The 53,450-nt window shown below is 71.8% G+C and carries 50 protein-coding genes, 1 tRNA gene and 2 pseudogenes (1 of these 53 cut by a window edge); 26 read left to right on the top strand and 27 right to left on the bottom strand.

Going from position 1 to position 53,450, the window contains the following annotated elements; all coding sequences use genetic code 11:
• From ACFVXJ_RS27715 to ACFVXJ_RS27700, 4 genes are all read right to left on the bottom strand, one after another.
• Positions 1-1,385, bottom strand: a 1,385-nt coding sequence (locus ACFVXJ_RS27715) for an O-antigen ligase family protein (RefSeq protein ID WP_389665733.1), incomplete at its 3' end; no start/stop codon positions are given.
• A 2-nt stretch (positions 1,386-1,387) separates the two neighbouring features.
• Entirely contained in the window at positions 1,388-2,893 is a 1,506-nt protein-coding gene (locus tag ACFVXJ_RS27710) for a sugar transferase (RefSeq protein WP_389665731.1), read from the bottom strand.
• Positions 2,890-4,164, bottom strand: a complete 1,275-nt coding sequence (locus ACFVXJ_RS27705; RefSeq protein WP_389665730.1) for a glycosyltransferase — start codon at positions 4,162-4,164, stop codon at positions 2,890-2,892. Before ACFVXJ_RS27705 ends, ACFVXJ_RS27710 begins: the two co-directional genes overlap by 4 nt.
• Positions 4,165-4,183: 19 nt before the next feature.
• Positions 4,184-5,302 carry a DUF3344 domain-containing protein gene (locus ACFVXJ_RS27700; RefSeq protein ID WP_389665729.1) on the bottom strand — a complete coding sequence of 373 codons (1,119 nt, stop codon included), beginning with the start codon at positions 5,300-5,302 and terminating at the stop codon, positions 4,184-4,186.
• A 373-nt stretch (positions 5,303-5,675) separates the two neighbouring features.
• Between ACFVXJ_RS27700 and ACFVXJ_RS27695 the strand changes: the two genes are divergently transcribed.
• The 4 genes from ACFVXJ_RS27695 to ACFVXJ_RS27680 all read left to right on the top strand — a co-directional run bounded on the left by ACFVXJ_RS27695 (position 5,676) and on the right by ACFVXJ_RS27680 (position 8,283).
• On the top strand, positions 5,676-6,086 hold the full coding sequence (locus ACFVXJ_RS27695; RefSeq protein ID WP_389665728.1) for a rodlin: 411 nt from the start codon (positions 5,676-5,678) through the stop codon (positions 6,084-6,086).
• A gap of 263 nt (positions 6,087-6,349) precedes the next feature.
• Positions 6,350-6,583 carry a chaplin gene (locus tag ACFVXJ_RS27690; RefSeq protein ID WP_389665727.1) on the top strand — a complete coding sequence of 78 codons (234 nt, stop codon included), beginning with the start codon at positions 6,350-6,352 and terminating at the stop codon, positions 6,581-6,583.
• Positions 6,584-6,704: 121 nt separating this feature from the next.
• Positions 6,705-7,775 (top strand): chaplin, encoded by a 1,071-nt coding sequence (locus tag ACFVXJ_RS27685; RefSeq protein ID WP_389665725.1) that lies wholly within the window; start codon positions 6,705-6,707, stop codon positions 7,773-7,775.
• 160 nt (positions 7,776-7,935) lie between these two features.
• Complete coding sequence (locus tag ACFVXJ_RS27680) at positions 7,936-8,283, top strand: hypothetical protein (RefSeq protein ID WP_389665723.1); 348 nt, start codon at positions 7,936-7,938, stop codon at positions 8,281-8,283.
• 81 nt (positions 8,284-8,364) lie between these two features.
• Here the strand turns inward: ACFVXJ_RS27680 and ACFVXJ_RS27675 are convergent, their stop codons facing one another.
• Complete coding sequence (locus tag ACFVXJ_RS27675; protein ID WP_389665722.1) at positions 8,365-8,607, bottom strand: chaplin; 243 nt, start codon at positions 8,605-8,607, stop codon at positions 8,365-8,367.
• Positions 8,608-8,786: 179 nt separating this feature from the next.
• Positions 8,787-9,251 (bottom strand): hypothetical protein, encoded by a 465-nt coding sequence (locus tag ACFVXJ_RS27670; protein WP_389665720.1) that lies wholly within the window; start codon positions 9,249-9,251, stop codon positions 8,787-8,789.
• 283 nt (positions 9,252-9,534) lie between these two features.
• On the opposite strand from ACFVXJ_RS27670, the gene ACFVXJ_RS27665 reads away from it, so the two are divergent.
• A complete protein-coding gene (locus ACFVXJ_RS27665; RefSeq protein WP_389665749.1) occupies positions 9,535-9,945 on the top strand; it encodes a rodlin in 411 nt (136 codons plus the stop codon).
• Positions 9,946-10,099: 154 nt separating this feature from the next.
• On the opposite strand, the gene ACFVXJ_RS27660 is transcribed toward ACFVXJ_RS27665, so the two are convergent.
• Positions 10,100-10,771, bottom strand: coding sequence for a vitamin K epoxide reductase family protein (locus ACFVXJ_RS27660; RefSeq protein ID WP_389665718.1), 672 nt, complete (start codon positions 10,769-10,771; stop codon positions 10,100-10,102).
• Between the two features lie 183 nt (positions 10,772-10,954).
• On the opposite strand from ACFVXJ_RS27660, the gene ACFVXJ_RS27655 reads away from it, so the two are divergent.
• Positions 10,955-11,716, top strand: a complete 762-nt coding sequence (locus ACFVXJ_RS27655; protein ID WP_389665716.1) for a DUF6227 family protein — start codon at positions 10,955-10,957, stop codon at positions 11,714-11,716.
• 67 nt (positions 11,717-11,783) lie between these two features.
• On the opposite strand, the gene ACFVXJ_RS27650 is transcribed toward ACFVXJ_RS27655, so the two are convergent.
• Complete coding sequence (locus tag ACFVXJ_RS27650; protein WP_389665715.1) at positions 11,784-13,346, bottom strand: MFS transporter; 1,563 nt, start codon at positions 13,344-13,346, stop codon at positions 11,784-11,786.
• A 61-nt stretch (positions 13,347-13,407) separates the two neighbouring features.
• Between ACFVXJ_RS27650 and ACFVXJ_RS27645 the strand changes: the two genes are divergently transcribed.
• Positions 13,408-14,358, top strand: coding sequence for a helix-turn-helix transcriptional regulator (locus ACFVXJ_RS27645; RefSeq protein ID WP_389665713.1), 951 nt, complete (start codon positions 13,408-13,410; stop codon positions 14,356-14,358).
• Positions 14,359-14,522: 164 nt separating this feature from the next.
• Here the strand turns inward: ACFVXJ_RS27645 and ACFVXJ_RS27640 are convergent, their stop codons facing one another.
• Positions 14,523-15,500 carry an RNA polymerase sigma factor RpoD/SigA gene (locus tag ACFVXJ_RS27640; RefSeq protein ID WP_389665711.1) on the bottom strand — a complete coding sequence of 326 codons (978 nt, stop codon included), beginning with the start codon at positions 15,498-15,500 and terminating at the stop codon, positions 14,523-14,525.
• Positions 15,501-15,725: 225 nt separating this feature from the next.
• On the opposite strand from ACFVXJ_RS27640, the pseudogene ACFVXJ_RS27635 reads away from it, so the two are divergent.
• A pseudogene (locus ACFVXJ_RS27635) lies at positions 15,726-16,292 on the top strand (GNAT family N-acetyltransferase).
• Here the strand turns inward: ACFVXJ_RS27635 and ACFVXJ_RS27630 are convergent.
• From ACFVXJ_RS27630 to ACFVXJ_RS27620, 3 genes are all read right to left on the bottom strand, one after another.
• A complete protein-coding gene (locus ACFVXJ_RS27630; RefSeq protein ID WP_389665747.1) occupies positions 16,289-17,050 on the bottom strand; it encodes a dioxygenase in 762 nt (253 codons plus the stop codon). The pseudogene ACFVXJ_RS27635 and the gene ACFVXJ_RS27630 sit on opposite strands and share 4 nt — an antisense overlap.
• Before the next feature lie 190 nt (positions 17,051-17,240).
• Complete coding sequence (locus ACFVXJ_RS27625; protein WP_389665709.1) at positions 17,241-18,773, bottom strand: MFS transporter; 1,533 nt, start codon at positions 18,771-18,773, stop codon at positions 17,241-17,243.
• 104 nt (positions 18,774-18,877) lie between these two features.
• Complete coding sequence (locus ACFVXJ_RS27620; RefSeq protein ID WP_389665707.1) at positions 18,878-19,639, bottom strand: TetR/AcrR family transcriptional regulator; 762 nt, start codon at positions 19,637-19,639, stop codon at positions 18,878-18,880.
• Between the two features lie 257 nt (positions 19,640-19,896).
• On the opposite strand from ACFVXJ_RS27620, the gene ACFVXJ_RS27615 reads away from it, so the two are divergent.
• Positions 19,897-21,174, top strand: a complete 1,278-nt coding sequence (locus ACFVXJ_RS27615) for a M6 family metalloprotease domain-containing protein (protein WP_389665706.1) — start codon at positions 19,897-19,899, stop codon at positions 21,172-21,174.
• 24 nt (positions 21,175-21,198) lie between these two features.
• Here ACFVXJ_RS27615 and ACFVXJ_RS27610 read toward each other — a convergent pair whose 3' ends face one another.
• Positions 21,199-21,666, bottom strand: coding sequence for a contact-dependent growth inhibition system immunity protein (locus tag ACFVXJ_RS27610; protein ID WP_389665704.1), 468 nt, complete (start codon positions 21,664-21,666; stop codon positions 21,199-21,201).
• Positions 21,667-22,883: 1,217 nt separating this feature from the next.
• On the opposite strand from ACFVXJ_RS27610, the gene ACFVXJ_RS27605 reads away from it, so the two are divergent.
• From ACFVXJ_RS27605 to ACFVXJ_RS27575, 7 genes and pseudogenes are all read left to right on the top strand, one after another.
• Positions 22,884-23,351: an SRPBCC family protein gene (locus tag ACFVXJ_RS27605; protein WP_389665703.1), complete on the top strand. Its 468-nt coding sequence runs from the start codon at positions 22,884-22,886 to the stop codon at positions 23,349-23,351.
• 92 nt (positions 23,352-23,443) lie between these two features.
• Positions 23,444-24,412 (top strand): hypothetical protein, encoded by a 969-nt coding sequence (locus ACFVXJ_RS27600; protein WP_389665702.1) that lies wholly within the window; start codon positions 23,444-23,446, stop codon positions 24,410-24,412.
• Positions 24,409-25,455 (top strand): NAD(P)/FAD-dependent oxidoreductase, encoded by a 1,047-nt coding sequence (locus ACFVXJ_RS27595; protein ID WP_389665701.1) that lies wholly within the window; start codon positions 24,409-24,411, stop codon positions 25,453-25,455. The genes ACFVXJ_RS27600 and ACFVXJ_RS27595 overlap by 4 nt, the downstream gene beginning before the upstream one ends.
• Positions 25,456-25,636: 181 nt before the next feature.
• Complete coding sequence (locus ACFVXJ_RS27590; protein WP_389665699.1) at positions 25,637-27,436, top strand: carbamoyltransferase; 1,800 nt, start codon at positions 25,637-25,639, stop codon at positions 27,434-27,436.
• Between the two features lie 23 nt (positions 27,437-27,459).
• A pseudogene (locus tag ACFVXJ_RS27585) lies at positions 27,460-28,077 on the top strand (histidine phosphatase family protein); the annotation flags it as partial.
• A gap of 921 nt (positions 28,078-28,998) precedes the next feature.
• The gene (locus ACFVXJ_RS27580; RefSeq protein WP_389665697.1) at positions 28,999-29,502 is read left to right on the top strand and encodes a nucleoside deaminase; all 504 of its coding nucleotides are present in this window, start codon (positions 28,999-29,001) and stop codon (positions 29,500-29,502) included.
• 208 nt (positions 29,503-29,710) lie between these two features.
• A tRNA-Arg gene (locus ACFVXJ_RS27575) sits at positions 29,711-29,783 on the top strand.
• A 116-nt stretch (positions 29,784-29,899) separates the two neighbouring features.
• On the opposite strand, the gene ACFVXJ_RS27570 is transcribed toward ACFVXJ_RS27575, so the two are convergent.
• The 3 genes from ACFVXJ_RS27570 to ACFVXJ_RS27560 all read right to left on the bottom strand — a co-directional run bounded on the left by ACFVXJ_RS27570 (position 29,900) and on the right by ACFVXJ_RS27560 (position 34,351).
• Complete coding sequence (locus tag ACFVXJ_RS27570; RefSeq protein WP_389665695.1) at positions 29,900-30,103, bottom strand: hypothetical protein; 204 nt, start codon at positions 30,101-30,103, stop codon at positions 29,900-29,902.
• A gap of 89 nt (positions 30,104-30,192) precedes the next feature.
• Positions 30,193-31,989 (bottom strand): MFS transporter, encoded by a 1,797-nt coding sequence (locus ACFVXJ_RS27565; RefSeq protein ID WP_389665693.1) that lies wholly within the window; start codon positions 31,987-31,989, stop codon positions 30,193-30,195.
• Positions 31,990-32,137: 148 nt separating this feature from the next.
• Entirely contained in the window at positions 32,138-34,351 is a 2,214-nt protein-coding gene (locus tag ACFVXJ_RS27560) for a D-alanyl-D-alanine carboxypeptidase (RefSeq protein ID WP_389665691.1), read from the bottom strand.
• A 186-nt stretch (positions 34,352-34,537) separates the two neighbouring features.
• On the opposite strand from ACFVXJ_RS27560, the gene ACFVXJ_RS27555 reads away from it, so the two are divergent.
• From ACFVXJ_RS27555 to ACFVXJ_RS27545, 3 genes are all read left to right on the top strand, one after another.
• Positions 34,538-35,311 carry a GPP34 family phosphoprotein gene (locus ACFVXJ_RS27555; RefSeq protein ID WP_389665689.1) on the top strand — a complete coding sequence of 258 codons (774 nt, stop codon included), beginning with the start codon at positions 34,538-34,540 and terminating at the stop codon, positions 35,309-35,311.
• Positions 35,312-35,646: 335 nt separating this feature from the next.
• Positions 35,647-36,522 carry a helix-turn-helix domain-containing protein gene (locus tag ACFVXJ_RS27550; protein WP_389665688.1) on the top strand — a complete coding sequence of 292 codons (876 nt, stop codon included), beginning with the start codon at positions 35,647-35,649 and terminating at the stop codon, positions 36,520-36,522.
• 214 nt (positions 36,523-36,736) lie between these two features.
• Positions 36,737-36,949 (top strand): DUF397 domain-containing protein, encoded by a 213-nt coding sequence (locus ACFVXJ_RS27545; RefSeq protein ID WP_136216547.1) that lies wholly within the window; start codon positions 36,737-36,739, stop codon positions 36,947-36,949.
• Positions 36,950-37,090: 141 nt separating this feature from the next.
• Here ACFVXJ_RS27545 and ACFVXJ_RS27540 read toward each other — a convergent pair whose 3' ends face one another.
• On the bottom strand, positions 37,091-37,975 hold the full coding sequence (locus ACFVXJ_RS27540) for a hypothetical protein (protein ID WP_389665686.1): 885 nt from the start codon (positions 37,973-37,975) through the stop codon (positions 37,091-37,093).
• 144 nt (positions 37,976-38,119) lie between these two features.
• On the opposite strand from ACFVXJ_RS27540, the gene ACFVXJ_RS27535 reads away from it, so the two are divergent.
• Positions 38,120-39,322 (top strand): PLP-dependent aminotransferase family protein, encoded by a 1,203-nt coding sequence (locus ACFVXJ_RS27535; RefSeq protein ID WP_389665684.1) that lies wholly within the window; start codon positions 38,120-38,122, stop codon positions 39,320-39,322.
• A 35-nt stretch (positions 39,323-39,357) separates the two neighbouring features.
• On the opposite strand, the gene ACFVXJ_RS27530 is transcribed toward ACFVXJ_RS27535, so the two are convergent.
• Positions 39,358-41,112 (bottom strand): AMP-dependent synthetase/ligase, encoded by a 1,755-nt coding sequence (locus tag ACFVXJ_RS27530; protein WP_389665682.1) that lies wholly within the window; start codon positions 41,110-41,112, stop codon positions 39,358-39,360.
• A gap of 117 nt (positions 41,113-41,229) precedes the next feature.
• On the opposite strand from ACFVXJ_RS27530, the gene ACFVXJ_RS27525 reads away from it, so the two are divergent.
• Together ACFVXJ_RS27525 and ACFVXJ_RS27520 are read left to right on the top strand one after the other, a co-directional pair.
• Entirely contained in the window at positions 41,230-42,282 is a 1,053-nt protein-coding gene (locus ACFVXJ_RS27525; protein ID WP_389665680.1) for an AraC family transcriptional regulator, read from the top strand.
• Positions 42,283-42,456: 174 nt separating this feature from the next.
• Positions 42,457-43,629 (top strand): lipase family protein, encoded by a 1,173-nt coding sequence (locus ACFVXJ_RS27520; protein WP_389665679.1) that lies wholly within the window; start codon positions 42,457-42,459, stop codon positions 43,627-43,629.
• A gap of 264 nt (positions 43,630-43,893) precedes the next feature.
• On the opposite strand, the gene ACFVXJ_RS27515 is transcribed toward ACFVXJ_RS27520, so the two are convergent.
• Both ACFVXJ_RS27515 and ACFVXJ_RS27510 read right to left on the bottom strand, forming a co-directional pair.
• Positions 43,894-45,738: an AMP-dependent synthetase/ligase gene (locus tag ACFVXJ_RS27515; RefSeq protein WP_389665677.1), complete on the bottom strand. Its 1,845-nt coding sequence runs from the start codon at positions 45,736-45,738 to the stop codon at positions 43,894-43,896.
• A gap of 174 nt (positions 45,739-45,912) precedes the next feature.
• Positions 45,913-46,341 carry a hypothetical protein gene (locus tag ACFVXJ_RS27510; protein WP_389665751.1) on the bottom strand — a complete coding sequence of 143 codons (429 nt, stop codon included), beginning with the start codon at positions 46,339-46,341 and terminating at the stop codon, positions 45,913-45,915.
• 47 nt (positions 46,342-46,388) lie between these two features.
• On the opposite strand from ACFVXJ_RS27510, the gene ACFVXJ_RS27505 reads away from it, so the two are divergent.
• On the top strand, positions 46,389-47,210 hold the full coding sequence (locus ACFVXJ_RS27505; protein ID WP_389665745.1) for an NAD(P)-dependent oxidoreductase: 822 nt from the start codon (positions 46,389-46,391) through the stop codon (positions 47,208-47,210).
• 21 nt (positions 47,211-47,231) lie between these two features.
• Here ACFVXJ_RS27505 and ACFVXJ_RS27500 read toward each other — a convergent pair whose 3' ends face one another.
• Together ACFVXJ_RS27500 and ACFVXJ_RS27495 are read right to left on the bottom strand one after the other, a co-directional pair.
• On the bottom strand, positions 47,232-47,633 hold the full coding sequence (locus ACFVXJ_RS27500) for a carboxymuconolactone decarboxylase family protein (protein WP_389665676.1): 402 nt from the start codon (positions 47,631-47,633) through the stop codon (positions 47,232-47,234).
• Positions 47,630-48,295, bottom strand: coding sequence for a class II aldolase/adducin family protein (locus ACFVXJ_RS27495; protein ID WP_389665674.1), 666 nt, complete (start codon positions 48,293-48,295; stop codon positions 47,630-47,632). The genes ACFVXJ_RS27500 and ACFVXJ_RS27495 overlap by 4 nt, the downstream gene beginning before the upstream one ends.
• 141 nt (positions 48,296-48,436) lie before the next feature.
• On the opposite strand from ACFVXJ_RS27495, the gene ACFVXJ_RS27490 reads away from it, so the two are divergent.
• Complete coding sequence (locus ACFVXJ_RS27490) at positions 48,437-48,817, top strand: MerR family transcriptional regulator (protein WP_389665743.1); 381 nt, start codon at positions 48,437-48,439, stop codon at positions 48,815-48,817.
• Here ACFVXJ_RS27490 and ACFVXJ_RS27485 read toward each other — a convergent pair.
• Positions 48,759-49,214, bottom strand: a complete 456-nt coding sequence (locus tag ACFVXJ_RS27485; protein ID WP_389665672.1) for an ATP-binding protein — start codon at positions 49,212-49,214, stop codon at positions 48,759-48,761. The genes ACFVXJ_RS27490 and ACFVXJ_RS27485 overlap by 59 nt on opposite strands.
• Positions 49,215-49,368: 154 nt before the next feature.
• On the opposite strand from ACFVXJ_RS27485, the gene ACFVXJ_RS27480 reads away from it, so the two are divergent.
• Together ACFVXJ_RS27480 and ACFVXJ_RS27475 are read left to right on the top strand one after the other, a co-directional pair.
• Positions 49,369-50,226: a helix-turn-helix domain-containing protein gene (locus ACFVXJ_RS27480; protein WP_389665670.1), complete on the top strand. Its 858-nt coding sequence runs from the start codon at positions 49,369-49,371 to the stop codon at positions 50,224-50,226.
• On the top strand, positions 50,223-50,465 hold the full coding sequence (locus ACFVXJ_RS27475; protein ID WP_389665668.1) for a DUF397 domain-containing protein: 243 nt from the start codon (positions 50,223-50,225) through the stop codon (positions 50,463-50,465). The genes ACFVXJ_RS27480 and ACFVXJ_RS27475 overlap by 4 nt, the downstream gene beginning before the upstream one ends.
• Positions 50,466-50,528: 63 nt before the next feature.
• On the opposite strand, the gene ACFVXJ_RS27470 is transcribed toward ACFVXJ_RS27475, so the two are convergent.
• From ACFVXJ_RS27470 to mqnE, 4 genes are all read right to left on the bottom strand, one after another.
• Positions 50,529-51,854 carry a dicarboxylate/amino acid:cation symporter gene (locus tag ACFVXJ_RS27470; RefSeq protein WP_389665666.1) on the bottom strand — a complete coding sequence of 442 codons (1,326 nt, stop codon included), beginning with the start codon at positions 51,852-51,854 and terminating at the stop codon, positions 50,529-50,531.
• Positions 51,855-52,332: 478 nt separating this feature from the next.
• Positions 52,333-52,641 carry a DUF4229 domain-containing protein gene (locus tag ACFVXJ_RS27465; protein WP_389665664.1) on the bottom strand — a complete coding sequence of 103 codons (309 nt, stop codon included), beginning with the start codon at positions 52,639-52,641 and terminating at the stop codon, positions 52,333-52,335.
• A 108-nt stretch (positions 52,642-52,749) separates the two neighbouring features.
• The gene (locus ACFVXJ_RS27460; RefSeq protein ID WP_389665662.1) at positions 52,750-53,274 is read right to left on the bottom strand and encodes a GNAT family N-acetyltransferase; all 525 of its coding nucleotides are present in this window, start codon (positions 53,272-53,274) and stop codon (positions 52,750-52,752) included.
• Positions 53,275-53,424: 150 nt separating this feature from the next.
• Positions 53,425-53,450, bottom strand: the end of a protein-coding gene (gene mqnE, locus ACFVXJ_RS27455; protein WP_389665660.1) for an aminofutalosine synthase MqnE. Its footprint extends 1,138 nt past the window's final position; 26 of the gene's 1,164 nt are visible here — the last part of the coding sequence; its start codon lies off the right edge, out of view — the gene reads right to left on this strand; the stop codon is at positions 53,425-53,427.

Genomic DNA, 53,450 nt, shown 5'->3' with positions numbered 1-53,450 from the left:
GGCCCCTCGGGGCCGGGCCGGGCCGGGAGCACGGCGGCGACACCTCCGGTCGCGGGCGGCAGGGCCCACCACGCGGCGAGCCCGATGATCACTCCGGTCAGCACGGTCGACGGCCCCCCGATGTCGGCGTAGAGGAAGTCGGTCAGCTGCCACACCAGCAGCCCGACCGCGATCAGCCCGCAGTCGCGCAGGTCGCGTTCGCCGCCGGCCGCGTACCGGCGCAGGCCCGCGACCAGCAGCACGGCCCAGCCACCCGCCAGCGCGGTCAGCCCGATCAGTCCCTGCTCGCTCAACACCAGCAGGTACATGTTGTGCGGGGAGAGCAGCGGCTGCTTGACGAACGCCTGGCCGGCGCCCGCGGTGTCACTGCCCGAGGACAGCGCCAGCGAGGAGTGGCCGTCCCGGTTGGCGGGGAAGCCCTTCAGGCCCACCCCGGCGGCCGGTCGTTCGCGCCACATCGACTCGGCGGCGGCCCACATCGTGTAGCGGTCGGTGACCGACTGGTCGGGGGCGTCGGAGACCTGGGTGATCGAGGTCAGCCGCTCGGTGACCATCTGGGAGCCGACCCCGAACCCGCCCACCAGCACCACGCCGACCGCCGCGAGCGCCACGACGACCTTGAGCGCCCGCCGGATTCCGGCCAGCACCATCACCAGGACCGCCGCGCCGACCGTCGCGATCCAGGCGCCCCGGCTGAACGACAGCACCAGTGGCAGCGTCAGGGCCGCCGCGCAGCCGGCCGCGATCCGCCGGACCCGGCCCGGCAGCCTCGGCGCGAGGGCGGCGGCTGTCGCCACGACCAGCCCGTACGCGACGACCGTGGCCATGCCCATGACGTCGCCCGGTCCGAAGGTGCCCACCGCCCGGATGTCGGCGCCCTGGTAGGAGGCGCCGGTGTGGGTGACGAACTGGACGACGCCCAAGGCCCCTTGGACCACCGCCAGGACCACGAAGCACCCCGCGGCCAGCCGGAACTCCCCCGCGTCCCGCACCAGCAGCACGATCGCCGCCGGTACCAGCACGAAGACCTGGAGGTAGCGCACGAACCCGGGCAGGGCCGCGTACGGGTCCCCCGCCGTCACCGTCGCCACCGCGAGTCCCACCGCGGGCACCCCGAGGACGAAGGCGCCCAACGGGCTCAACGGCCGCACCCGGCTCTGAAGGGCCCGCAGCGCGCAGACGGCCACCAGCAGCAGCGAGGCGGCGTCGGCGGGCCCGACCTTGCCGGAGGTGCTCGCGTCGCCCGCGGGCAGCGGGGCGAGCAGCAGCAGGACGGTCGCGGCGAGCGGCAGCAGCGGCCAGTGCCGGCGCAGCAGCCGGCGGGCGTACGGGCGGCCGGTGGACGGGCGGCCCCGGGGGCGGGAGTTCGATACGGCGAGGGTCATGCTCAGCTGCCTCCCAGCCGGAAACGGAAGAAGGAGGCCGCGGTCCGGGCCAGGATCCACAGGTCCTGCCACAGCGACCAGGTGTCGATGTAGTGGTTGTCGAAGCGGGCCCGGTCCTCGATGGAGGTGTCCCCCCGCAGGCCGTTGATCTGTGCGAGCCCGGTGATCCCGACCGGCATCCGGTGCCGGGCCTCGTAGCCGGGGTGCAAGGTGGCGAACTTCGCGACGAAGAAGGGCCGCTCGGGACGCGGCCCGACCAGGCTCATGTCGCCCCGGACGACGTTCCACAGTTGTGGCAGCTCGTCCAGCGAGGACTTGCGCAGGAAGGAGCCGATCGGGCTCATCCGGCGGTCCCCGGCCACGGTCCACCGGGTGGCGGACTCGTGCGGGTCGGCGCTCAGGGTGCGGAACTTCAGCAGGGTGAAGGGTCGCCCGTACAGGCCGACGCGTTCCTGCCGGAAGATCACCCCGGGCCCGTCGGAGAGCCGTACGGCCAGCGCGCAGGCGCCCATCACGGGCGCGGCGGCCAGGAGCGCGACCGCGGCGAGGGAGGAGTCGATGACGCGCTTCGCGTACCGCTCCAGCGGCCGGGCGGGGCGCGGGAGCAGCGGCTGTACGGCGTATCCCCAGAGCTGGTCGGCGGGTTCCGGCACCCGCATGCCGGTGACCTTCGCGGTCCCGGCGGGATCGGCGAGCCAGAGCCGGCAGCCGTGGTCGTGGAAGAGCCGGACCAGCGAGGCGGTGCGCTCGTCGGCCTCGGGCGGCCGGGTGAACACCGCGTGTCGGACGGAGTTCTGGATGACGGCGCGCCGGACGTCCTCGTGCGTGGACAGGAGCGGCAGCGGGCCGCTCTCGGCGTCGGGCGCGGAACCGGTGTCGGCGATCCCGACCGGCCGCAGCCCGTATTCGCGCCGCCCGTGCAGGGCGGCGGCGACGGCGCTCGCGCCCTCGCCGCGCCCGACGACCAGCGCGGAGCAGGGTCTGCGGACGGCCGCCCGGCGGCGGAGCTGGTTGACCAGCCCCCGGCCGGCGCAGGCCAGTACGGTCTGCACGCACAGGGCGCTCAGCAGCGCCTCCCAGCCGAGCGCCTGCCCCGGCCGGACGGCGGCCAGCACAGCGGCGGCGCCGCACCACAGCACAGCGGCCCGCCCGGCCAGTACGGGCAGTTCGCGCAGCGCGGACGGCGCGAGCCGGGGCCGGTAGAGCCCGGCCTGCGCGTGCAGCGCGGTCACCAGTACGGCGAGGGGCACCGCGAGTCCACCGGTGGTTCCCGGACCGGGTACGGACGTCGCGGTGAGTGCGGCGGCCAGCGCGTCGGCGGTCAGCAGCGGGAGGTTGCCGTCGCCACGCCGGGCCCGCTGCGGCCGGACGGCGGGCCGGGCCTGCTCGGCCTTGGGTCGGCGCGGGGGGTGGATGGCGGTCACGGCACGGCGGACGGCGGTGGTGCCGCCGGCGGGCCCCGTGCCGCTCTGCCCGGTGTGCCGGGCGGGTGCGCTGTCCATCGTCATCGGCTGATGCGCTCCATGTTCGAGGGCTTGGGGGTCCCCCCGGCCGAGCCGGGGGGCGAGTCCCCCCGGTGGGGCGAGGGGGCGGGCCTGCCCAGCAGTTCGTGGTAGAGACCGGTGACCGCGTCCGTGGTCCGCCGCACGTCGAACTCGGTCCGGGCGTGTTGCCCGGCCTGCTCCCCCAGTTCGGTGAGCAGCCTCGGTTCGGCGAGCAGCCGTCCCAGGGCCTTGGCCAGCGCCGTCGGGTCCTCCGGAGGCACCAGGCACAGCCGTCCCTGGCCGGGCGGCAGGCTTTCCCGGGCACCGCTGACGTCGGAGACCAGGACCGGGCGGCCACAGGCCATGGCTTCGAGCGGGGCGAGCGCCATTCCTTCCCACCGCGACGGCAGTACAACGATGTCGGCGGCCCGAAGCCACGGTCGGATGTCGGCGGCGGCTCCCGCGAGGTGCACGCCGGACGGCGCGGCGCGGCGCAGTGCCTCGCCGTCGGGGCCGTCGCCGACCAGCACCAGCCGGGCGTCCGGGACCGTTCCCAGCACCTCCGGCCAGGCGCGGAGCAGGATGTCCTGTCCCTTCTGCGGGCAGAGCCGTCCGACGCAGACGGCCAGCGGCCCGTCGCCCCGGAAGGCGGCGGGCAGCGGCAGTTCGGCGCGCGCGTCGGCCCGGTCCTCGGCGCGGACGGCGCGGCCGGGGCGGAAGTGGGACAGGTCCACGCCGTTGCGGATCACCGACCAGTGGGCGGTGACGCCCTCCGACTCCCCGGTCCGGCGTTCCGATTCGCTGACGCAGAGCACCCGGTCGGCCCAGCGTGCCCCGAACCGCTCCCAGCGCAGCGCGAGCGCGGCGGTGGCGCCGCCGACGGCGTCGAAGGACCAGGCGTGGGGCTGGAAGACGGTGGGCAGGGAGCCGCGTACGGCGAGCCGACCGGCGAGGCCGGCCTTGGCGCTGTGGGCGTGCAGCAGGTCGGGGCGGACGCGGCGGACGAGGCGTAGGGCGCCGAGGACTTCGGCGGGCAGGGCCGGTCCGGGGGAGCGTCCCGCGTGCCAGGTGTGGACCTCGGCCCCCGCGTCGCGGGCCGCCGCGCCGAGCCGTCCGCCGTCGGGACAGCCGACGACGACGCGCAGCCCGGCGGCGGACTGGGCCCGGACGAGGTCGGTGACGACCCGGGCGACCCCGCCGTCGACGGGCTGGACCAGGTGGAGGACGGTGAACGGCCCGGTGACCGTCTCGGAGGGTGGGTGCGGGGACTGTGCTGTCGGACGATGTGTCGACACGTGGAGTGGTCTCCTGCGTTCAGCGGCGCGCGTCTGTCTGAACGAAGAGCACACCGAGGAATTGACCCTGGCTTTCGCCCGTGAACGTGAAGTTCAGACTGCGGGCGCCACCGGACAGGGCGGGGCTCAGATCGAACACGTCCGCGTCGTATCCGAGATTATTCATATATTCAGGCTGTCGTACGAACGACTGCCCGAATTCCGTGATCGTGGAATTCATGATGTCGTTGAAAGGGTTTTCCGCGTCGCTGATGCTCACCCGGCGTCCACTGTCGGCGGTCACCGTGAGCGAGTCCCCGAGGTTCCCCCGGTCGCCGTCGTACGCGACCACCCCGATCCGGCCCGAGGACCCCGCCGGCGCGTTCAGCCCGGCCAGCTCCACCGTCTGCGCGGCCGCCTGGCCCGCCCCCGCCGCGATCCCCTCGAAGCCGTCCCACAGCGAGACCCGCCGCAGCGGCTCCTGCGGCTGCTCGTACGCGGCGACGAGGGTCCAACCGCCCCAGGCACCCGCCTCCGAGCGGCCCATCGCGATGTTCAGTTGGGCGACCGTCCACATCCCGGTACCGCCCTTGCGCACCAGCGGGGTCACGTCGGCCGACGCCTGGTAGGCGTCGCTCGCCGCGTCGGTGCGGTGCCCGACCACGGTGTCGGCCAGCACCTCCTTGTACGCGCCGCCCGGTTCGGCGACCAGCACCCGGCCGCTGTCCTCCGGTGGCTTCTGCTCGCCCACCCGCAGGTTGCCGCCCCAGTACAGCCGGGCGTACGAGACCTTCGCCCCCTGCGGGATCTTGAGCTCGGCGCGGGTCGAGTTGTAGGTGTCGGGGTCCTTGTCGACCTCCGTGTAGAACATGTCGTAGTCGCCGTTGACCCCGCTCGCGCCGCGCCTCACCTCGGGGCACGGCTCGGCCTGCGGAGCCTCCTCCTTGCGGCAGGTGATCGAGGAGTTGGAGGCCCGGACGAGACCGCCGTGCCGCACGGCCTGGTAGCGCTGGGTGAACGGGACGCGGGGCAGCTCCCTGAACGTCGCGGTGGTCGCCGGGGCGGACGCGGCCACGGCGCCGGCCGCGGGAACGTACGTCGAAAGGACGAGGGAGGACAGAAGACCGAGCGCGCCGAGGATTCTTCGGGGGGAACCCATGACCCTGCCTCCTATTTTCGATCAACGGAACAAAACAGGAGTGAACTTTGTCAGAACTCAGGGCTGAAATCACGCGGGACTCGCTCGTACGGCCTTTTGGGCGATAACACGCACCCTCGGAGCGGTCGGGTCGTTATGCGGGTGCACCATTGTTCGAACCCAAAGGGGAAAAGCGGGCGAGCACAGGCACCGCCCCGGCGCCCACGGCGTCGCCGCCCCCGACCCCTGGTTCGACACCCCCGCGTCAACGCCCGACGTCAACCGTGATGTCCGAAACTTCGGCATCCGGGTGAAGACACGCAACCCGAGCCGGGACCACGCCGTTGATCCGAGTGCTCCAAGTAACGGGCAATCCTGCAAAAAAGGGACGACAATGATCAAGAAGTTTGTGGCCGGCGCAGCGGTTGCCGCCTCCGTCGTGGGCCTTGGTGCCGCCATGGCGCCGCAGGCGATGGCCATCGGCAACGACAACGGCATCAACACCGTCAACGGCAACGGCGCCTCGCAGATCTACGGCAACCAGGCCACCTACGGCAACATGAGCCCCCAGATGGCGCTGATCCAGGGCTCCTTCAACAAGCCCTGCATCGCCCTGCCGGCCAAGGCCAACGTGCAGTCGGTCCTCGCCCTGCTCAACATCGGCATCCAGGACGTCAACGTCCTGTCCAACCCGCAGAACCAGCAGTGCACCGAGAACTCGACCCAGGCCAAGGGCGACGAGGCCCTCTCGCACATCCTGGACAACATCCCGATCCTCTCCGGCAACGTCTCCGCCGGCAGCTGATCGCGCCCCGCACCGGGGAAGGGGCCGCCGCACCTTCGGGTCGCGGCGGCCCCGCCGCGTATGCGGCCCGATATCGCACGGGCCCGGTCCGGGGCTCGCGCCCCATTCGTACCGATAACTCGGAAAACGGGTGACGGGCACCCGGCGGTGGCGCATCGGGGTGAAATAAACGCCCCCTCCCGAAAATCCCCGGTTTCTTTTTCCGGAGCCACTCGTTATTGATTTCGCAGTGGATACGCCTCTGCAGGAAGGATCGAAAACAAATGACGTACAAGAAGGCAGTGGTGCTGGCCGCCGGCGTTCTGATGGCCGCCGGTGCCGCCGCTCCCGCCATGGCCGACGCGGGTGCCGAGGGCGCGGCCGTGGGCTCCCCGGGTGTCCTCTCGGGCAACCTGGTCCAGGTCCCCGTGCACGTCCCGGTCAACGTCTGCGGCAACACCGTCAACGTGATCGCGCTGCTGAACCCCACGTTCGGCAACGTCTGCGTCAACGACTGACGGAGTGCGCGCGCCCGCAAGGGCACACCTCCTCGCCAGTGGCCTCGGAGTGCACGGCGGTGCACTCCGAGGCCGCTTCGATACAGCACCGGCGCGAACGCCGGTAGACAGGGAAGGACCCATGCGACAGGTACTGAGCCGACAGGTACTGGGCAAGGGGGTGCTCACGGCGGCGGCCGCTTCCAGCCTGCTGTCGATCGCTACCGGCGCGGCCTACGCGTACCCCGGGGCGATGGCCGAGGCCGCGCACTCGCCGGGTGTGGCGTCCGGCAACAGCGTCTCGGTACCGATCACCTTCAGCCCCAACGTGTGCGGCAACAGTGTGGACGGGGGCGCGGCTCTCAACCCGGCGTTCGGCAACACCTGCGCCACGACCACCGGTTCCGACACCGACTTCGACTACGAGCGGTACCTGAGCCCCGAGCACGCCCAGGCGTTCGAGCACTACCTCGACGAGCGGCAGGGGCGCCACGCGCTGCCCCGCCCGACGCACGAGGAAGAGCGGGAGCAGGGCGCGCCCCGTGGCCGGGCACCCCGCCACGCGGCCCCGCAGCAGGAAGCCCCGCAGCACGCGGCACCCCGGCAGGAAGCCCCTCGGCACGCGGTGCCCGAGCGACCGGCCCCCGAGCACGCGGCGCCCCGGCACGACCTTCCGCCGCAGGCCGGCCCCCGGCACGAGGTCTCGCACAAGGTCTCGCACAAGGTCTCGCACCAGGACGGGTACGGCCGGAGCGGCGACCAGGAGGAGTGCGACGAGCACCCCCGGTCCGCCCACCCCGCGCCGCCCGCGCCCGCCCCCGCCGAGGAAGCCCCGCACACCCTCCCGGCCCCGGTGGAGGAGGCCCCGCACACCCTTCCCGCGCCGGTGGAGGAGGGTTCCGGGCCGCCGCACGGCAGCCAGGTCGTGGAGCGACCGGCCCCGGCGCCGGTACCGGAGGCGCCACGTCCCGCCGACCAGCCGCCGGCCGCCCCCGCCGGTGACGTCCCGGTCCACGTGCTCCCCGCGCCGGCTCCGGTACCCGCCCCCGCCCCCGCTCCGGCTCCCGCCCCCGCTCCCGTCGTGGCCCACCCCCAGCTCCACGCCCCGGAGCTGGCGGCCACCGGAGCCGGGCAGCCCGGGGTCGCGGCGGCGCTCGCCGCGGCGTTGGTCCTGGGCGGCGCCATTCTCTACCGGCGATCCCGCGCCGCCTGACCGGCAATACCGGTAATCGGAAGAAATATCGGCCGGAGAATCCCTTGTTCGGATTCTCCGGCCGTCGCCTTGTTCGCTCGCGCGTTTCCGTATCCACCGGGAATCGTTAACCAGGCCGAAAGCGGCGCGACGGTCGCCGCTGGAAAAGGATTTCGAAAAAATGAAGTTCACGAAGGTCGCCGCTGTCGTCGCCGGCTCCGTCGCCGCACTCGCCGCCACCGCCCCCGCGTTCGCGGCCGAGACGCCTGCCGCGCTGCCCCCCATGAGCCTGACGGGCGGGGTGACCGAGACCTTGAACGCGGTCAACCCCGTCTCCGAGGCGCTCCCCCAGACGGCGGGCAACGCCCTCGCCGAGCAGGGCGACTCCGTGGGCAAGGTGGTCGGCACCGTGCAGAGCGTCAACAAGGTCCGCAACGACGTGCCCGGCGAGGTGATGAAGCTCGCGGACGGCGCCACCCAGGCGACCCCGATGCTCGGCGGCGTCCACCTGAACGGCGGGGCCAACTGAGCAGACGGGACCGATCCGGTCCCGACATGACTGTGGGCGCCACCGGCGAGGCCGGGGCGCCCACAGTCGGATGTGCCGACGTCAGTCGTTGACGCAGACGTTGCCGAACGCCGGGTTCAGCGCGCCGATGACGTTGACGGAGTTACCGCACACGTTGATCGGAATGTGGACCGGGACCTGGACCAGGTTGCCCGAGAGGACACCGGGGGATCCCACGGCCGCGCCCTCGGCCGAGGCGTCGGCGGAGGCGGCGCCCGCGGCACCGGCCACAGCGAGACCAGCGGAGGCCAGGGCCACGGCGGCCTTCTTGGCAGCAGAGTTCATGGGGAGTGCACCTTCTCTTCGACGTCCTGCCCCGATCCCGGGGCTCACATCGAGCGAAACGGTTCTGGTTCCCCGACGACACGGGTACGGACGAGATCAGACCTGTTCAGCCCAATAGTCGTAACCTCGCGGCCCGTCCCCGCAGCGCTCCGCCGCCCGGCCTACGGCCCTTCGTGTCCTCAGGGAAGGTCGGGCACGTCGGGGATCTCGGGGACCAGGTCGGTCGGCGGCTTGAGCGGAGTCGCCGCCGGCGGTGCCGCCGGGTCGGCGGGGATCGAAACGGACGGGGTCTTCTTGGGCGTCATGACGGGCAGCGTCGGCAGCCCGGGGATCTCCGGCAGCGTCGGGAGCTTCGGCAGCTCGATCGGCGGCAGTGTCACCCCGGCCGGCAGCAGCCCCGTCAACGACTTGAGCAGGTCCTGCAGCGTCTTCAGGAGACCCGCGAGGAGGTCGTCGACCGGACCGGCCGCCGCGGCCCGGGCCTCGACTCCCTGGATCTGCTGCTGTACGGCCGCCACTCGACGCGTCAGCGCGGCGGAACTGTCACCGCCCGCGGCGCCCGCAGGGGCTGCCGCGCCGGCGAGTATGACGGCGGCGAGGACCGACGGGACAAGGACGCGGGTGCGGAACGGCTTCGTGCGCATGGGTCTTCCTCACAGTGGTCGCACAGACGTGGACCCCAACGATCCACTTCCTTACCCACCGTGCGAACGCCTTGCACGGAGCGCAACCGGAGGACCACGGACGGCCCCGTCCGTCCACGTCGCGTACGGACTTCGCGCACACGTCCGGAGCGCCCTCACCCGGGCCGGGTAAACACGCTCGCCCGAACGGGCCGTTTGAGTGAAGCAGCGGAACCAACCACTCCGGCAGGCAGTTGATCAGGGCGCTCCACTAGCGGGCACTCGTGCGACAAAAGGACCAATGATGCTCAAGAAGATCATGACTGCTGCCGCGGTCACCGCCGCCGCCGTCGGCGCGGGCGCTGCTGTCGCGGCCCCGGCCATGGCCATCGGCAACGACAACGGGATCAACACCGTCAACGGCAACGGGGCCACCCAGATCTACGGCAACCAGAAGACCGAGGGCCCCATGAGCCCGCAGCTCGGCCTGGTCCAGGGCACGCTGAACAAGCCCTGCATCGGCCTGCCGGTCAAGGTCAACGCCCAGTCGATCCTGGCCCTGATCAACGTCGGTGTCCAGGACATCAACGTCCTGTCCAACCCGCAGAACCAGCAGTGCACCGAGAACTCCACCCAGGCCAAGGGTGACGAGCCGCTCTCGCACATCCTGGACAACATCCCGGTCCTGTCCGGCAACCTGTCCAACGGCAGCTGATCGTCGTTCCCCCGGCGGCCTGACCGGCCGTACGGTCGGGCCCCGGCGCCTGTGGAGCGACGCGGTGACGCGGTCGAAGCGATGCGGTGTGTGATGTGACGAGGGCCCCGGCAGCCTCCAGCTGCCGGGGCCCTCGCGCGTGGCCGGGCGGCCCTCAACTCGTCCAGAACTCCCACCACCGGGTGAGGATGAGCATCCCGATGATCCCCAGGTGCAGGGCGGGCGGAGCCCAACCGAACTCGGCGAAGAACTGCCGCAACGGGCCCGGGGCCGCGCTCGTACGGAGATTGTGCGCGGTGACCGCCCAGAACATCAGCAGCGTCGCCGTCCAGGTCAGACAGCACCACAGGCAGAGCGCGTTGATCTCGTAGAGGGACTGGACCATCAACCAGGTGCAGAAGCCGGTGCCGAAGAGCGTTCCGGCGTTCAGTCCGAGCCAGAACCAACCCCGGTAGCGGGCCCCGGCGAGCAGGCCGACGCCGACGCAGACGACGACACCGTAGGCCACCAGCCCCAGCATCGGATTGGGGAAGCCGAAGGCGTGCGCCTGCTCGCTCTTCATCACGCTGCCGCAGGAGACCACGGGGTTGAGGCTGCACGCGGGCTTGAAGGACGGGTCTTCCAGCAGGAGGAACTTGTCGAGGGTGATCACCCAGGAGGCCAGCACGCCGGCGGCCCCGGTGAGGATCAGCAACCAGGCCAACGCCAGGGGGGTGCGCGCCGGTTCGTCCCCGGTGCGTCCGGAGCGCTCCTGTTGGCGCGGGAGGGCCGCCGGGGCGGTGGTGGTGCTGTCGGGTGCCGTGCCGTTCGTTGCCATGCGGCCCATAGTCCCGCGCTCCGTCGCAGACCGGGGCCAACCGTACGTATCCGTACGCAAGTTGACCTGAAGGGGTGGCGGGAACCCCTGATACTTCCCGGACGTTTTAACGAATCCCGGACGTGATGTCAGTGCCAGGGGCTACGTTGTGCTTCCGCGAAGTGACAAGCTGCGACGGCCTGGAGACCCACCTTGAGCGATCCGTACGAGACAACCGAGGCCCACCTCGATCGACTCCTGGGCCGCGCCCTGAACTCCTTCGACCTGCCGGACGGGCTGGTCGGGCGCCTGCGCACGGCGCTCGCCCACAGCTCTTCGCTGCACACCACCCACCACAGCCCGTCCGCGGGGCTGTGGCGGGAGACCCACCGACACACCTACCTACTGGCCGACGGCCGGGCGCGATCGCTCTGGGAACTGGTCTACCGGCGCAAGGACGACACGGTCGTGCGCCACGAGCTGTTCGCCGGCCGGTCCGAGCTCTGCCTGGCGGTGGCGCGCCTGTTCGGTGAGGTCCCCTCCCAAGTGGCGCGGGAACTGGAACCGGCGGGGGCGGAGCCGCAGGACGGGGCCGCCGCGTTGAGCGCCCTGTTCACGGACCCGGCCCCGGCCCCGCACCGGGAGTACGCGGTGGAGCAGTCCGCCGACCACGCCCGTCGGGTGCTGCGGCGCGCGGAGAACGCGGACCGGCCCGGCGAGGGCGTGGCGCTGCGCCTGCGCTCGGCGTACGCGCACCAGATCACGCAGGCGTTCGGCGGTCGGCAGTGGCCGGGGGACGGGCGGGGTGCCGGATTCACCCTGTACGAGCACGCGTTCGTGCTGGTGGACGGCGGCGAGGTGAGCCTGTGGGAGGTCGAGCACACGGCCACGCCGGACGGCCGCCACATGTGCGAGGTGTACGAGAGCGAGGCCGCGGCGCGCGAGGCGATGGAGCTGCGCGCCCGGGTCCGCTGACGTACCGGCGCGGGCGCGCGAACGGGCGCGCCCGCCCGGAGGCGGACGCGCCCGTCGCACCCGTGGCTCAGGCGGCCTTCGCCGCCTCGGCGACCTCGGTGGCCTCGGCGCCTTCGCGCTCGGCCATCGGGACCTGCTTGCGCGGCAGCATGAACATCACCGCGAAGATCACGACCAGCACCGCCACCACCCACCACAGGGCGCTGCGGAACGCCTCGACGTACGGGGCCCCGTAGACCATGTCGTCGTCGATCACCCCGAAGAAGACGACGGACGTCAGACCCAGACCCAAGGCGTTGCCCATCTGGCCGGTGGTGTTGATCAGGCCGGAGGCCGAGCCGGCGTGCTCGCGCGGGACCTGGGAGAGCACGGTGTCCGTGAGCGGGGCCACGATCAGGCCCATGCCGATGCCCATCACCACGAGGGGGGCGGCCATCTGCCAGGAGGCGATCCCCATGCCGTAGTGGGCGGACTCCCAGATGTAGAGGAGGAGACCCGCGGCCATGGTCAGCGCGCCCGCCTGGAGGACCTTGCGGCCGAAGCGCGGTACGAGCTTCTGGACGGACATGCCCGCGGCCGCCGAGACGGCGATCGAGAAGGGGATGCCGGTGGTGCCGGCGCGGAGCGGGGTCCAGCCGAGGCCCATCTGCATGTAGAGCGTCCAGACCAGGAAGAAGATGCCGGTCGCGATCCCGAAGGTCAGCTGGACGGCGATGCCGCCCGCGAAGCTCTTGATGGAGAAGAGGGAGAGCTCCACCAGCGGCGATCCGTCCTTGCGGATCTTGTACTTCTCGTACGCGATGAAGCCGGCGAACAGCAGCGGCGCGGCGGCCATGCAGACGAAGCCCCACAGCGGCCAGTCGTTCTCCCGGCCGTGGGTCAGCGGGAAGATCAGCATGACGAGGGCGACGGTGGCGAGCACGACGCCGATCAGGTCGAGCCGCAGGGCCTTGGGGGCCTTGGACTCGGTGATGAACTTGGCGCCCAGGATCACGCCCGCGATGCCGACGGGCAGGTTGATCAGGAAGATCGGGCGCCATTCGAGGCCGAGGAGGTTCCACTCGGTGAGCAGGGCGCCGAGCATCGGGCCCGAGACGGCACCGAGGCCGACGATCGCGCCGAACATGCCGAAGACCTTGCCCCGCTCCTGGGGCGGGAAGGTGACGTGGATGATCGCCAGTACCTGGGGCACCATCATGGCCGCCATACCGCCCTGGAGGATGCGGGAGGCGACGAGCACGGAGGGGTTGGCGGCGATGCCGCAGAGCGCCGAGGCGGCGGTGAACCCGGCTATACCGATCAGGAAGAGGCGCTTGCGCCCGTAGATGTCACCGAGACGACCGCCCGTGATCAGACCGGCGGCGAAGGCGAGGGCGTACCCGGCGGTGATCCACTGGATGGCGCTGGTGGAGGCGCCGAAGTCCGCGCGCATGCTGGGTATCGCGATGTTGACGATCGTGACGTCCACCAGGTCCATGAAGGCCGCGGTCATCACGATGGCGAGCGCCAGCCAGCGGCGGCGGTCGGCGGGTGAGCTGCTGCTCGTGTCGTCGTTGAGGGTGTCGTTCCGCTCTTCTTGTACGGGCCCGTTCTCTCTTTCGGGCGATGTCTGGGCTGTCTCGGTGCTCATGGGATGAACCTAGACCCCATGTAGGTCAGATGGTGTCCTATTTCCCTGGCAGCCTGTTGTCATGAACGACACTCCCGCGCGGCTGCTGACTCTGCTCTCCCTGCTCCAGACTCCGCGCGAGTGGCCGGGCAGCGAGCTGGCCGAGCGGCTTCGGGTGAGCGCCCGGACCATTCGGCGGGACATCGAGCGGTTGCGCGAGCTGGGGTACCCGGTGGAGGCCACGCTGGGGGCCGAGGGCGGGTACCGGCTGGTGGCGGGCGCGGCGATGCCGCCGCTGCTGCTGGACGACGAGGAGGCGGTGGCGATCGCGGTGGGCCTGCGGGCGGGGGCCGGCCACGCCATCGAGGGGGTGGACGAGGCGTCCGTACGGGCCCTCGCGAAGCTGGAGCAGGTGCTGCCGGCGCGGCTGCGGCGGCGGGTGGGCGCGTTGCAGTCGGCCACGGTGGCGGTGACCCGCGGCGACGGGGCGAGCGTCGACCCGCGGACCCTGACGACGATGGCGGCGGCGGTGGCGGGCCCGGAGCGGCTGCGGTTCGCCTACCGGGCGCGGGACGGGGCGGAGTCCCGGCGACTGGTGGAGCCGTACCGGCTGGTGAGCGCGGGCAGCCGGTGGTACCTCGTCGCGTACGACCTGGAGCGGGACGACTGGCGCACCTTCCGGGTGGACCGGGTCGGCGATCCGTTCGCGACGGGAGCGCGCTTCGCGCCGCGGGAGCTGCCCGTGGACGCGGCGGAGTTCGTGCGGCGGGGGCTGCGGGGGGCCCAGACGTACGTGGTGGAGGTGACCTTCGCGGCACCGGCGGAGGCGCTGCCGGACTGGCTGCTTGGGAACGAGGTGCCGGTGGCGGGGGGTTGCCGGGTGCGGTTCGAGAGCGGGGACGCGCCTGAGTGGCTGGCGACCCGGCTCGCCCTGACGGGAGCGGAGTTCACGGTCCACGCCCCGCCGGCCCTCGCGGAGGCCGCCCGGGTCCTGGGTGCGCGGCTCACGAGGTCGAGTCCCGTCGGCGCGTGAGGCGCGCGGACCGCGACCGGGGGCGGGGGCCGGGCCGGGGGGCCGAGCCGCGGAGGCGGGCCCGGCAACCGGGAGGCGGCGGCCCCGGGCAGCGGGGAGCCCCCGGCGCCTGGGGGGATAGGCACCGGGGGCTCGTTCGGGGGGCTTCGCCCCGCCGTGGCCGATCAGGCCACGGCGTCGAAGCCGGTGTCGCGCGCCATCCGCTTCAGTTCCAGCAGCGCGTGCTTCTCGATCTGCCGGATCCGCTCGCGGGTCAGGCCGTGCTGCTTGCCGACCTCGGTCAGCGTGCGCTCGCGCCCGTCCTCGATCCCGTACCGCATCTTGATGATCGACGCGGTGCGCTGGTCGAGCTTGCCGAGCAGGTCCTCCAGCTCCTCGCTGCGCAGCAGGGAGAGCACGGACTGCTCGGGGGAGATCGCGGAGGTGTCCTCCAGCAGGTCGCCGAACTGGGTGTCGCCCTCGTCGTCCACGGACATGTTGAGGCTGACCGGGTCACGCGCCCAGTCCAGTACGTCCCCGACGCGCTTCTCCGTCGAGTCCAGCTCGGCGGCGATCTCGGCGTGCTCCGGATCGCGCCCGTTCTCACGGTTGAACTCGCGCTGGATCCGGCGGATCCGGCCGAGTTCCTCGACCAGGTGGACGGGGAGGCGGATGGTGCGGGACTGGTCGGCGATGGAGCGGGTGATGGCTTGGCGGATCCACCACGTGGCGTACGTGGAGAACTTGAAGCCCTTGGTGTAGTCGAACTTCTCGACCGCACGGACCAGGCCGGCGTTGCCCTCCTGGATCAGGTCGAGCAGCGGGAGGCCGCTGCGCGGGTAGCGGCGGGCGACGGCGACGACCAGGCGGAGGTTGGAGCGGATGAAGACTTCCTTGGCGCGCTCTCCCTCGGCCGCCAGGGCTTCCAGCTCCTCACGCGCGGGGGTCTCCCCGGCGGGCTCTATCGCGCCGTCGAGGATCTGCCGGGCGTAGACGCCCGCCTCGATGATCTGCGACAGCTCCACTTCCTTGGCCGCGTCGAGCAGGGGGGTGCGCGCGATCTCGTCCAGGTACATGCCGACCAGGTCGCGGTCGGCGATCTCGCCGCCCGCGGCGCGGGCACTGCCCGTGGACTGACTGCGGGCGACGGCGCGGGTTGCCATGCGTGCTCCCTTGCGATGCGATGGATTTCGGTCGCGGTGCGGCTGCCGGACGCCTCGGCTGCGAGAGGTGCGGCACGGTCGACGCGTCCTTCGGACACTCTCCCGAGTGCCCGCTTCCGAAGGAAACAACGACTGGAATCGGGACAGAATTCCCACGCGGTCCCCTCTTTTTCCAGATCTTGCAGTATCCTGCGCCGCCATCCCCTTGGCGATCGAGGAGACGCGATGCCGCGAGAGCCCGAAGAGGTGCAGGTCAGGCCCGGGGTCGAGGCCGACTTGGCGGCCCTGACGGAGATCTACAACCACTACGTCCGTGAGACGCCCGTCACCTTCGACACGGTCGCCTTCACCCCGGAGCAGCGCCGCCCGTGGCTGCACTCCCACCCTGAAGACGGCCCCCACCGGCTCCTGGTTGCCTGGACCGGTGAGTGAATGGCGGGATACGCGACAAGCAGCGTGTTCCGCCCGAAACCGGCGTATGCCGGTTCGGTGGAGGTCAGCGTCTACCTCGCCCCGCACGCGGTCGGCCGCGGCATCGGCACACGGCTGTACGACGCGCTCTTCGCGGCGCTCGCCGACGAGCCCGTCCACCGGGCCTTCGCGGGCATAGCGCTGCCGAACGACGCCTCGGTCCGCCTCCACGAGCGCTTCGGCTTCCGACACATCGGCGACTTCACGGAGGCCGGCCACAAGTTCGGCCGCTTCTGGGACGTCGGCTGGTACGAGAAGGCGCTGGTCGGCAGCGGGGCGGGGGGCGGTGGGGCGGGCGGCGGTGGGGCGGGCGGCGCCTAGCCGAACTGGAGGGAGCGCTTGGACAGGCCCATCCAGAAGCCGTCCACGGGCGTGGTGGGGGCGGTGAGGTCGCCGGACGCCTCGGCCGCGCCCAGGGTGACGAAGAGCGGCGCGAAGTGCTCGGTACGGGGGTGGGCCAGGCGGCCCGCCGGCGACTTGGCCTCGAAGTCCAGCAGGGCGTCCACATCGGCGGCGGCCAGCGCCTCGCGGCCCCAGGCATCGAACTCCGTCGACCAGCCGGGTACGCCCCCGTGCCGCAGCGCGGCGAGGTTGTGCGTGAAGAAGCCGCTGCCCACGATCAGCACGCCCTCGTCGCGCAAGGGGGCGAGGGTGCGGCCGATCTCCATGAGCCGGACCGGGTCGAGCGTGGGCATGGATATCTGGAGCACCGGGACATCGGCCTCGGGGAACATCTCCACGAGGGGGACGTACGCGCCGTGGTCCAGTCCCCGGTCCGGGATGTCCTGGACGGGGGTGCCGGGCGCCCGGAGCAGTGATCGTACGGAGGCGGCCAGCCCGGGGGCGCCCGGGGCGTCGTAGCGCACCCGGTAGTAGTGCTCGGGGAAGCCCCAGAAGTCGTACACGAGCGGGGCCCGCTCGGTGGTCCCGAGGGCCAGCGGGGCCTCCTCCCAGTGCGCGGAGACCATGAGGATCGCGCGCGGGCGGGGCAGGCCGGCCGACCAGGCGGCCAGTTCGCCCGGCCAGATCGGGTCGTCGGCCAGCGGCGGGGCGCCGTGGCTGAGGTACAGCGCGGGCATGCGGCCCGTCGTGGGGGTGGTGTTCGTCGACACAGCGCGCTCCTCGTGAACGGTCGCGGGGCTCCCGTAGGTCCTCGCAGGCGGATCGCCGTAGGTCCTCTTACGGCGTCCCCTGAAAAGACTAACCCCGCCTCGTTCAAATTTGAACGAAGCGGGGTCATCCGTCATTCCCGTACGGCGCGCGGGCCCGTCAGTGGGCGAGCACCGGGATCTTCACCTCGTCCGCCACGCCGTCGCCCGAGGCCACCGGGCCACCGGAACCGGGCCGGCCCGTGTTGATCAGGGTGAACGCGAGGAAGGAGCTGGTCACCAGGATGCCGACGGCCCACCAGATGGCGGAGGAGTAGCCCTCGACCATGGCCTGCGCCTGGACCAGCTTCGCCGCCGCACCGCCCGCGGCGACCTGCGCGGCGTGGTCCGTCAGGTACGCGGTCGTCGCCGAGGCGGCGATGGTGTTCAGCAGCGCCGTACCGATGGCGCCGCCCACCTGCTGCGAGGTGTTCACCATGGCGGAGGCGACACCGGCGTCGGCGGGGTTCACCCCGTGCGTGGCCAGGGACATCGCCGGCATGAACGCCGAGCCCATGCCGAGGCCGAGCAGCACCTGCGCCGGGAGGATCAGCGCCGGGTAGGAGGAGCCGACCTCCAGCTGGGTCAGCAGCAGCATGCCGGTGGCCGCGAGCAGGAAGCCGGGGCCCATCAGGAACCGCGGCGGGACGCGGGTCATCAGGCGGGCGCCGATCTGGGTGGAGCCCGTGATCATGCCCGCGATCATCGGCAGGAAGGCGAAACCGGTCTTGACGGGCGAGAAGCCCTTGACCACCTGGAGGTAGTAGGTGAGGAAGAGGAACAGGCCGAACATCGCGATGACGGCCAGACCGAGGGAGAGGTAGACACCGCCGCGGTTGCGGTCCAGTACGACGCGCATCGGCAGCAGCGGGGACTTCACCACGCGCTCGGTGCGGACGAAGGCGCCGAGCAGCACCGCGGAGGAGACGAACATGGTCACGGTGAGCGCGTCCGACCAGCCGGCGGACTCGGCGCGGGTGAATCCGTAGACCAGGGCGACCAGGCCGAGGGTCGACAGGATCACGCCGGGGACGTCCAGCCGGGCGCGGTTGCGGCCGCCGGCGGGTTCGCGGATGACGAGCCAGGCACCCGCGGCCGCGATGATCGCGAACGGGATGTTGACGAAGAACGTCCAACGCCAGTTGAGGTACTCGGTGAGGAAGCCGCCGAGGATCAGGCCGACGGCGCCGCCGCCGCCCGCGATCGCGCCGTAGATGCCGAACGCCTTCGCCCGCTCCTTGGCGTCGGTGAACATGACGGCCAGCAGGGACAGGGCGGCGGGCGCCAGCAGCGCGCCGAAGGCGCCCTGGAGGGCGCGGGCGCCGAGCATCATGGCCTCGCCGCCGGCGGCGCCGCCGAGCGCGGAGGCCAGGGCGAAGCCGGTGAGGCCGGTGATGAAGGTCTTCTTGCGGCCCCACTTGTCGGCGATGCGACCACCGAAGAGGAGGAGCCCGCCGAAGGCCAGCGCGTAGGCGGTGATGACCCATTGGCGGTTGCCGTCCGAGATGCCGAGGTCTGTCTGCGCGGACGGGAGGGCGATGTTCACGATGGTCGCGTCGAGGACGACCATGAGCTGCGCCAGGGCTATGAAGACGAGGGCCTTCCAGCGGCTGGGATCCGCAGCCGACGGTGGTGTCGCGGCTGTTTTCGACATGGGGGTACCCACTTCACTGTACGGAACGACGGAATGTCGGAATGGCGGAGGATCGGAACGGCGGAACGGTTACCGAAGGTCGGGAGGGAGTCGTCGCCGGGGCGTCACATGGCGGCCCGCCTCAGGTCCTCCAGGGTGGTCGCGGCGCCCGGCAGCTCGGATCGGGCCGGGGCCCGCAGCCCGTCGAGGAACACCTGGAGATGACGGTGGACGAAGCGGTCCGCGTCCGGGCAGCCGGTGCCCGGCAGGGGGCGGCCGAGTTGGGAGAGGGCCACCATCAGATCGCCCGCGCCGATGTCGGTGCGGACGAGCCCGCGGTCCTGACCGGCGGCCAGCAGGTTCTCGATGGCTTCCGCCAACGCGCCGCGGGCCGCGATGAGTTCGGGGTGGTCGTGGTCGAAGTCGGCGGAGAGCATGGGGCACAGGGCGCCGAACCGCTCGTCCGCCGCCGCGTGCGTGAACCGGCACAGTGCGGCGAAGGCGTCGGGCTCCTGGGCGAGGGACTCCTCGGCGTGGAGGACGACCCGGTCCATGACGTACAGGACGACGTGGTGGACCAGTGCGGCCCGGTCGGGGAAGTGCCGGTAGAGCGTGGCGTTGCCGACGCCGGCCCGGCGGGCGACCTCGTCGAAGGGGGCGGCCGAGCCGAACTCGACGAAGAGCTCGCGGGCGGCGGCCAGGATGCGCTCCCGGTTGCGGACGGCGTCGGCGCGCGGACGCGGCAGCCGCCCGGAGCCGCCGGTGGTGCCGGTGGTGCCGGTGGCGCCGCAGGCGGGCCGCGTGGGGCTCGGCGCCGCCGGGTCCGTGAGGTCCACCGGCGCCCGGAGGGCGGTCGGGGCCGCCGCGGCGGTGGTGGAGCGCTTCATTCCGGTGCCTCCTCGGCGCGGGACTCGTAGAAACGGGGATCGAAACGGGGACGTGATCCCCGTTTGGCGGGGCCTCTGTGCAAACGGGGATCGACTCCCCGGTTATTTCACCCGCCCGTGTGACCTGGCCCACACCCGTCATGGCATCGTGCTCCCATTCGGCCGATCTCGACGCGCGGGCGCACCGCAACCGTCGGAGGGTGAGCGCACAGAGCAGACCGGGCCCGGCCGGCTGCCGCGGCCCGAAGGCGATCTCCATGACGCAGACCCGCCACCGGATACGCAGTCCACGCCGCACCTGTGCGTACGTCGGCATCGCCGTGCTGGCCATCGGTGTCACGGCGACCGCCAGTACCGGGATATCCAGCCCCACCCACTCGACCGCCGGTCCCGTGGCCACGAGCGTCGATTCCGCGCTCGCGCCCTGCCGGATCGCGAGCACGATGGGCGTCCAGATGTCCGAGGGGATTCCGACGCCCCCCGGATACTCTCGGTCGACCGGCGAGGTCCGGGCCCTGAACCTCATGATCGACTTCCCCGACGCCAAGGGCGAGGGCTCGGCGATGGACCGCCTCGCGGAGTTCTTCCCCCAGACCTCGGACTGGTTCCGGACCAGCTCGTACGGCCGGCTCACCTACCGGGCCGAGGCCCCGATCCGGAACTGGCTGAGGATGCCGATGCCGTTCGCGGCGTACGGGATCGGGCGCGGGTCCGCATACGAACCCGGCTACCGGCAGCTCGTCGAGCACATCGCGCAGGCCGCCGACTCCGAGGTGGACTTCAGCCGCTACGACCTGATCAACGTCCTCGTCACCCCGAACGCGGGGCCGTCGGCCCTGGACACCGTCCTGTCGGTGACGTTCTCCGGCAACGGCGAGGCGCCGATGGCCGACGGGGTCCCGCTCGCCAACACGTCCTTCGTCTTCAGCCGGCAGGACGACGGCTCGGGCTCCTACCGCGAGACCGGCTACCGGGTGCTCCCCCACGAGAACGGCCACGTCTTCGGCCTGCCGGACCTCTACACCGCCGACGGGGGCGGCGCGGTCGGGCACTGGGACATCATGAGCGAGGACTGGGGCTCCAACAACGACCTGCTGGGCTGGCACAAGTGGAAGCTGGGCTGGTTGGACAGCGACCAGATCGGCTGCGCGTCGAAGTCCGGGGTCACGGATCAGGTGCTGACACCGCTGGCGGTGGAGGGCGGCATGAAGCTGGCCTTCGTACCGCTGACGGAGAACAGCGGGTACGCGGCGGAGGTGCGGACCCGGGCCGGGAACGACGAGGCCGTGTGCAAGCCGGGCGTACTGATCTACAAGGTCGACTCACAGGTGGACACCGGGCGCGGCCCGGTGACGGTCTCCGACAGCGCGAGCGGCAGCGGGGGCTGCACGCGGAGCCCGAACGTCCACTCGGAGTTGTCGGACGCGCCGTACCGGCCGGGCGAGACCTTCACCGACGGCAAGGCCGGCGTCACCATCGCGGTGGTGGGCGAACTCCGCAACGGCAGCTTCCAGGTCCGCGTCACCCGCCGATAGCCACGCCCGGGCCGGAGCGACCGTTCACCCGGGGAGCCGGCGGAGCGCGGTCTCCCGTACGTCCGTCAGCCATCGACGCAGCCGCCCGCCCCGCGGAGGGAGCACGCCGAGCCCCAGCATCGCCGCCGACCGCTCAAGCGGTCGATCCGACGCGTTGAGGATCAGGAACGTCCGGATCTCGACGGCCAACTGCCGCAGGTCGCCCTCCGAGGCGTCGTCGAGGCAGTCGTTCAATGCCTCGTCGTACGAGGAGTATTCCAGCGCGAAATCCTGGTGGAAGTACGCGCCCAGCAGGTGGGACAGTCCGGGGAAACACTCCCTCCATTCCCGTGCGCAGCGCGGCGGGGGCGGGGGCGGGGAGGGCTCGGCCGGCGCCGCGAGGCACTCCGGGGGGCTCGGCGCGGGGTCGGGGCGGCGGTACCACCACCAGCCGGACGGGGGGGTGTTCGGGTGCGCCCGTAAGCTCGCGGCGGAGGGTTCCGGACGGGTCATCCCGCGTTGCCGCGGCGAACCGGCCGTCCAACTCCCCCAAGGCCCGGTCGAGCAGCTCGGCCGCGACACGCGGCAGTCGGGCACCGATGGCCGCGAGCGCGTCGCGGGACTCCAGTCGCTCCCGGTAGAGGTCCGCCGGATACCACCCCGAGGGCGCCCACCCGGATTCGAGTTGCCGGACGACCCGCTCCCACACGGTCAGGTTCCCCTTGGCGACCCAGACGGGGCTTCCGGGACCGTCGTCGAGGGGCAGCCGCGCCCGGCCCGGGGCGGCTCGTCGCGCCCGATCCACCGATGCCGCGAACGCGTCGGTCACGGGGGTGCCCGGCCGTTGCTCCCGCACGATCTCGGCGAACCTCGTCACGACGGCCCGCGGTAGGTCCGCCACCGGCGCCTCGACGGCGGTGACCGTGTAAACGGGTGGATCGTCGTCGGAGAGTTCGAGCCGGGCACGGGTGTGGAGACCCTCCGGCGTCACGGCCCAATAGGCGCTCGGAAGCACCTCTTCCGCAGGGAACAGGACGGTCGTCGCGGCCGCCTTCGCGAACGCCGCGGCGAGCTCGGACTCGCGTGCGGGACGCAGCGGCCGATCGGCCGCCCCGTCCTGCACGTAGATGTCCAGCGACCACGTGATGTCGCCGAGCACCGCCCGGTGTTCGCAGGAGACGGGCGCGGCCCAATTCCTGAGGTCGGGGTCGCCGTCCGGATCGGCCACCTCCACCTCGCCGACCGCGAGACCGAGGCTCGCGGCGAGCACGGCGGCCATGACCCCGGGGCGGACGGCGCCGACGGTGAGGAGGTTGTACGTCACGGACCCGTCCCCTTGTCGATGGCTCTACCGGAGGGGCTGTCGCCGGTTCGGCCGTCCCTCTCCTGCCAGCTTACGAGCGGGCCGCGAATCGGTCGTCCGAGGGGGTGGCCGGGACGAAGTTCCGGTTCCGGGCGGAATAAGCGGTGTTCGCGTTCCACGCCCCAACCGGCCACCGACACGGCCGAATTCCGTTTCGCCCCTTGGCCGAGAAGCGGCGGGTCTGGAGTATCAACCAGGGACGCCATCCGGCGCCGATCCGTTCTTGTAGAAATCCACGAAGGGCCGGTCTCGGCCCGCAGGCATCTTCATGTCTTCCACCCCTAGCTGACTCCGCTCCACCGACTGTGTACTCGTCCTCAAGTGGCAAACGCGGCAAGGGATTTCCGTCATACGGCAAGGAGTTCTCATGGCGAACAAGCAGAAGCGCACGATGCACCACTCGACGATTGTCGACGCCGATCCGGACACCGTCTGGTCCGTCGTCCGCGACCCCATGCAGCTCGTGCGGATCGTGTCCGGAGACGCGGTGAAGAACGTGGGCTGGGCCGAAGGCGGATCGGTCGAACGGGTGCCCTCGCGTTACGACTTCACGCTCGTTTTCAATGACGGTCTGGTCCAGCAGGAGATCGCCGGGCGCAACGAGGTGAAGCGGGCCTCCACCTACCGCGCCACCGCTCCGACCATGGGCATCTACAGCTACGCGGCCACCATTCGCATCCGTCCGATCACCAATGACCCGAACCGCAGCTTCTTCGAGTGGACGCGCGAGTTGGGGATTTCCGACGATGCCGAGACCGAAGTCGTCGACGCGGTCATCACCATGATGGAAAAGCAGACCGATTCCGTGCGGGACCACTTCGCGGCGTCGAAGTAACGGCCGCCGCACCACCCGGGTCCGGCGCTCTTTTCCACCGCCCCGCCGACCCCACGACTCCCGCTCCACAATCCCGAGCAAAAGGAAATACCGTGACTACGACGTTAATCGGTCGCAATGTCGAGATCGCCTGGCCCGATCTGGGTATCACCGTTACCGCGGAACTCGACGATCGCAATCCCGCGCTGGCCGACGCGCTGTGGGAGTCGCTGCCCTACCAGAGCCTTCAGGGACACGCGCTGGTGGCCGGAAGCCACCTCTACCACATGGCCCCGATCCACTCGCTGCTGTACACCCACGCGTCCCACCGCATCCCCGACCGCCGTGACGCGCCCGACGGAACGGTGTTCTGTTCGGCGTTGCAGCACCTCGGCATCAAGTACGGCACGCTGAGCGAACCCATGCCGGCCTCCCCGGTCGGCCAGGTCCGGCCGGCGGACATGCCCGCGTTGCGCGAGGCCGGCCAGGCCGTGTGGGACGCGGTCTACTCGACGAAGAAGCCGATCACGGTCGAGGTCCGCAGGGCCGGCACGGCGGGCGGCCACCGGATACCCCGCCTGGCCGCCACCGACCCCGACGCCGACCAGCTGATCCGGGACATCCACGCGGAGACCGACCGGATCTGGCTGACTCCGCCGCCGGAGCTCGCCGACCTGCACCAGGGCTGGATCCCCTCCGGAGCGGGCAGCTTCGAGACGGTCCTGCCGACCCTCCTGTTCGTCAACGGCGAGACCCGCCCGCTCGGCTATGCCACCTACGGCGGCCTGATCCGCGGCGCGGTCTCCGACATGCCGATCGACGCCCTGCGCCACATGGCCCGCCTGCTGGTCGGCATCCCCGCCGAGTTCCTCGGCTACTGCGGCCTGGAAAAGCTGTGGGCCTTCACCCAGCGCTTCCTGGCCTGCGTCGACCGGCTCGACCGCGAGGACTTCCTCGCCCTCTCCTGCCAGATGGCCCTCTACATCAACTGCCTCGGCGGCTGGAACCTCCACCTGTTCCCCTGGGACGCCGGAGACCACCTCCGCCAACAGCGCCCGGTCGAGGTGAGCGCACCGGCATGAGCGATCTGCCCACCCACACGAACACCGTCGTCATCGGCGGCGGCGTCATCGGCACCTCGATAGCCGCCCAGCTCACCGAGGCGGGTGTCGACACCGTCCTGCTGGAGCGCGGCACGCTCGGATCGGGCGCCTCCGCGGCCACCGCAGGCGTCGTACGGACGTACTTCCCCGGCGACCCCGACACCGGCGCCCTCGCCGTCCGCAGCCTGGCGGCGTACCACGCCTTCACCGAGCGGACCGGGACCCCGCTGGGCCTGGAGCGCGTCGGCTTCCTGGTGCTGTTCACCGAAGAGCACCAGGTGGACGAGTTCCGACGCACCGAAGCGGCCCAGCGGGCCGCGGGCGTGGACGTCGAACTCGTGACCGCGTCCGAAGCGGTGAAGCTCAACCCGCTGCTCGACGAGCGCGGCGTCCTGGCTGCGGCCTGGTCGCCGCAGGCGTACGCCTGCGACCCCGCGGCGATCGTGCGCGGCTATGCGGCGGCCGCCCAGGAGGGCGGCGCCGTCCTGCGCACGGAGACGCCCGTCACCGCAATCGACCCGGACGGGCGGGTCCACACCCCCGGCGGCAGCGTCCTCGCCGAGAACATCGTCTGCGCGGCCGGCCCCTGGTCCGGGGCGGTCGCCTCGATGGCCGGTGTCGACCTTCCGCTGACGACGTATCCGATCGAGCTGCTGCTCACCGACGCGCCGGACGTCCCGCTCGACACCCTGCCGATGACCCTGCACGCCTCCAGCGGCCTGCGGATCCGAGCCTGGAAGGACCGCGTCCTGATCGGGATGGGTCGCCCCGGCCCGGACGAGGACCGCGGCGCGTGGCTCGGCCGGCTGTCGCGCCGGCTCGGCGCCACCTACCCGGCCCTCGACGGAATCCGCCTGCACCGCGGGTGGAGCGGTTCCTTCGACGGCAGTCCGGACGGGAGCGCCCTCATCGGCCGGCATCCCTCCCGCCGCTTCTTCCACGCGGCCGGGTTCTCCGGCCAGGGGCTGTGCCAAGCCCCGGCGGCCGGAGAGATCATCCGCGACCTCGTGGTCGAGAAGTAGCCCCGGGCCCACACGGCCGACCTCTCTGCCGACCGCCGTCCGACGGTCGGCGGAGTCGCCATGCCTTCGTGACGTCCCTCGCGTCGCCGCCGCCCCGCCGCCGCCCGGCCGCCCCCGTGTGCGGCCGGCCGCGGCTGCGGCGGCGCGTGCCGGAGTCCGTGCAACAGAGAAGGAAACAGTCATGATCGTCCTAGGGTGCAACGGTTTCACCCGCGTCTCGGAGGTCTTCGCCGAGCACTTCGGCGCGGTCGGCACCGAGAAGCACTACCTCCTCGGCCACGACGCCGGCGCCTCGCTGCTGGTGGACGGCGAGCTGGTGGCCGCCGTGGAGGAAGAGCGGCTGAACCGGGAGAAGAAGACCACCGACTTCCCCTTCAACTCGGTGAAGTGGTGCCTTGAGCAGGCGGGCCTGCGGTTCTCCGACATCGACCTCATCGCCATTCCGTGGAACTTCTCCACCGAGGTCTTCGACCGGATGCTGGCCGGCATCACCTCCGCGCCGATGACGCCCTCGGCGAAGCCGGCGCTCGTCGGCAACATCGGCAAGCTCTTCACCGACGTCGTGAGCCACGACGCGATCCTCGCCGACTTCGCCGCGCGCACCGGCTTCACCCCCGACCCGGCCAAGGTGGTGTTCGTCCCGCACCACCTCGCGCACGCCATGACCGGGTACTACACGGCCGGGATGAAGGACACCGCGTTCCTCGTCAGCGACGGCCGCGCCGAGGTGTTCTCGTCGCTGATGGGCGAGATCCGCGACGGCCGGATCCGTGTCTTCGACGAGTCGACCATCGACGCGGAGTATTCGATCGGGCTGCTGTTCGGCGCGATCACCAGGTTCCTCGGTTTCGTGCCCAACAACGACGAATACAAGATCATGGGCCTGTCCGGGTTCGCCGCGCCCCCGGTGCCGAACCCGTTCCTGGAACACCTGGTCGAACTGCGCGAGGACGGTCGGTACACGTTCCGCAGGCCCCTCGAGACGGACAACCCGCGCGGCCTGGAGCCTTTGTTCGAACAGTTCTTCGGCCCCGTGCAGGAGACCCGGGAGTACAAGGCCCGGGTGGCCGCCGCCGCCCAGGAGATGCTGACCGTCGTCACGAGCCACCAGGTGCGCGCCCTGGAGGCCAAGACGGATCTGAACCACCTGCTGTTCGAAGGCGGCGTGGCGCTGAACTGCCTCAACAACACCCCGCTCTTCGAGGGGTCGCGGTTCGACGACATGGAGGTGAGCTTCGGTGCCAGCGATACCGGCATCGTCATCGGCGCCGCCGTCCACGCCTGGCTCCACCACCCGGACAACGCCGGCGAGGTGAAGTCCGCGCCGCCGGTCACCCCCTACCTCGGGCCCGAGTACGACGACGCGACCATCGAGCGGACCCTGCGGGAGTTCGGCGGCCGGGTGACGTGGAGCAGGCTGAACGACGACGAGGTCGTCGACCAGGTGGCGAAGCTGCTCACCGAGAAGGTCGTCATCGGCTGGTTCGAGGGCCGGATCGAGCACGGTCCCCGGGCGCTGGGCCACCGCAGCATCATCGCGAACCCGAACTTCCCGGACATCAAGGACGTGATCAACACCCGGGTCAAGCACCGCGAACCGTTCCGCCCGTTCGCACCGCTCGTGTTGGAGTCGGACGCGCCGAGGATCTTCGAGATGGGGCGCAAGGCCCGCTCGCCGTACATGACCTTCGTCTTCCCGGTGCGGCCGGAGTTCCGGGACGTGATCCCGGGCGCGACCCATGTCGACGGCACCTCCCGGGTACAGACGATCACCGATGAGGGCACTCCCCGGCTGGCGGCCCTGCTGCGCCGGTTCACCGCCCTGACCGACGTCCCCTGCCTGATCAACACCTCGTTCAACGTGGCGGGCGAGCCGATCGTGTGCAGCCCTGCCGACGCGCTGAACTGCTTCCTCGGCACGGAGATCGATTACGTCGTGCTCGGCAACTACCTCGTCACCAAGACCGACGCCTCCGCATGACCGACGTACCCGTCGAGCAGGACGCGCCCACCACCCTCCTCCTGCTGCGGCACGGCGAGACGGCGCTGACCCCGCGAAAGCGCCTCTCCGGCAGCGGCGGCTCCGACCCGTCGCTGTCGGCGGCCGGGCGGCGGCAGGCCGAGGCGACCGCGGCGGCGCTCACCGCGCGCGGGACGGTACAGGCGGTCGTGACCTCTCCGATGCGGCGCTGCCGGGAGACCGCCGAGGCGGCGGCCGTACGGCTGGGGCTCGACGTACGGGCCGACGCGCGACTGCGGGAGGCCGACTTCGGGGCCTGGGAGGGGCTGACCTTCGCCGAGGTGCGGCAGCGGTACCCCGAGGAGTGGGCGGCGTGGCTGCGCTCCCCCGACGCCGCGCCGCCGGGCGGCGAGTCCCTCGGGGAGGTGGCCCGCCGGGCGGCGCTCGCCCGGGACGAGCTGCTGGGGCGGTACGCGGGCAAGACGGTGCTCGTCGTCTCGCACGTGGTGCCGGTGCGGCAACTCGTCCGGTTGGCGCTCGGCGCACCGCCGGAGTCGTTCTTCCGGATGGAGATCGCGGCGGCCTCGCTGTCGGAGATCGCGTACGACCCGGAGGTGAACGCCACGGTGCGCTCGTTCAACGACACGGCGCACCTGCGGTAAACCCTGACCGGCCCGGCCCGCCCCCACCGGTCCTCGACCCGGCGCGGGCGGGCTGGGGCTTTCCTACCAGGGCGGACGGGGCCCCCGGGGCCGGGGGTCGCGCTCCCGGACGGCCGGTTCTCGTCGTTCTCGTCGGGGCGCCGCCGACGTCGGGCGAGGCCGACCGGCGGACGCCCACATTCCGCTCGGGCGACGCCCCGGCGGGGCATCGGCGCGGCACCGCTCCGCCGGCTCGATCACGCACCGCGTCTGGAGCATCGACCAGGGGTGACATCACGGGCGAACCGGCTCTCGTAGAAGTCTACGAAGAGCCGGTTTCAGCCGGCGGAGTTTTCATACCTTCCACCCCTACCTGACTCCCCCCCGTTGCCTGTGTACTCATCACAAGTCGCAACCAAGCGGGGGATTGTGCTCGCTGTGTCCGCCTCGCCCCACATCCGTGGGGCGTTCGCGTGATGCCGGATTACCGGCCAGGATCTCGGCCCTCCTGACATCTTGCCGAAGGAAGGGGAAAGCCGTGACGGGAACGTGGTCCGGTCGGACTGTCGAAAGCCTCTGGCCTGATCTGTGCACCACCGTCACCGCGGAACCCCGTCATCGCGTCCCCGCACCGGTCGACGCGCCGTGGGGGTCACCGCCCTACCAGGGCCTCTCCCTGCCGCCTCCGCCCGAAGCCGGACAGGCCGTACGGGACAGCCGAAACGTGCACACCACCCTCCGCCCTGCGACCGGGCCGGGCTTGCCTCACGCCCCCGTCGCACCGGAGCACATCGTCGGCGCCCAGCCGAGATGACCTCCCGCGGGTACCGCCGACAGCGCTGATCGCCAGGCGGCGCCCGCGGGGCCACTTGTTGTCCCGGGTGCCGTGACCCGCACAGGCAGGCATCCGGAGAACCCCCACCGTCTCCAAAAGGAGTGAACGTGACCGCGCACATTCAAGAAGCGAGCATCCAGGACCTCGAAAAGGGCTGGATCGAAGAGGCGATCAGATTGGCCACCAACAGCGTGGCGAACGGCGGCGGTCCGTTCGGCGCCCTGGTGGCCAAGGGCAACGAGATCGTCGCGCTCGGGAACAACCAGGTCACCTCCACCCTGGACCCGACGGCCCACGCCGAGGTGAGCGCGATGCGCGCGGCCTGCAAGGAGCTGGACACGTTCTCCCTCCAGGGCTGCGTCCTGGTCACCTCCTGCGAGCCGTGTCCGATGTGTCTGTCCTCGGCGCTGTGGGCGCGGGTCGACCGGATCGTCTTCGCCGCCGACCGGGACGACGCCGCGGTGGCCGGCTTCGACGACCGCAAGTTCTACGACCTGTTCGAGAAGACGCCCGCGTCGATGTGGCCCATGTCGGTCGAGCAGCTGCTCCTGCCGAACCGCACGGCGCCGTTCGAGGCGTGGCTGGCCAAGACCGACCGCATCGACTACTGACACGCGCCGCGCACGACGGACGACCGGGCCTCGGCCTGTATCCGCAGCCGACGGGTACAGGCCGCCCCGAGACCACCCGCGAAGATCACCCCCGAAGATCACCCCGCCCTCGCGGCCCGCTCCGGTACGCGGGTATCTCCGCTTACGGATCAGACACCACCCGCTACACTGACCGCGGTGACCACGCCCTCCCGGGCCGCCACCACACGCCTTCGTAGCTCAGGGGATAGAGCACGGCTCTCCTAAAGCCGGTGTCGCAGGTTCGAATCCTGCCGAGGGCACGTGAACCAGAGAAGGCCCCCCGCCGGTGACGGCGGGGGGCCTTCCGGGTTCTTGGGGGTTCTTCTGGCTTCCTCGGGTTCTTCGGTGCCTGAGGGGCGGGGGCGGCCGAAGGGCCTCAGCTCAGACCTTTGCTGCGTTCGCCGATGCGGTCGCCCTGCGGGGAGCCGGACCGCTTGAGGGCCGCCTTCGTGTGCGCTCCGCCCTTGACCTTGCTCGGGACCGGACCCTCGAAGCCGTGGCCCGGCGTGCGGGGCAGGTGGGTCTGGTCCGCGGCCTTCGCGATCGCCGTCCGCGCGTCCTGCTTGTGCTGTTTACTCATCCCGTCGTCACTCCCTCGGGAAGCACCCCATAGGTCTGCCAATCGGTCTAACGGGATCGTATGCAGGTATGGGGGGCGGCGCACGCCGATCAAGGGCCGCGCAGGAGTTCCTCCGGGCACGGCGTGCCCCGGGGCAGCTGGTACTTCGCCGCCACCCGGTACTCCCCCGCCGCCGGGGCGAGCAGCTCCGTCCACACGTCCCCCTCCGCGTCCAGGGGGGCCTTGAAGAGGCAGCCGGCCGTGTTCGCGAACTGCTTCGGCGCCGCTGCCGCCGCCTTCGAGGCGAAGGTCTCCTGCGGCGGCGGCACCGCCTTGCCCGCCCCGTCGACCAGCCCCAGCCAGGGCGAGTGCGGGATCCGCACCAGGACCCGCCCCGCCCGTCGCACCTCGATCACCAGCTGATCGGCGCTCGCCCGCACCACCGTGGCCGGACCGGCCACCAGGTCCGTGGGGGCGAGCACCTTGAAGAGCCGCCAGTTCGCGTCGCCCCACACCTGCTGGAGGTACGGCAGCCCCTCCCGCACCAGCTTCGCCTCGTCCGCCCCGCCCGAGTCGGGTTTGTCGGCGGGCAGCACCACGTAGTGCACGGCCCAGCGCTCCAGCCAGGACCGGTAGCTGTCGGCGGTGAGGGTGTCGTCGTAGAAGAGCGGGTTGCGCTCCAGGTCGGCCTGCCGGTTCCAGCCGCGCGCGAGGTTCACGTACGAGGGGAAGGCCGACGACTCGCGGTGGCTGCTGGCCGGGACCACCTCCACCCGCCCCCGGTCGGCGCCGACTTTCTGGAGCTGGTCGACCAGCGGGGCCAGCTCCCGGTTCCAGGCGGCCAACGGGGTGGTGCGGATGATGTCGGTGATGCTGTTGGCGGTGATCCAGGCCGTCAGCCCCGCGAAGGCGACGACCACCGCGTACCAGCGCCGCGAGCGCGGGACCGCGTACGGGAGCGCCGCGAGCAGCACCGCCCCGCCGAACAGCATCACGAGGCGGGTGACGTTCGACCCCACCTGGGAGTCGATCGCCCAGGTCAGGAACACGCCCACGGTGTAGACGGCCGAGGCGATCCGGACCGTCTTCCAGCCCTTCGGCACCAGGAACAGGATCGCCAGCCCGAACACGAACGGCAGCCAGGCCGAGCCCAGCTTCATCGGCTGCGTGCCCGAGAAGGGGAACAGCCACGCCGACAGCCCGACCACGGCCACCGGCGCCAGCCCCAGCGCGTACGCCCCCGGCCGCCGCCCGCTCAGGAACAGCGCGGCCGCGACCACCCCGAGGAAGAGTCCGGCCACCGGGCTGGAGGCGGTGGCCAGCCCGGCGAGCGGGGCGGCGACGGCCGCCTTGGCCCAGCGCCGCTCGGCCCACTTGCGCGGCCAGCAGAACACGGCCGCGACGGCGGCCAGCGCGAACATCGCGCCGAGCCCGAAGGTGACCCGGCCGGACAGGGCGTTGCACAGCAGCCCGAAGACCCCGGCCAGGGCCGGCCACAGCGGACGCCGCACGGCGCCGCGGCACCGGGTCAGGATCAGTGCGAGCAGCCCGGCCGAGGCCGTACCGGCGAGCATCATCGTGGTCCGGACACCCAGCACGTGCATGAGGTACGGCGAGACGACGCTGTACGAGACGGGGTGCATGCCCCCGTACCACGCGAGGTTGTACGCGGTGTCGGGATGGCGGCCGACGAACTCCGCCCACGCGTCCTGCGCGGCGAGGTCGCCGCCGCTGTTGGCGAAGCTGAAGAACCAGACGACGTGCAGGACCGCGGCGAGGGCGGTGGCCACGAACACCGGGTGCCGGTGCGCCCGGCCCCAGCCTCGGCCCCCGCCGACGCCGACGCCTTCGCCCGGCCCGGTGTCGCGGGCGGGCTCCGGTCGCCTGTACTGCTCAGCGGTGGTCACTGCCGACGCTCTCTTCCGTCGCGTTCAGGGATTCCGGCCCCGTGCGGGCTGCCCGGTGCACAGACGCGCTCAGGCGCCCCGGGGTTGTCCGGGGCGCCTGGCGGGGTCGTGGGCCGTGAATGGTGGATCGTGGATCTCCCGGAGGGGATCAGCCGACGCGAGTCAGTTTGCTGCCGATGCCGGGCGCCACGAGATCGCGCTGCAACGCCACCGGAACCTTCACCTGACTGGCGCCCTCACCGACGGTCAGCACCCCGACCTCGGTCCCCGCCTTCGCGGTCTCCGGCAGCTTGGCGCCGCCGTCGCCCAGCTTGACGGTGACCGTGAGCGAGGGCCAGCCGACCGCCTCCACGTCGGCGGTGGCGATCACGGGGGTGTGACCGCCGAGCCCGTCGTCCACGTACCCGACGACATCGCCCTTCTTCACCACGGTCGCGTTCGTCAGCGCCTTCTGCGTGGCGAGCATGACGTCCTTGCTCGCCGCGATCGCGGTACCGAGGATCGGGACGCCGTACTGGCCGAGCACCGCGCCGACGATCAGCTGGTTGGTCTTGCCGACCTTCTTCTCGGCGGCGAACAGCAGGTTGCCGCCGGCCTTGGTGGTGGAGCCGGTCTTGATGCCGACGGCGCCGTTGTACGGGATGAGGTCGTTGTAGTTCCGCCAGGACTTGCCGGAGGGGTCGGTCCAGCTCGGGAGCTTGGTGATCGCCAGCAGTTCCGGCATTTCGACGATCTTGAGGCCGAGCTTGACCTGGTCCTCGGCGGTGCTGACGGTCGTCGGGTCCAGGCCCGACGGATCCGTGTAGGTGGTGTTGCTCATGCCCAGCTCCTGGGCGGCGTCGTTCATCTTCTTGACGAACGCCGCCTGGTCACCGGCGGTGTCCCAGCGCGCGAGCAGGCGTGCGACGTTGTTGGCCGACGGGATCATGATCGCGGCGAGGGCGTCGTACTCGGAGATCTTGTCGCCCTCCTTCAACGTGTTGACCGTCGACTCGCCCTCGGACTCCTTGCGCCCGTCGTCGACCGCCGTCCTGTCGACGTCGATCATCGGGCCCTTTTCCTTGGGCTTCATGGGGTGGTTCTTCAGGATCACGTAGGCCGTCATGGTCTTCGCGACGCTGCCGATGGCGATCGGCTTCTGCTCGCCGAAGGTACCGACGGTGCCGAGGCCGGCCGCGGCCATGAAGCCCTGGCCCTCCTTCGGCCACGGGAGGGTGGGGGCGCCGCCGTCGAAGGTGTAGGAGGACTTCGCGCTCAGGGCGAGGCGCGGCGCGGGCAGCGGGCGTACGAGCTGTACGACGGCCAGGACGACCGCGAGGAGCACGACGATCGGCGCGTAGATCTTGAACCGCCGGAGCGCGGTGCGCAGCGGGGTCGGCGGCGGGGGCGGGTTGTTGGTGAGGTCCGCCAGCATGTCGAGCGGCGGCTTGGGGGGCAGCGGCTGCTGCGTGGTCCGCTCGGCGTCGGGCGAAGGCTGCGGCCGGGTCGGCTGCGGGGCCGGGCGCGGGGCCGAAGTCGGGGCGGGGGGCTTGGGCCCGTTGCCGCCCAGCGGTACGAAGGTGCTTCCCCGGCCCTGCGGTCCGGACGCGGCCGGCTTCTTCTCCGGCGCGGCGGCATCCGGCTTCACGGCACGGAAGACGGCGGTGCGCTCGCTGTCCGCACCGGCATCGGCCGCGCCGGGCTTACCGGGGGCGCTACGAGGATCGCCGGAAACCTTCTTCTCCGGCCCGACGGTACGCGACCCATCGGCCGGCTTCTTCTCCGGCGCGGCGGCATCCGGCTTGACCGCACGGAAGACGGCGGTCCGCTCGCTGTCGGCTGCCGCAGACTTGCTCGGGGCGGCGGTACGCGGCTCCTCGGCCGGGGCCTCGGCAGCGTCGCCCTTCGGCTTCTCGTCTTTCGGCTTCGCCTCCTCCGACGCGGCCGACCGTCGATCCGCCGACCCGGCACCCGAAGCGGAACCCGACTTCACCACACCGAACGCCGTCTTCTCCGGCTCCGCCGGGCGGGACGCCTTGGCCGAATCCCGCTCCTCGGCATCGGCGGCGCGCTCCGGCTCGTCCTCCGCCGAAGCGGAACCCGACTTCGGGTCCTCGGCGTCGGCCGGCCGCCGGTCGGCCCGAGCCTCGGAGTCGGCCCCCGCCTCCGCCCCCGCACCCGGCTCCGAGTCCGTCGAATCACCGGAGGCACTCGTGGCGACCCAGGCCGCCACCGCTTCCTTCAACGCGTCCCGGTCCCCGGACCCCGCCTCGCGCGGACGCAGGACCGACAGCCTCGGGTCCCGCTCCGCGGACGGCGCGGCGGACTCCGCCGTCCCCGACGCACCTTCATCTACCGACTTGTCGGGGGACTCGCCCGCCACCAGTTCCTCCTCGTTCGCCGTCCGGTCGCTGTCCGAACCGTCTAACAGTGTCCCGTCTCGGGGGCATCGCCCACCCGCTAGACGAGAACGACATAGCTGCCGGTTCCCCCACAAAGCGTCCAGGCGCTCTCGACAGATGAATGTGAGAGGCGTCACCCTGTCACTCATCCACGCGGGGAGGCATGGATGGGCAGGAGCCGCAGAACAATTCCGGAGGAGCTTCTGCTGCTCGCCTTGGACCCGACCACGGGAACCACGGCGCAGCCGCAGTCGCTCGACCTCGGCCTGGCCGGGGCACAGCTAGTAGAGCTGGCTCTGGCAGGACGGATAGCCCCTGACGGGGATCGTATCGCCGTGGTGATGCCACGGCCGACAGGAGATCCGACTCTGGACTCCGCACTGGAACTGCTGCGCAGGCGCGGCAGCCCGGTCCGGGCCGTTCACTGGATCGGCGGACCCCGACTGGGGCTCCGTCAGATTTATCTCGCTCACCTGGAGCGCTGCGGCATGGTGCATGCCGTCGCGGGACAGATGTGCGGGGTGCTGCCGACGACTCGCTACCAGGCGACGGACACGGCGAACAGCCGGGAGATCCGTGCCCGGCTCGACAGTGCGATCCGCACCGGCGTACCGCCGGACCCGCGGACCGCGGCGCTCGCCGCACTGGCCCACGCGGTCGGACTCGGCAAGCACCTGTACCCCGGCAACGAGGGGCGGTCGTCCAGGTCCCGGCTGCGGGACCTGATCCGGCACGACCCCATGGGCGGTCTCGTGGCGCACGCCGTCATGGACGTCCAGAACGGGGTGGCGGCCCAGCCGAGGCGCGACCGTGCCCCGGCCACCGCGACAGCATCGGCATCGGCATCGGCCACGGCTTCGGCGGTACCCACCGCCCGAGCCGCCGGCGTACCGATGCAGCCGCGCCGTACGGGTGCGATGGCCCGAGTGGCCGCGCACTGAGCAGCAGCACACGCAGCACACGCAGCACATCCAGTACACGCACCACCCGCACCGCAGCCCGCGACACCCCTTGACCCACCGGCGGGCACGCACCGCACGCATCGCACGCATGCATCACACGCACCACAGCGCCACCACCGCAACCGGTCGTCCCCCCAAAGACCCGGTTCGGGAGCCGCCAGTGCGCGGGGTGACGGGCCGGTCCACCGGTCCCGTCACCCCGCGCGTCTGTCTTTCGGTCCGTTCCCCAGCGCCGCCGCACCCTTCGGTGGCAGTCTGCTGAACATCAGACACGCAGAGAGACAGAACCAGAAGAAGGCGGAGGTGCCGTCCCCGTGGCGTCCAATGTCAATCCCACCGTCCGACGCCGCCGATTGGGCATGGAGTTGCGCGAGGACAAGGGCATGACGGCCGAGCAGGTCGCCGAGCGTCTGCTCGTTTCCCAGTCCAAGATCAGCCGGCTGGAGAACGGCCGTCGCTCCATCAGCCAGCGCGACGTCCGCGACCTGTGCGACGTGTACGAGGTCGAGGACCGCCGGCTCGTCGACTCCCTCATGCAGATGGCCAAGGACTCGCGCCAGCAGGGCTGGTGGCACGCCTTCGGCGACATCCCGTACAGCGTCTACATCGGCCTGGAGACCGACGCGGCCAGCCTGCGCACCTACGAGCCCCAGATGGTCCCCGGCCTGCTCCAGACCCCCGAGTACGCCCAGGCACTGATCCGCGGCGCGCTTCCGGAGACGGCGCCGGCCGATGTGGACAAGCGCGTCCAGGTCCGGATGCACCGCCAGAAGCGGCTCTCCGAGACCGACAACAACAACCCCGAGGTCGGGCCGCTGCGCCTGTGGGCGGTGATCGACGAGGCCGCCCTGCGTCGACACGTCGGCGACGCGCAGTTGATGATCCGACAGCTCGAATACCTGATAGAGCAGTCGGAACAGCCCTACATCACCGTGCAGGTGATGCCGTTCTCGATGGGCGCGCATCCGGGCGTGAACGGGCAGTACGCGATCCTGGAATTCCCGGACGCCTCGGACTCGACGGTGGTCTACATCGAAGGCGTGACGAGCGATCTGTACCTGGAGAAGGCCAACGACGTACAGAAGTACAGCGTGATGTACGAGCACCTGCGCGCCCAGGCGCTCAATGTCGACCAGACCCGTCAGTTCATCGCCGAGATCATCGAGCATTATGCGGGCAAGGGGAAGTAAAACGGGAGGCAGCGGGCACGCCACGAGCGGGCGGCCGGCGAAGGGCCCGGTACGGTACACCGTCACTCCCCGGCCGCAGAAGCTCTGAATGGAATATGCCACCCGGTCGAGTGAATGCCCACTTCAGCCGTCGGGCGGTGCCGGTAGCGTCGATCACGTCAGCCGGAGTAATGGCTGGCGCGACCAGGAACTACTCGCTGAACCGGAGAGAAACATGGCTATTCGTCAGGGCGCTACGGAAAACTGGACCAAGTCCTCCTACTCCGGCGGAAACGGCGCCTGCGTCGAAGTCAAGTCCCCCGTCATGGACGCCATCGCGGTCCGCGACTCGAAGGTGCAGGACGGTCCGTCCCTCACCTTCGCGCCCGGGTCCTGGAACTCCTTCGTCACCGATGTCACCGAGGGCCGGCTGGGACGCCTCGTCTGAACGTGACGACGACGTCCGCCCCGACCGTCCGCACCACGACGACGGCCGCAGATTGAAGCCCTCTCGACCGGTCGCCGTCCTGGCCGAGGGGGCTCGGCCGTGCCCACCGCGGGTGCGCCCCGCCCCGGACCCGCCCCGCCCTCAGCGCAGTCGGTCCACGTAACGGTCCGTCCCCGGCACCGTCGGGATGAACGGCGCCACCAGCTCCACCCGCCCCAGCCCCTCCTCCGCGACCTCCGTGTCCAGCCCCTCGAACCGGTGCCAGCAGGTCCGGGGATCGGCTTCCAGGAACCACAGCAGCGTCAACCGGGTGTCGATGCCCTCGACCTGCTTGACGTAGGTCATCCGGTCACCCGGCAGGGGCGTCGGCCGGAAGACCGTCACGATCGCCGCGGGTCCGCCTGCCAGCCGCTTCGGGAGGGCCCGTGAGCACAGCCACTCCAGCAGTGACGCCCGCTGCTCGGGGCCGTCGGCGTCGATGACCTGGAGCACCAGCCCGGCGTACGGGTGGTCGAGGGCGTGGAAGTCCCGCGGTCCGGCGGCGCCGTCGCGGTAGACGGTGGCCTCGTGGTCCTGGAAGGCCGTGAAGACGTGCGTACGGTCCTGGTAGACGCGGCCGTCGCGGTTCAGTCGCTTGTTGATGCCGACGGTCCACTTCATGTGCTCGTCGTAGCGGCCTTCGGTCACCCAGTAGGTCGACAGGTAGCAGCCGGCCGTGACGGGCCGGGCGACTGCCGATTTCTCCGGGTAGCGCAGCTCCTGGAGGTCCCTGGTGGCAACCCAGCGGCGGCCGGCGTACATCCAGGGCATCGCCATGGCGCCGGCGTAGTAGTGGTCGTCCTCGTACCAGCGGTTGTACGCGAACTCGTGGCCCGGATGCGGTTCCACCATGGTGATCAGCGCATGGCCGGGGCGGACGCCGTACGGGCCCACGGCGGCCAGCGTCGCGTAGTCGTCGGCCCGGGTGTCACCGTGGCCGTCGCCGCGGCCATGGCCGTCCGGCAGGTGCGTCTCGTCTGTCGTCATGGGACCGGTCTATCTGATGCAGCGTCAGTTGGGGAGGGTGTCGACGCCGCCGTCCGCGCGCCCCGTTCACCTGGCGGACAGGTAGGTGCCCTCTGCATCTTTCGTGGCTAGGCTGCGCGCACCCGCCTCCCCGAAGGAGCCACCGTGCCCGGTCCCGTCACCGCCCTGTCCCTGCCCGCCCTGGCCACCAGGACGACCGCGGTGGCGGGTTCGCCCATCCGCGACATCCTCTCCGTCACCGACCGCCCCGAGGTGATCTCCTTCGCGGGCGGCTACCCGGCCCCCGAACTCTTCGACACCGCCGGTCTGCGGGCGGCCTACGCCGCGACCCTCTCCGCGCGCGGCTCCGCCGCCCGGGCCCTGCAGTACTCGACCACCGAGGGCGTGCCGGAGCTCCGCCGGGCGATCGCGGCGCGCGCCGGCGCCCGGGGCCTGCCGACCGCCGCCGACCAGGTGGTCGTCACCACCGGCTCGCAGCAGGCGCTCTCGCTCCTCGCCGGCGCCCTGCTCGACCCGGGCGACGTCGTCCTCGTCGAGAACCCGACCTACCTGGCGGCGCTCCAGGGCTTCGCGCTCGCCGGGGCCCGGCTCATGGCCGTCCCCTGCGACGAGGACGGCATCCTCCCGGACGCCCTGGAGGAGATCGTCCGGCGCGAGCGCCCGAAACTGCTCTACACCATCCCCACCTTCCAGAACCCGACGGGCCGCACCCTGCCCGGAGCCCGCCGCGCGGCGGTCGCGGACATCGCCGGGCGGCTCGGCCTGTGGCTGGTGGAGGACGACCCGTACGGGGACCTCCGCTACGAGGGGGCCCCCGAGCCGTGGCTCGCCGCGCACCCCGGGGCGCAGGACCGTACCGCCCTGCTCGGCAGTTTCTCCAAGGTCATGGCGCCCGGCCTGCGGCTGGGCTGGCTCCGCGCCCCGGCGCCCCTGCTGCGGGCCGCCGTCGTCGCCAAGCAGGCCGCCGACCTGCACACCTCGACGGTGAACCAGTTGGCGGCGGCCCACTACCTGGCCGCGGTGGACCTGGACGCCCACGTCGCCACGGTCCGCGATGCCTACCGCGTCCGCCGGGACGCGCTGCTGGCCGGCCTGCCCGAGGCGCTCCCGCCGGGCTCCGAGTGGAACCGGCCGGAGGGCGGCATGTTCGTCTGGGCCCGCCTGCCGGCCGGGTACGACGCCACGGCCCTGCTGAAGTCCGCCGTCGCCCACGACGTGGCGTACGTTCCCGGCGCGCCCTTCTTCACCGGCACCCCGGACCACCGCACCCTGCGGCTGACCTTCGTGACGCACACCCCGGTCGAGATCGCGGAGGGCCTGCGCCGGTTGGGCCGCGCCCTGCGGTAGCCGCGAGCTCGCAAGGGCGCCCCGGGCCCTACGGGTCAGCCGTACAGCTTCTCGATCTCGGCGGCGTACCGCTCTGCCACCACCGCCCGCCGGAGTTTCAGGGTCGGCGTCAGGGTGCCCGCCTCGACCGAGAAGTCCTCCGCGAGCAGGTGGAAGGCCCGGACGCGGGCCGGGCGGGAGACCGTGGCGTTGGCCTCCTCGACGGCCCGCGCCACCAGCGCCCGCACCGCCGGGTGTTCCTCCGGCCGGCCCAGTGCGTCCGGGGCGATCCCCTCCCGGGCCGCCCAGCCGGCGATCTCGTCCGCGTCCAGGGCGATCAGGGCCACCGGATGGGGGCGGTGGTCGCCGATCAGCACCGCCCGTGAGACGTACCGGGAGGACTGGAGGGCGAACTCGACCTCGGTCGGGGTGATGTTCTTCCCCGCCGAGGTGATGATCAGCTCCTTCTTCCGGCCGGTGATCGACAGGAAGCCGTCCGCGTCGAGCGAGCCGAGGTCCCCCGTGTGCAGCCGGCCGTCGGCGTCGACGGTCCGGGCCGTCGCCGCCTCGTCGCCGTGGTAGCCGGGGAAGACCATCGGGCCCCGGGCGAGCACCTCGCCGTCCCCCGCGATCCGGACCTCGCAGCCCGCGATCGGCCGCCCGACCGTCCCCGGGCGGACCGACCCGGGGTGGTTGATGCTGATCACCCCGGCGGACTCCGTCATCCCGTAGCCCTCGTAGACCGGGATGCCGCAGGCGCGCAGGAAGTCCAATGTGGCGGGCGCGATCGGGGCGCCGCCGGTCAGCGCCCAGGTGAGCCGGCCCCCGAAGGCGGCGCGGACGGGGGCGTACAGCGTTTCGCGCGCCGCCTCGTACGCCTCGCGCGCCTCCTCGGGCAGCCGGCCCTCCGCGGCCAGTACGCCCAGCCGTACCGCCTCCGCGAACCGTTCCCGGCCGCCCTCCACCGACTCCGCCACCGACAGCACCACCGCGTGGAGCTTCTCGAACAGGCGCGGTACGGAGGGCAGGTGGGTCGGCGCCACCTCGGCGACTTCGGCCAGGACGTCCTCGATCCGGCCGCCGAAGTAACACAGCTCGCCGCCCTGGAGCAGCGTCGTGAACTGGATCAACTGCGCCGGCAGGTGCGCGAGTGGCAGGTACAGGTACGTCGTGTCTCCCGGCCCGCCGCGCACCAACGGCAGGGTGGCGTCCTGGACCGCGCCGAGGTTGCCGTGCGTGAGTCGGCAGCCCTTCGGCGGCCCGGTCGTCCCCGAGGTGTAGACGATGGCGGCGTCCGCCTCCGGGCCCACCGCCCGCGCCCGGGCGAGCAGTTCCGCCTCCGGGGCCGCGGGCAACTCCGGCAGGGCGTCCAGCAGGACCACCGCCCGCAGCGCCGGGAGCCGCCCGCGCAGGGCTTCGACCCGGGCCGCCTGGGCCGTGTCGTCGCAGACCGCCACCACCGCCGCGGAGTCCGACAGCACCCACGCCAACTCCTCCTCCCCCGCCGTCGGGTACACCGGCACCAGGACCGCGCCCGCCGCCAGCACCCCGAAATGCGCGTACGTCCACTGCGGGCGGGTCTCGGCGAGGACCACCACCCGCTCGCCCGCGCCGACGCCGAGGCCGAGCAGCGCCCGTCCGGTGCGCCGGACGCGCTCCCGCAGTCCCTCGTAGGAGAGCGTGCTCCAGCCGTCCCGGGGTCCGCTGCCCGACCGGAAGCGGAGCGCGCTGTGGTGCGCGTACCGATCCCCGGTCCACTCGGTGAAGAGGGCCAGTGTCCGCGGTCGCGCCAAGCCCTGTGCGGCGTCCATCGTCTTCGCCTCCTGGGGGTGGGTACCTCGACGCTAGGCACCGCGGCCACCCCTGCGGCATGACCGGAAGCGTCAGCACCGCTGACCTCAGCGCTCATCGGGGTTACCGTCGGTCCCATGGGGAGGCGGACGATCACCGTGCACCATGTGCGCGCGCTGCTCGCGGGGGCGCGGCGCGCCGGCATCGACACCGTGCCACTGCTGCAAGAGGCGCAGATCCCACCGCTGTTGCCCGGCGACGACCGGGCGCGGATCACGCCCGCGCAGTTCGCCCGGTTGTTCCGGGCGCTGTACCGCACGACGCAGGACGAGTTCCTCGGCCTCGGTACGGTGCCGAGCCGGCCCGGCACCTTCGCGATGATGTGCTACGCCTCGCTGGGCTGCCGGGACCTGGGCACGGCCGTCGAACGGGCCGCCGCCTTCTATGGGTTGTTCCCGGGCGGACCCCGACTGGCCTTGGAGGTCGAGGCCGGCGAGGCCCGGTTCACCGTGCACGGCCACGTCGCCGGAGGCGCGGAAGGGGACAACGCGGGGGATCGCGCCGGCGACCTGGACGGCGAGCGGTTCCTCTCCGAGTGCGTGCTGGCGATCTGGCACCGGCTGAGCAGTTGGCTGATCGGACGCCGCGTTCCGCTGCTCTACGCGGCCTTCGCCTATCCCGCGCCGCCGTACGAGGACGAGTACGAGGTGCTCTTCGACTGCCCGGTCCGCTTCGACGCCGACCGGACGACCGCCGCGTTCGCCGCCCAGTGGCTGACCGCGCCGCTCGTCCGGGAGGAGCCCGCGCTCGACGCGATGCTCCGCCGGGCCCCCTTCGACCTGCTGTCGCGGCCGGAGTACGGGACCACGGTCGCGGAGCAGGTGCGCCGGACCCTGACCCGGCGACTGCGCACCTCCCCCCGGCTCCCGGAGCTGGGCGAGGTGGCGGCGCGGCTCGCGGTGTCCCCGGCGACGCTGCGCCGCCGACTGCACCGGGAGGGAACGTCCTTCCAGCAGTTGAAGGACCACGTGCGGCGGGACGCGGCGATCGCGGGACTGGCCGAGAGCGGCGAGCCCATCGCGGACATCGCCGCCCGCCTGGGCTTCTCGGAGGACACCGCCTTCCACCGCGCGTTCCGCCGCTGGACGGGCACGACCCCGGGTGCCTACCGCATCGCGTCGGGCGGCTGAGGGGCCGCCGGGGACGGGGGTGGGGCGGGGGCCGAAGCGGAGGGGCGAGGCGGGTGGCGAGGCGGGTGGCCGCTCGGGTCAGCAAAGGTGAGCTGCGCAGTCAACGACATGCCGACCGGTCGGTCACTACCTTCTCCTCACCTGCCCCCACACGCACCCTCGGGAGAGCCGCCCATGCGTTTCCGCAGCACCGCCCTCGCCGCCGTGGCCGCACTCGCCCTCACGGCCTGGCTGCCCGCCACCGCCACCGCGAGCACCGACGCCACCGCGAGCGCCACCGCCGGCGGCGCCCGCCCCGGTGACCTCGTCTCCAGTGCGCCCTCCGCCTTCCATCCGCTGCCCGGCCAGTTGACCAACACCAAGGCATGGAAGGTCACCTACCGCTCCACCACCGCCGACGGCGCGCCGAACGTCGTCTCCGGCACCGTCATCGTCCCGCAGGACGGCCGCACCGGCCCCCGCCCCCTGATCACCTACGCGGTCGGCACCGTCGGCATGGGCGACTCCTGTGCCCCGAGCACCAACCTGCCCAACGGCACCGCCATGGAGGCCAACCTCATCCAGCAGCTCACCCTGCGCGGCTGGGCGGTGGTCGTCACCGACTACGAGGGCCTCGGGACCCCCGGCGTGCACACCTACACCGTCGGCCCCTCCGCCGGTCACGCCATGCTCGACGCCGCACGCGCCGCCCTCCGCCTCCCCGAGGCCGGCCTGCCGACGAACACCCCCATCGGCATCATGGGCTACTCCCAGGGCGGCCAGGCCAGTAGCTGGGCCGCCGAGCTCCAGGGCACGTACGCCCCGGAATTGCAGGTGAAGGGCACGGCGACCGGCGGTGTCCCGGCCGACCTGATGAAGGTGGCCGACTTCAACAACGGCTCCTACGGCTCGGGCCTGATCTTCATGGCCGCCGCCGGACAGGACGCCGCCTTCCCCGAGCTGAAGCTCGACTCCTACCTCAACCCGGCGGGCAAGGCGCTGGTCGACGGCCTGCGCGAGGGCTGCGTCGCCATCGACGCCATCGCCGGCTCCTTCAAGCGGATCTCCGACCTCACCACCCGCGACCCGCTCGCCCAGCCCGATTGGCAGGCCCGGCTCGGTCAGAGCAGGCTCGGCGGAACCGCACCGGCCGCGCCGGTGTACCAGTACCACGCGCTCGGCGACGAACTGATCCCCTACGCGGTCGGCCGCGAGCTGCGCTCGGAGTGGTGCGCGCGGGGTGCGAACGTCGAGTTCGACACCGTCTGGGTCGGTGAACACGTCAGCGGCGTCATCACCCACTCCCCGGAGGCCGGCGCCTGGCTGGCGGACCGCTTCGCCGGCCGCCCCACCCACGCCAACTGCTGACCCGCCGCCCAGCGCCCCGCGTTCCGGCCCCGCCGGCCCCTGCTCGTCGCCGGCGGGGCAAATTCAGCCTCGCCGGGGCGCCCCTTCCGGCCCCGTCGGGGCATTCAGCCTCGCCGGCGTTTGAGGCGCGGGGTCCGGGGCGGAGCTCCGAAAGCCCGGCGCAGCCGGGGCCGCGCAGCGCAGCGGCGCCGCACCCCGCCCCGCACCCCGCCCCGCGCCCCGCTCCCCGCTCCCCGCCGCAGCCGCCCAGTCACCCCCGGAGGGCTACCGTCCCCGGTACATCGCGTCGATCTCCCGCGCGAACTCCCGCCCGATGACCCCCCGCCGCAGCTTCAACGACGGCGTCAGATGCCCCCGCCCCTCCGTGAACTCCCCCTCCAACAGCACGAACCGCCGTATCGACTCCGCCCGCGACACCAACGCGTTCGCCTCGTCGACCCCCCGCTGCACGTCCGCCCGCAGCTCCTCGTCCCGTACCAGCTCCGCCACCGGCACGCCGACCTTCTTGCGCATCTGCCTCCAGTGCGCCAAGCCCTCCCCGTCCAGGGTGATCAGCGCGGCGACATAGGGCCGGTTGTCGCCGACCACCAGGCACTGGGCCACCAGCGGGTGCGCCCGCAGCGCGTCCTCCAGGACCGCCGGGGCGACGTTCTTGCCGCCGGAGGTGATGATCATGTCCTTCTTGCGGCCGGTGATCGTCAGGTACCCGTCCGCGTCCAGCTCGCCGATGTCGCCGGTCGGGAACCATCCGCCGGGTTCCGCCGCCCCGCCGTTCCAGTACCCCGCGAAGACGTGCGGCCCGCGCAACAGCACCTCCCCGTCGTCCGCGATCCGTACCGCCGTCCCGGGCAACGGCCATCCCACCGTGCCGAGCCGCGGCTTGAGCGGGGGCGTGACCGTCGCCGCGGCCGTCGTCTCCGTCAGCCCGTAGCCCTCGAAGACCTCCACGCCCGCGCCCGTGTAGAACGCGGCCAGCCGCTCCCCCAGCGGCGAGCCGCCGCTCAGGATGTACCGCACGCGGCCGCCCAGCGCCGCCCGGATGCGCCGGTACACGAGCGGGTCGTACAGCGCCCGCGCCGCCCGCAGCCCCCACCCGGACCCGCCGCTCTCCCCGTACCGGCGGGCGATCCTGGCCGCCCGGTCGAAGGACGCGGCCCGGCCCATCCGTTCGGCCGTCGCCCGCGCGGTGTTGTAGACCTTCTCCAGGACGTACGGGATGGCCAGCAGGAAGGTGGGCCGGAACCCGGCCAGGTCCGCCAGCAGGTCTTCCGTACGGATGCTCGGCGCGTGTCCCACCTTCACCCGCGCCCGCATGCACCCCACGGCCACCATCCGCCCGAACACGTGCGACAGCGGCAGGAACAGCAGGGTGGAGGCCGGCTCGCTGGTCACCGACCGGAACACCGGATGCAGCAGCTCCACCGCGTTGTCGACCTCGGCGAAGAAGTTCCCGTGCGTCAGCACGCACCCCTTCGGCTGCCCGGTGGTCCCGGAGGTGTAGACGAGCGTCGCCACGTCCTGCGGGGTACGGACCCGCCGGCGCTCGTGCACCAGCGCCTCCGGGATGCGCTCGCCGGCCTTGACGAGTCGGGCGATGGCGCCCGTGTCGAATTCCCACAGGTGCACGAGGCCCGGCAGGTTCACGCGTTCGGCGCTGATGATGCGGGCCTGCGAGGTGTCCTCGACGGCGCAGGCCGCCGCCCCCGAGTCCTGGATGATCCACCGAGCCTGGGCCGCCGAGGAGGTCGGGTAGATCGGCACCGTCACCAGTCCGGCCGCCCAGCCCGCGAAGTCCAGCAGGGTCCACTCGTACGTGGTGCGGGCCATGATGGCGAGCCGGTCGCCGGCCCGCAGCCCCTCGGCGATCAGCCCCTTGGCGACGGCCAGCACCTCAGCCGCGAACTCGGCGGCGCTCACGTCGCGCCAGCTGCCGTCCGGCTCCTTGCGCGCGAGTACGGCCTCGCCGGGCGCCTGGGCCGCGTTGTCGAACGGGATGTTCCCGAGCGACCCCCGTACCGGCGGCCCGACGAGCGCGGGCACCGCGACCTCCCGCACCACCCCGTCGATCAGGGTCTTGACGGGCTCGACCAGCTGCGGCTCGGCTTGCACGGGCGCTCTCCTCGGCTCGACTCCGGAGTTACCGCCGGTAATCTACGCACGGGTAACCGCCGCCGGCCAGCCCCTGAACAGGCCCTTGCCATCGCGAACACGACTCCTCCACGGGGCGCGCACGCCATCCCGCCCGGGCGCCCACGTGCACGGACGACCGGGACGCGGGGCCGGCTACGCGGCGGACCGGACGACCCTGCAGTCGCCGCAGCGGCCCGGCTCCGGGGCGCGGAAGGCCCGTTCGCAGCTGTCGCAGTTCTGCAACGGGTGCGGGGCGGGCGCCTTCTCCGGTTCGGGCGGGGCTGCGGGCAGCGGCGGCGGCAGCATCGCGGTCAGCCGGTAGGCGAGCACGGACGCGGGGTGGCGGATGTGCTCCGGGAGGTCCGCGACCAGCTTCCGCGCGATGGCGGCGGGGGCGATCCCGCGTTCCAGCCAGGTGGAAGCGCCGGGTGCGAGGCGGAGGATGTCCCGCTCGGACAAGAGCAGGCGGGGGTCGAGCGCACGCAGGCCGGCCAGCAGGTCCAGGGCGGCCGGGTGGAGGGGGGCGGCGATGTCCGGCTCCTCGGCCTCCGGGACCGGTTCTTCCGCCTCGGGGTCCGGCACGTCGGGCTCCCATACGGGCTCGGACGCTTCCCGTACCGGCCCGGGCCCTGCTTCCGACTCCGAGTACCGGCCCGGGCTCGGGCTCGGGCTCCCGTACCGGCCGGGGCTCGGGCTCCGTCGCCCCGGGCGGGCCGTACCCGCCTCGGACGGGGGCGGTCGAGGCGAGCGACCTCGTGCTCCTCAGCCTGACCGACTACCAGGCGATGTACGACGTCCTCACCGGCGATACCTCATCGCTCGCCGGCCGAACGCTGGTCAACCTGAGCTCGGACACCCCCGACCGAACGCGCGAGGCGGCGGGGTGGGCGGCGGCCCACGGAGCCGCCTTCCTCACCGGCGGTGTGATGGTCCCCGCGCCGATGGTCGGCACGCGGGCCGCCCACGTCTACTACAGCGGTCGACACGAGGTGCTGGAAAGCCACCGCACGGCGCTGGCCCTCCTCGGCACGCCGAAGCACCTGGGCGAGGACCCCGGCCTCGCCCAGATGATGTACCAGGCTCAGTTGGCGGTGTTCCTGACCACCCTCTCCGCACTGATGCACGCCACCGCGATGCTGGGCACCGCCGGGATGAAGGCCGCCGAAGCCCTGCCCGAGTTGCTGTCCTCCGCCGACTCGATCGGCGCCATCCTGCGGGCCGGGGAAGAGACCCCGGGCGCCGCGCTGGACGCCGGCGAGCATCCCGGTGACCTCAGCACGGTCACCATGATGGGGGCGACGGCCGACCACATCGTGGAGACCAGCACGTCACTCGGCCTCGACCTCACCCTCCCACTGGCCGTGCGGTCCCACTACCGGCGGGCGATCGAGGACGGGTACGGCGGCGACAACTGGACCCGCATCATCGACGGCATCCGCGACCCGCGCTGACCGGCCCCGGCGCGAAGGGCATCACGCTCCGTCGGCTGCCAGCAGGTCCACGACGATCTCCGCGCCCAGGGCGTAGGCCGGGACGCCCGAGGTGATCAGGGCGGTCTCGGCGACGCCGATGAGGTCGGCGACGGTGGCGCCGGCGTGCAGGGCGCCCCGGGCGTGGATGCGGGCGGGGTGCTCGCGGCCCAGGGACAGGAGCTGACCGAAGTGGACGAGTTGCTGTACGCGCGCGCCCAGCGGGTTGTCGGTCAGCACGATGTGCCGCAGGGCCGCGAGCGCCTCTTCGGTGGGGAGCCGGTCGAAGTCCCGTGCCAGCCGCAGCCGGTCCTGCACGCCGCCCGGGACGCCCCCGAGGGTGGAGCGGTAGCGAGCCCGTACGGCCTCGGTGCGCGCGTCGGGCGTCGGCGCGTTGCCCGTCATGACGCGACCCGGGCGATCGAGGCGCGCACGGCGGCCAGGGCGCCCTCGGGGAAGTCCACGGCCCCGCCGATCGCCGCCGCGGCGAGCTCCGCCTCGGCGCTCTCCTCGATGGCCACCACCAGGTGCGCGGTGGCCGCCGAGTCCGGGCCGAACACCAGCAGTCCGTGGTTGGCCAGCAGGGCCGCGGAGGTCGTCGGGTACCGCTCCAGGACGTCGGCGATCCCGCGGACCGATACGTCGGACCCGCGCGGCCCCCACGGCACCACCGGCACCTCCTCGGGCTGACCGAACCGCAGCATCGGCTCGGTCCGGCACGGCAGCGGCCGGTGGGCGACGGCGAAGGCGGTCGCGGAGGGCGAGTGGGTGTGGATGATGGCGCCCACCTGCTGGCGGGCCCGGTAGACGGCGCTGTGCATGGCGATGATCTCGGCGCTGACGGACCGGAGTTCGCCCGCCAGGACCTCGCCGTCGAGGCTGACGGTCGCCAGGTCCCCGGGCCGCAGCCCGCGGACGAACCCCGGCGTCAGCAGAAAGCTGTCGGCGTCGAGCCGCGCGCTGAGGTTGGCGTGCCCCGAATGCGACATCACCCCCGCCGTGAAGAGCGCCTCCGCCGCCTCGACCAGCTCGTTCGCCCGCTCGGTCCCTGCCTGTGTGGTTGCCATCGCGGCACCTCCGAAGTCTGCTGCCGGCGGCTCTTCCGTTCGCCGCCGTCCTCGCGCTCCCCACTCTTCAACTTGAACTAAGGTTCAAGTCAAGCGGCGGACCGCCGACCGATCGGATATGGGGAGGAGCGGCCCGTGCGCATGACCATCGGACAGCTCGCGGAGACCACCGGGGTACCGGCGTCGGCCATCCGGTTCTGGGAACGCCACGGCCTGCTGCCTGTGCCCGAGCGCCAGGGCGGGCAGCGCCGCTACCCCCCGGAGGCCGCGCAACGGATCGTCGTGCTGCGCACGTGCCAGCAGGCCGGGCTGACCCTGGCGGAGATCGGCGAGCTCCAGGAGGACCCGCCGCGCCGCCAGGCGATGATCCGCGCCAAGATCACGGAGGTCGAGCAGCGCATGATCGACCTCGAACACGCCCACCAGCTCCTGGTCCACGCCCTTCAGTGCGGCGAGGAGGACATCACCGGCTGCCCCAAGTTCCGGGAGCAGATGGCCGCCTGGGACACGTCGTCGCGCTAGCCCCGGTCCAGGAGACCTCCGCCCACACCACCTTCCCGGGCGCGGGCCCCTCCCGTACGCCCCACCGGTCGGCGTACGCGTCGACCAGCACCAGCCCCCGCCCGGGGGCGCGCAGCACGGGCAGCAGGTCACCGCGCGTATCGGTCACCTCGATCCGCAACAGGCCCGGCCACGCGAGCAACGCCAGCCGGAACCCCCGCCCCGGCACCCGCCCGTGGGTGACGGCGTTGGCGGCCAGCTCGGCCACGATGGCGCGGGGTGCGTCCAACGGAAGCCCCCAGCCGCGCAGTTGCTCGACGGCGAGCAGTCGGGCGAGCCGGGCCGCGCGGGGCGTGGCGGACAGAAGGACGTCATAGTGCCGGGCGTCGAGCGCGGGTCCGGCGGATTCGCTGTTCACCTCACAGAGCGTGGCGGTGCGTGCGTAGCGTGAGAAGGCACGACGCCCTTGCGTCCGGGCTTTGTCCGGACGTTGTCCGGTGCTGTCCGGCCGGTCCGCACCGTTGCCCCGGGCAGGGGGCGTTGAGGACATCGGCTCGTCGGAGGTAGCGCGCATGGGCGTGGACAGGGACAGCACGGAAGAGCCCGGCTGGGATGTCGATCCAGAAGATGAACAAGGGACGGCGGTCGTGGCTGCCTTGGGCCACCAGCTCAGGGCGTGGCGTGAGGGGGCCGGGATGCGGGCCGCCGACTTCGGAGCGGCGATCCAGTACGGCGAGGACCAGGTACGCAAGGTTGAGGCGGGCAAACGGATCCCCCGGCCGGAGTACCTGGACAGGGCGGACGAGGTACTCAACGCCTGCGGCAGGATCGCGGCGATGAAGGAGGACCTGCTCAGCGTCCGGTACCCGAAGAGGATCCGAGCCTTGGCCAAGCTGGAAGACAAGGCTGTCGAGATCGGCGCGTACAACAACCACAACATCCATGGCCTCTTGCAGAACGAGGAGTACACCCGCGCACTGTTCCGTACATGGCGCCCCGCCTACACCGCGGACGAAATGGAGCGGATGGTTGCCGGGCGCATGGCGAGGCAGTCGATATTCCAGCGCTCCCCCGCGCCCACCCTCAGTTTTGTGCAGGAGGCCGTGACCCTGCGGCGGCCGATCGGAGGCACAATGGTGAGGCGTCGGCAGCTCGAACATCTTCTCCAGGTAGTCGACTTGCCGAACGTCGAGTTCCAGGTGATGCCGACCGACCGCGAGGACCATGCGGGCATGGGAGGTCTGATCCACATCCTGAAGTTCGCTGATGGCACGGCGATCGGGCGATCTGATGGGGCGTTCTACGGACGGCCCGTTTCGGACCCGAAGCAGCTCCGGATCCTTGAACTGCGCTATGGCATCATCCGAGCTCAGGCTCTCTCGCCCCGGGAGTCGCGGGCCTTTATTGAGGAACTGCTGGGAGAAACATGATCCACACGACCGAGCTGGATTGGTTCAAGAGCAGCTACAGCGACAGCGGTGACATCAATGACTGCGTCGAGGTGGCCTGGTTCAAGAGCAGTTACAGCGACAGCAGTGACGGAAACGACTGCGTCGAGGTGGCCACCACCCCCGCCGCCGTCCTCGTCCGGGACTCCAAGGACACCCGGATCCCCCACCTCGCCTTCGGCCCCGCCGCCTGGGCCGGGTTCGTGGCCTCCGCCAGCTGAGCCGGGAAACACCGCGGCCCCCGCCCGGACGGGGGCGGGGGCCGCGGTGCGTGCGTACCGGCGTCAGGCGGCCACGGCCACCGGGGTGCGGGCCGGCTCCTCCTCCAGAGGGGAGGACGAGGCGGCCGCGTAGGCCGTCTTGTCCAGGATCCCCTCGCGGGCCGAGACGATCACCGGGACCACGGCCTGGCCGGCCACGTTGGTGGCGGTGCGCATCATGTCCAGGATCGGGTCGATCGCCATCAGCAGGCCCACGCCCTCCAGCGGCAGGCCCAGCGTGGAGAGGGTCAGCGTCAGCATGACCGTGGCGCCCGTCAGACCGGCCGTGGCAGCGGAGCCGACCACCGACACGAACGCGATGAGCACGTACTCCTTGATGCCGAGCTGGACGTCGAAGATCTGCGCGATGAAGATCGCCGCCAGTGCCGGGTAGATCGCGGCGCAGCCGTCCATCTTGGTCGTGGCGCCGAACGGGACGGCGAAGGAGGCGTACTCCTTCGGGACGCCGAGGCGCTCGGTGACCTTCTGGGTGACCGGCATGGTGCCGACCGAGGAGCGGGAGACGAAGGCCAGCTGGATGGCCGGCCAGGCGCCCTTGAAGAACTGGAGCGGGTTGACCTTGGCGACGGTCGCCAGGAGCAGCGGGTACACGCCGAACATCACGAGGGCGGAGCCGATGTAGACGTCCGCGGTGAAGGTGGCGTACTTGCCGATCAGGTCCCAGCCGTAGGTGGCGATGGCGGTGCCGATGAGACCGACGGTGCCGATGGGCGCGAGCCGGATGACCCACCACAGGGCCTTCTGGAGCAGCTCCAGGACGGACTCGGCGAGCGTGAGGACCGGCTGCGCCTTGCTGCCGAGCTGGAGGGCGGCGATACCGGCGACCGCGGCGAGGAAGACGATCTGGAGGACGTTCAGCTCGGTGAACGGCGTGACGATGTCCTTCGGCACGATGCCGGTCAGGAAGTCGAGCCACGAGCCGTGGTGCTTGGGCAGCTTGCCGTCCTGCGGGGTGAGGCCGGTACCGGCGCCCGGGTTGGTCAGCAGGCCGATGGCGAGGCCGATGCCGACCGCGATCAGCGACGTGATCATGAACCACAGCAGGGTGCGGGAGGCGAGGCGCGCGGCGTTGTTCACCTTCCGCAGGTTGGTGATCGACACCAGGATCGCGAAGAAGACGAGCGGTGCGACGGCCAGCTTGAGCAGCTGGATGAAGATGTCGCCGATCTGCTCCAGCGTGGTGCCCAGCCAGCTGATGTCCTGGCTCTTGGCGAGCCAGCCGAGCAGCACGCCGAGCGCGAGACCGGCGACGATCTGGGCCCAGAACGGGAACTTGAACGAGGCCTTGGCGGCCGGGGCCGGGGCCTGGGGGGTGGCGGACACGGACACTCTCCGGGGGTGACGCGTACGGGACGACGCGTGAAAACGTGACGAACGGGGACGCGCGGGAACGGACGGAAGGTTCCTGCGGCAGTGATGGGGACGGTGATGACGACGCGCTGGTGACGACGCGGTGGTGACACGGTGCGGCAGCACCCGGAAAGCGCCGGGCCGGCCGGGACCGCTGCTGTGTCGTCAGCGACAACAGCAACAGGCCGCGGACACGCGGCGGCAGAGGTCGACGTGCAGGCGCGCCACGAGCGGAACGCTCGCGGTCATCTGGTGCGCAACTGTGGTCAACATGTTGAACACGCTAACACTCTTGCTTTGAGAATCTCAAAGGCGCCCTTTGAGCCATGGTCGCGCCGGAACGCACGAACGCCCCAGCGTGACGGGTGGTGTTCCCGTGACTGGGGCGGTTCGGTGTGTGATGAAGCTAACCGGGCAGGCAGCCGGGCGGGCGGCGGCGCGGAACCCGGGCGGTGCGTCAGGCGGCGCGGGCGGCGTCGTCGGCCGCGTCCTCCTGGCCGCGGTTCTCGGCGAGCTTCTGCTTCGCGCCCGCGACACGTCCGGTGATCTGCACGGACATCTCGTCGCGCTGCTTGCGCAGGAGCACGAAGGACAAGGGAGCGGAGAGCACCAGGGCGAGGAGCACGATCCAGGCGAAGTTGGCGTCGCCCAGCCCGGCGGGCACCCAGCCCAGGCGGACGAATACGGCGACGAGCACCAGGCACCCGACGAAGATGCCCAGGCGCATCGCGGTGTAGCGGATCGTCGCGCTCGGCTTGAGGGACACGGTGACCCCTTCTCTCTCGTCTTCGTACGGCGGCACGTGCCCATCCAGTGAAGCACGCCGCGGCCGGGCTCCGGTCCGCCGGGGTCGGCCGCCCCCGCGGCCCCGCCGTCAGTGCAGCGGCAGCAGCATCGTGATGTCGTCGCGGTCGTCGCCGGGGCCGACGCGGATGGCGTCCGGGACGCGGCCGACCTCCTTGTAGCCGCAGGCGGCGTAGAAGTGCTCCAGGCCCAGGCCGCCGCGGCAGGTCAGGCGGATCGCCTCGATGCCGTCCAGGCTGCGGGCGGCGGCGGCGACGGCCGTCATCAGGGCGCGGCCGGCGCCCCGACCCTGGAGGCGTGGGGCGACCATCACGGTGTAGGCCATGACCCAGTGCCGCATGAGGCGGTGCGAGTTGTGGGCGAGGACGGCGGCGGCGACGACCTTGCCGTTCTCGTCGTGGCCGACGACCAGGCGTTGGGTCCCCTCGACCATCGCCACGAGGTGCCTGACGAGGGACGGCCGCACGTCCTCGGTGGTGACGGGCGGGACGAAGCCGACCGCGCCCCCCGCGTTGCTGACCTCGGTCCAGAGTTCGAGGAGTCCGTCGCGCAGCGCCGGGTCGACGACGGGGTCCACCGTAAAAGTAAGGGTCATGAAGCGAGAGTATCCATTACCTTTGCGGCTCGGCAACCGGTTTCCGCCACCTCTCGCACCGTCCGGAACGGCGCGAGCCCCGGTCCACCGGGACCGGGGCTCGCCTCCGTACGACCGTCGTGCGCCGTTCGACCCGCGCGGCGCGCCGCGTCAGACGCGCATCGCCTGCGGCGACT

Origin of the sequence: Streptomyces sp. NPDC058279, from assembly GCF_042881255.1 — a bacterium.
Classification (GTDB): Bacteria; Actinomycetota; Actinomycetes; order Streptomycetales; family Streptomycetaceae; genus Streptomyces.
This window is presented reverse-complemented; position numbering and strand designations above follow the sequence as displayed.

Bases quoted from the DNA above. Each gene is read 5' to 3' on its own strand.
- ACFVXJ_RS27710 (WP_389665731.1), bottom strand. From the start codon at position 2,893: ATGACGATGGACAGCGCACCCGCCCGGCACACCGGGCAGAGCGGCACG.
- ACFVXJ_RS27700 (WP_389665729.1), bottom strand. From the start codon at position 5,302: ATGGGTTCCCCCCGAAGAATCCTCGGCGCGCTCGGTCTTCTGTCCTCC.
- ACFVXJ_RS27695 (WP_389665728.1), top strand. From the start codon at position 5,676: ATGATCAAGAAGTTTGTGGCCGGCGCAGCGGTTGCCGCCTCCGTCGTG.
- ACFVXJ_RS27690 (WP_389665727.1), top strand. From the start codon at position 6,350: ATGACGTACAAGAAGGCAGTGGTGCTGGCCGCCGGCGTTCTGATGGCC.
- ACFVXJ_RS27685 (WP_389665725.1), top strand. From the start codon at position 6,705: ATGCGACAGGTACTGAGCCGACAGGTACTGGGCAAGGGGGTGCTCACG.
- ACFVXJ_RS27680 (WP_389665723.1), top strand. From the start codon at position 7,936: ATGAAGTTCACGAAGGTCGCCGCTGTCGTCGCCGGCTCCGTCGCCGCA.
- ACFVXJ_RS27675 (WP_389665722.1), bottom strand. From the start codon at position 8,607: ATGAACTCTGCTGCCAAGAAGGCCGCCGTGGCCCTGGCCTCCGCTGGT.
- ACFVXJ_RS27670 (WP_389665720.1), bottom strand. From the start codon at position 9,251: ATGCGCACGAAGCCGTTCCGCACCCGCGTCCTTGTCCCGTCGGTCCTC.
- ACFVXJ_RS27665 (WP_389665749.1), top strand. From the start codon at position 9,535: ATGCTCAAGAAGATCATGACTGCTGCCGCGGTCACCGCCGCCGCCGTC.
- ACFVXJ_RS27660 (WP_389665718.1), bottom strand. From the start codon at position 10,771: ATGGGCCGCATGGCAACGAACGGCACGGCACCCGACAGCACCACCACC.
- ACFVXJ_RS27650 (WP_389665715.1), bottom strand. From the start codon at position 13,346: ATGAGCACCGAGACAGCCCAGACATCGCCCGAAAGAGAGAACGGGCCC.
- ACFVXJ_RS27645 (WP_389665713.1), top strand. From the start codon at position 13,408: ATGAACGACACTCCCGCGCGGCTGCTGACTCTGCTCTCCCTGCTCCAG.
- ACFVXJ_RS27640 (WP_389665711.1), bottom strand. From the start codon at position 15,500: ATGGCAACCCGCGCCGTCGCCCGCAGTCAGTCCACGGGCAGTGCCCGC.
- ACFVXJ_RS27630 (WP_389665747.1), bottom strand. From the start codon at position 17,050: ATGCCCGCGCTGTACCTCAGCCACGGCGCCCCGCCGCTGGCCGACGAC.
- ACFVXJ_RS27625 (WP_389665709.1), bottom strand. From the start codon at position 18,773: ATGTCGAAAACAGCCGCGACACCACCGTCGGCTGCGGATCCCAGCCGC.
- ACFVXJ_RS27620 (WP_389665707.1), bottom strand. From the start codon at position 19,639: ATGAAGCGCTCCACCACCGCCGCGGCGGCCCCGACCGCCCTCCGGGCG.
- ACFVXJ_RS27615 (WP_389665706.1), top strand. From the start codon at position 19,897: ATGACGCAGACCCGCCACCGGATACGCAGTCCACGCCGCACCTGTGCG.
- ACFVXJ_RS27610 (WP_389665704.1), bottom strand. From the start codon at position 21,666: ATGACCCGTCCGGAACCCTCCGCCGCGAGCTTACGGGCGCACCCGAAC.
- ACFVXJ_RS27605 (WP_389665703.1), top strand. From the start codon at position 22,884: ATGGCGAACAAGCAGAAGCGCACGATGCACCACTCGACGATTGTCGAC.
- ACFVXJ_RS27595 (WP_389665701.1), top strand. From the start codon at position 24,409: ATGAGCGATCTGCCCACCCACACGAACACCGTCGTCATCGGCGGCGGC.
- ACFVXJ_RS27590 (WP_389665699.1), top strand. From the start codon at position 25,637: ATGATCGTCCTAGGGTGCAACGGTTTCACCCGCGTCTCGGAGGTCTTC.
- ACFVXJ_RS27570 (WP_389665695.1), bottom strand. From the start codon at position 30,103: ATGAGTAAACAGCACAAGCAGGACGCGCGGACGGCGATCGCGAAGGCC.
- ACFVXJ_RS27555 (WP_389665689.1), top strand. From the start codon at position 34,538: ATGGGCAGGAGCCGCAGAACAATTCCGGAGGAGCTTCTGCTGCTCGCC.
- ACFVXJ_RS27545 (WP_136216547.1), top strand. From the start codon at position 36,737: ATGGCTATTCGTCAGGGCGCTACGGAAAACTGGACCAAGTCCTCCTAC.
- ACFVXJ_RS27540 (WP_389665686.1), bottom strand. From the start codon at position 37,975: ATGACGACAGACGAGACGCACCTGCCGGACGGCCATGGCCGCGGCGAC.
- ACFVXJ_RS27530 (WP_389665682.1), bottom strand. From the start codon at position 41,112: ATGGACGCCGCACAGGGCTTGGCGCGACCGCGGACACTGGCCCTCTTC.
- ACFVXJ_RS27525 (WP_389665680.1), top strand. From the start codon at position 41,230: ATGGGGAGGCGGACGATCACCGTGCACCATGTGCGCGCGCTGCTCGCG.
- ACFVXJ_RS27520 (WP_389665679.1), top strand. From the start codon at position 42,457: ATGCGTTTCCGCAGCACCGCCCTCGCCGCCGTGGCCGCACTCGCCCTC.
- ACFVXJ_RS27500 (WP_389665676.1), bottom strand. From the start codon at position 47,633: ATGACGGGCAACGCGCCGACGCCCGACGCGCGCACCGAGGCCGTACGG.
- ACFVXJ_RS27495 (WP_389665674.1), bottom strand. From the start codon at position 48,295: ATGGCAACCACACAGGCAGGGACCGAGCGGGCGAACGAGCTGGTCGAG.
- ACFVXJ_RS27490 (WP_389665743.1), top strand. From the start codon at position 48,437: ATGACCATCGGACAGCTCGCGGAGACCACCGGGGTACCGGCGTCGGCC.
- ACFVXJ_RS27480 (WP_389665670.1), top strand. From the start codon at position 49,369: ATGGGCGTGGACAGGGACAGCACGGAAGAGCCCGGCTGGGATGTCGAT.
- ACFVXJ_RS27475 (WP_389665668.1), top strand. From the start codon at position 50,223: ATGATCCACACGACCGAGCTGGATTGGTTCAAGAGCAGCTACAGCGAC.
- ACFVXJ_RS27460 (WP_389665662.1), bottom strand. From the start codon at position 53,274: ATGACCCTTACTTTTACGGTGGACCCCGTCGTCGACCCGGCGCTGCGC.